Source organism: Congregibacter sp. (assembly GCF_965660375.1).
In the GTDB taxonomy this organism is placed as follows: Bacteria; Pseudomonadota; Gammaproteobacteria; order Pseudomonadales; family Halieaceae; genus Congregibacter.
This window is the reverse complement of the sequence record NZ_CBFHZO010000053.1, coordinates 1-57,671: the sequence shown is the minus strand read 5'-3', so window position 1 is coordinate 57,671 and position 57,671 is coordinate 1. Positions and strand designations below refer to the sequence as shown.

Genomic DNA, 57,671 nt, shown 5'->3' with positions numbered 1-57,671 from the left:
GGGCTGCGTTACACCCATCGGTGAGCAAGGCTCTGATATTGCCAAGATGCTCGTGCAGAACGCCGACTGGGACGAGTCCGTTGCCGGTGTGCAGCTGGACCGCTTCTGCGCTTCCGGCCTTGAGGCCGTCAATATCGCCGCGCAAAAAGTTGCTTCCGGCTGGGAAGACCTGGTGGTCGCAGGGGGGGTGGAATGCATGTCCCGTGTTCCCATGGGCTCCAACGGTGGACCCATGAGTTCAGACCCTGCGTTCGCCGCCAAAACCGGCTTTGTGCCCCAGGGCATTGGTGCGGATACCATCGCCACGCTGGCAGGCTGGAGCCGCGAGGATGTGGATCGCTTTGCGGTGGAGTCCCAGCGTCGCGCGGCCCATGCGCGGGACAACGGATATTTTGACAAGTCCGTCGTGCCGGTACGCGACGAGTCCGGCCTGACCATCCTGGAGAAAGACGATTTCATCAAGCCCGGCACCACCCTGGAGACTCTGGGGGGGCTCAACGCGTCTTTCGAAATGATCGGCCAGTTCGGCTTTGACGATGTGATTCTGCGTAAGTATCCGGTACTCGATCACATCGATCACGTGCACACGCCCGGAAATTCCTCGGGCATTGTCGATGGTTCCAGTGCGGTGCTCATCGGTAGCGAAAAAGCGGGCAAGGATCTGGGCCTCACGCCGAGGGCGCGTATTGTGGCCACGGCGGTGCTGTCCACGGACCCCGTCATTATGCTGACGGGCCCGGGGCCCGCTGCAAAGAAATGCCTCGAGAAGGCAGGGATGAAGAAAGAAGACATCGACCTCTGGGAGATTAATGAGGCTTTCGCGTCCGTGGCGCTTCGTTACATGCAGGACCTGGGCATCGATCACGAAGTCACTAATGTGAACGGCGGTGCCATCGCCATGGGGCATCCCCTGGGTGCAACCGGGGCCATGCTGGTAAGCACCATGCTGGATGAACTGGAACGCCGGGATTTGCGTCGCGCCATGTTGAGCCTCTGCGTGGGTGGTGGCATGGGTATTTCAACGATCATCGAGCGCGTTTAATCGCCAGGCGCAAAGGACAGAATTTTATGACTATGCATTATGAGAAAGACGCTGATGGCATCGTAACGGTGACCATGGATATGACCGGCCCGGTAAACGCCATGAACGTCGAATTCCGCGAAGATTTTGGCGCGGTCGTTGATAAGCTTGAGGCGGAAGAGGGGCTGACGGGTGTCGTTGTCGCTTCGGCAAAGAAAGTGTTTTTCGCTGGGGGTGACCTTAATGACCTCGTCGCAGTGACGCCGGACCGTCTCGACGAGTTCATGGAAGGGCTGGTGAGCACCAAGGGCACCATGCGCCGCTTCGAGAAGTTGCCGGTACCCACCGTAGCGGCGATCAATGGCGCGGCGCTGGGTGGCGGCTACGAGCTATGCCTGGTGTGCAATCACCGCATCGCCTGGAACCATAAATCGGTGCAACTTGGCTTACCTGAGGTCACCCTGGGGTTGCTGCCCGGCGGTGGTGGCGTTGTTCGTCTTACAAAGCTGCTGGGATTTGAGGCAGCTGCACCTTTCCTTCTTGAGGGTAAGCGGGTGGCACCGGTGCAGGCTCTGGATGCCGGCATGATTCATGAGCTGGTAGCAGAGAAAGAAAACCTGGTCAGCAAGGCAAAGGCCTGGATCAACGAGAATAAAGATAACCCGGAAGCGGGGGTGCAGCCTTTTGATCATAAAGGTTACAAAATTCCCGGAGGAGGGATCACCTCTCCCAAGATTGTGCAGGCCGTGACTGGCGCTACCGCCATGCTCACGCAGAAGACCCGCGGTTTGCTGCCCGCGCCGGCCAAAATTCTGGATGTCGCGGCCCAGGCACTGCGTCTGGATCTCGATACAGCGTTAATGGTGGAGTCGCGCGCTCTTGCGGCGCTGACGATCACGCCTGAAGCCAAAAACATGATCAGCACCTTCTTTTTTGGTTTGAATAAGGTAAACGGCGGGGCGAGTCGTCCCCAGGATGTACCCGCGCAAAAGACCGAGAAGCTCGGTGTCCTTGGCGCCGGCATGATGGGGCAGGGCATTGCCTACGTTTCCGCAATGGCGGGAATCGAAGTGATCCTCAAAGACATCAGTATGGAAGCCGCAGAAAAAGGTAAAGCCTATTCCGAAAAACTGCTGGATAAGCGCGTGGAGCGAGGTCGTCTGACGGCCGAGGGGCGTGATGAGGTCCTCGCCCGGATTAAGCCCACGGCAACAGATGGTGATCTGGCGGGCTGCGATCTCATCATTGAGGCGGTGTTTGAAAACATCGAACTGAAGCACAAGATTACGGCCCAGCTGGAGGGGCAGCTTTGCGAAGGGGGTGTCTGGGGATCGAATACCTCGACGCTGCCCATCACCCAGCTTGCGGAGGGCTCAGAGAAGCCGGAGAACTTTGTGGGAATCCACTTTTTCTCGCCGGTGGACAAAATGCCCCTCGTTGAAATTATCGTGGGAGAAAAAACCTCCGACGTGGCGCTGGCGAAAGCCTTTGACTACACCCAGCAGATCAAGAAGACCCCTATCGTGGTGAATGACTCTCTCGGGTTCTTCACCTCACGAACCTTTGGCACTTACCTGGATGAGGGTGTGCGTTTGCTCAGCGAGGGCGTACACCCGGTGCTTGTCGATAACATGGGCAAGGGTCTTGGCATGCCCGTGGGTCCTCTTGCGGTATTCGATGAAGTGAGTATGGAGCTGTCCCGCAAAGCCCAGGAGACCTGGAAGGAAATGGGTGTCGTGGATAAGTGGGGCGACGGCACGATCATGAGGCAGGTCATTGACACCATGGTGGTGGAGAATGGCCGCGGAGGACGACACCACGGTGGCGGCTTCTACGAGTACAGTGACGATGGCAGCAAAGCGATCTGGCCCCCGCTGTTCGATCTCTACTATAAATCCGATGTCTGTCTGCCGGAGTCTGATATCAAGGACCGGCTGCTGTTTCGTCAGGTGATCGAAGCTTTGAAATGTCGCGAGACCGGCGTGCTCCGTTCGGACGAGGACGGCAACATTGGCTCCATTATGGGTATCGGAGCGCCGGTGTGGACCGGTGGCCTGATTCAGTTTGTGGAAACCTACGGTTACGAGCGCTTCGCTGCGCGCTGCCGCGAACTGGAGGCAGCTTACGGCGAGCGTTTTGCGCCACCGCAGATCGCGTTGGATCGGGCGGCCGAAAATGCTCAGCAGGCCGCCTGAACGCTGTCCTGTAGTTGTTAAAGGCCGTTAAAGGCCGTTAAAGGCACCTAAAGACTCAGATTTGATCATCAACAGACAGAGGAATTAAGCAACAATGGATATCAACGGAAAAGTAGCGATCGTTACCGGCGGCGCTTCGGGACTGGGCGAGGCAACGGTGCGTCGTTATCACGGCCTCGGTGCCCGGGTGGCGATCTTTGATATGAACGAAGCCCGTGGGAACGCGCTGGTAGAAGAGCTGGGCGAAGGCGTGCTTTATCGTCAGGTGAACGTCGCTGATGAAGAGCAGGTCGCCGCCGCGGTTGCCGCTACCGTTGACGCTTTCGGTGCGGTGCACATCTGTAATAACTATGCGGGCATCGGTGATGCGGCAAAAACCGTGAGTCGCGGTGAGCCCGTAGAACTTGCGCGTTTCAAGAAAGTGATCGACGTCAATCTCATCGGGACCTTTAACGTTCTGCGTCTGGTGGCGGCACAAATGGCAAAGCAGGACCCGGTCAATGACGATGGCGGTCGTGGGGTAATCATCAACACAGCTTCAGTGGCGGCCTTTGAAGGGCAGGTGGGGCAAGCGGCCTACAGTGCGTCCAAAGGCGGCATTGTGGGCATGACCCTGCCTATCGCGCGGGATCTGGCATCCCTGGGGATACGCGTAAATACCATTGCGCCGGGCTTGATTCACACACCCTTGTTCGAAGCGCTGCCCCAGGAAGCTTACGATAGCCTAGCGGCGCAGCCGGTGTATCCCAAGCGTCTGGGTAAGCCCGATGAGATTGCTCATCTGTCCCAGTACATCGTGGAGAATGATTACACCAACGGCGAAACTATCCGCATGGACGGCGCTATCCGCATGCAGCCTCGTTAGAGGCTGCTCAGCTCGCGCTTTTCAGGCGCGCTTCCAGGGTCGTCGCAAGAGGGCCCTTATTCTCGATAATCTCCTGCTGGGTGAGACCCACGAGCTCATGGGGGAACACCAGCCAGGCGTCTGTTTCATGGACAAAATAGTCCGGTGTTATGTCGGTGACGTTCTTGGAGGGCTTGTACCAGGGCGTTGCCACACGCATGTTTTGCGGCATGTTACGGCGACATTTGGCGCTCATCTTGTCGAAGATTGCTTTGACGCTGCGCCCTGAATCGAACACGTCATCCACCAGCAGCACGTCGTCGTTGGCATTTACGTTGTCGATAATGTAATCCAGGCCATGAACGCGCACAGTTTTGTCCTGCTGGTTAATGCCCGTGTAGGACGAGGTGCGAATGGCAATGTGGTCGGATTCCACGCCCACATACTCAAGATACTCCTGAATGGCGATACCTACCGGTGCGCCCCCACGCCAAACCCCGATGATGAAATCGGGCCTGAAGCCACTGGCGAAGATTTTTTCACCAAGGCGAAAGGAATCAAGCAGCAAATCGTTCGCCGATATATAGACTTTATCCATCAGTGGGGTGCCATGCTCATGAGAGGAAGCCGAACTTTAGCATAAAGATTCCCGCCACTACGTAGACCGCAATGGGACAGCGGCTGGCATTGCCGGAAGCTATTTTTATCAGGGCGTAGGTGATAAAACCCAGGCCAATGCCATCGGCAATGGAGTAGCTCAGGGGAACTCCGATAGCAGTAACGATCGCCGGCGCGCTTTCCGCCACGTCGCCCCATTCCAGATCTTCCAGGGCTCGCGCCATGATGGTGGCGACGAACAACAGCGCCGCGCCCGTGGCAAAGCCCGGTACGCTCTGAGCCAGGGGCGCTATAAACAAGCAAAGGAGAAAGAGTGCTGCGGTGGTCAACGCGGTGAGCCCTGTGCGTCCGCCGGCCTCCACGCCCGCGGCGCTCTCAATAAAACTGGTGGTGGACGAGGTGCCGAGCACGGCGCCCACTGCCGTCGCGCTGGAATCCGAGAGGAGGGCCCGTCGCAGGCGCGGTAAGTGGCCGTTCTTGTCGAGCATGCCCGCTCGATTGGCAACGCCCACGAGCGTGCCCGCGGTATCAAACACGTCAACCAACAGCAGCGTGAGAATCACCGTTACCATGGACAGGTCCAGGGCCCCGGCGATGTCGAGCTCGAGGAAGGAGGTCATCGGCGGTGGCATGGACACTACCCCTTTGAACTCCGCGGCACCGGTAAGCCATCCGAGCACGGTCACCACTAGCATACCGATAACCACCGCGCCCACGGTGCGACGGGCGGAGAGTGCGGCAATGAGCACAAATCCCAGGAGCATAAAGATTGCCGGCGTCTCCGTGAGGTCACCAAGCCCGACCATGGTGGCATCGTTGCTGACGATGATACCGCTGCCGGAGAGAGCAATAATGCCCAGGAAAAATCCGATGCCCGCAGAGATTCCGAGCTTTAGTGAGCGGGGGATGGCGTTGATCAACCACTCCCTCACCGGTAGCACGGACAGCAGGATGAAAATAAGCCCCGAAACGAAGACCGCACCAAGCGCGCTCTGCCAGCTGTGCCCCAGACCCAGGACAACGCCATAGGTGAAGAAGGCGTTCTGGCCCATGCCCGGCGCCTGGGCAACGGGATAGTTGGCATAGAGACCCATAATGGCGGTACCCAGGGCCGCAGCGAGGCAGGTGGCGACGAATACCGCTCCGAAATCCATACCCGCAGCGGAGAGAATGCCCGGGTTGACCACAGTGATGTACGCCATGGCCAAAAAGGTCGTGAAACCGGCAAGCACTTCCTGACGGATGCTGCTGTTGTGCTCAGTCAGTCCAAAAAATCGATCGATGGCGTCCAGCATTGTTTATTGCACCTGCTCTAATCGCGCAAGATAGTCGGCTTTTTTTGCGTCATCCATCCAGCTCACCTCAAAGGCGTTGCGATTGAGCGTGCCGATTTCGTCCCGGGAAAAATTCCCTTCTTCTACCAGCGCCATAAAGTTTTCATTCATGTAGGCGCGGAAGTAGGCCGGGTCATCGGAGTTTATGGTGGCCTTCATGCCCCGGGCCAGCATGTCGCGGATTTCAACGGTGGTGAGGTTTTGCACCACGAAGCGGTTAGATACCGGGCAAACTGTCAAACCCAGGCCCCGGCGCGCTATCTCGGTGCAAAGATTGTCGTCCTGGAGTGCATTTATCCCATGATCGATTCGATCAACCTGTATAAGGTCAAGACACTCGCCGATGTGCTCTAGGATATCCTTTTGGTTAACGTCGCAGTGCATGGTGAGCTTTAAACCCAGATCCCGCGCCCGGGCAAACACATCAACAAACTTTGCCGGCGGGTTATCTTTCTCGTCCGAATCCAGTCCTACCCCAATGAGCTTGTCCAGATGGGGCACGGCCATCTCCAGATGTTCTGCTGCGGATTCCGCACTCATGTCGCGAAGAAAGCACAGGATCAAATTGCCCTCGACACCCAGGGTATTGGCAGCGTCCTGCTGGGCGCGGTGTATGCCGTTAATAACGCTATCAAAGGGCACTCCCCGGCTGGTGTGAGCCTGGGGATCAAAGAAGGGTTCCACGTACACAACGTTCTGCGCAGCTGCCCGCTCAAAATATTGAAAAGCGAGTTCGTAAAAATCTTCCTCAGTGCGCAGCACGTCCATCGCGGCGTAATAGATGGACAGGAACGAAGGCAGATCATGGAAGTCATAGGCGGCTACGACTTCCTCCGGAGTTTTGTACTCCAGTTCGATGCCGTTGCGCTTGGCGAGACTGAAAATGTGTTCCGGCTCAAGGGTACCCTCGAGGTGCACATGTAGTTCAGCTTTTGGCAGCTTTTGGACAAATTCCAGCATGGATGTCTTTACCTGTTCCTGCATAGTGTCTCCGGGCATCGTGAATCCTTTCCTGACTCGAATATTGCAGCAATGAGTATGCCATTGATGTCACTCCCCGGTCAGGTTCTCTGTTGTTTTGAATGCAGAGCGTGGCCGCCTGGAGGCGCTCTAAGCATCATGCTGAGGGCGCCGGATTCAGTTTGGGACTTTCTGTACCAGTCTGTGGCTTGCGGGGCCTGTTGATAGCACTCCAGAGCACGATGGCAGCCTTCCGGTCGGGCAGAGTGGTGCCGTTGCCGTAGGCATGCTCAAGGAGGGCTTCCAGAGCAGACCGGGCGATATCAGGTTCCTGTTTGTGTCGGTCATGGGGCCTCGCTGCGGCATTCAGGGCATCCCGCAGGGAATGCTGATATTGCTTTTTCTTACCATGCATTTTTGGCTGCAGGCATGTAGCGTCGCCAAGTTTTTCATAAAGCAGCTGCGCGCAGCGAGCGCTGTCTTTCTCCTCCAGCGCCTTGAGGTATCTTGCATGGCGCTGCCTTGTTGTCGCTTGGGCGATGAGAGTACTTCGCACCCGGATCGCTGCTCTGGTGTTTCGCCCAAACCAGAGTAGAGCGGTGATGCCAAGGATGAAAAGCGCAGCAATCAGCATTGGTGCGTTGAGCGGTGGTCGTTGTTGATCCTTTGCCGTTGGTTGCGGCGTTGTCGCCGCGGCAGTTACCTCAATGGCGAAGTCCGGCAGCAACGCCAGCTCAAACTTCCCGGTTTGGGTGTTGAACCAGGGATATTCCAGCCCCGGGAGCCGGTAGCTCCCCGGCGCCTCAAAGGTCACCACGAGCGTTTCTCTCCGGGTGCCGGTGAGGGCACCGCGGCTGCTTTGATCTGCGACGTTTGCAGGGGCCGAGTAAACGGACAGGCCTTCGACGTCTTCAATACGCGAACCGACGAGCATCATTGCCGGTGCATCCTTAATCGTGAATCGCCGTGTTCGCGTAATGGCATCGCCGGGTTGGTAGCTGTCGAGGGTACCTTCCCAATTTTCTTCGATGGTCAGCGAGGTCGTTGCGATCCAGTCCTCGTAATCCTCCGCGCCCGGTGGGGGGACTATCCGAACCGGCGCAGTACTTAGGGAGACTTCTCCCTCTACGCTGCCCTCTTCTGTATTGACTGACGCAAAGACACGCAGGGTAGGGAACTCCAGCAGTCCCACTTCCCGCGGGTACACGCGAAAGCGCCACCGTTGCACACTCCAGGTCTCGCCATTAATGCGGCGGGAGCTATTATCGGCAAAGCTGGATACGGGGCGGACCACGGCGCCGGGAATGCGAAAGTCGCGCACCCGGGTCCCCCGGCTAAACCAGCGGGCCGTGGCGACCTCCACCACCAGCACGAAGGGCGCCCGCTGGTAGAGCGTGCCCGACCTGTTGATGCCTACCGTTACCTGTAGTTGATCCCTGGCGCGCAGCTCATCAAGGGTTGTAGCAGCCTGACCGAATGGCGCGCACACTGCCAGGGTGATCAGACCGGTAAGGAGTTTTATTGCAGCAGTGCGCAGCGCGGCAAGGTTCCCCGGGCGACTTGTAAAGGAGAGCATCATGGAGCTTCGCCCTCGCGACGGCGAAGCTGTAGGTCAAATTTGGTGCTCAAAAATTCCGAGGGATTCCTTTGTACCTGTCTGAGCCACATATCCGTGAGTCCCGGGTCCTGCAAAAGCTGTTCCGCGGAGTATTGCTCCCGTTCAACATTGGTAAATCTCTCATCTCCTTCGGAGGACCGGGGTCCCTCGTCATTGTCCGAGGACATATCGCCGGATTCAGACACCTGGCTCTCAGAAAGCTGCCGGTTCGCATCAATGAGCGCTTGGATGATAGGGATATTCACAGCGGGGGCCGGATGCTCGGGATAACGTTCAGCCAGTTCCTCATAGGCGTCTCTGGCATCGAGATACTCCCGGGCCTGGGCAAGGGCGTTCCCGCGGGCGAGGAGGGATTCTGCGTCCTGGTATTGAGAGAAGTACTGCGCCGCGGCATCAAAGTCCTGGGCGGCATAGAGGCTCATCCCGCGCCACCGTGGATTTTCGAAGCTGCGCGCCGCCCGCTCATAGTCGCCGTCGGCAAACCACAGGCGGCCCTGTTGGTCAGGGGTAAGCCACAAGTCGAGAAATTGTGCCGGATTCGCGACGGACCACAGCAGGCATAGCGCGATCAACAGAAGCAAGCCCTTTCGGGAGCGCGCTCCGCGAAGAATGTCTGACAGTCTCTTCACCATCGCAGCACCCAGCCTGCGCGGAACCAGAGAAGAAACAACAGCATGATTGCCGGCAGAAAATAAATGCCGCCATCAATCCATGGGCGGGCACTGTCCTCACTGAGCTGGTAGTGGCGGTTAATCCGTCGCGTGAGGCTGCGAAGGTCGCTGTCATCGACGCTGACCTGTTCGTAGTATCCATCAGCTGCGTCGCTGATGGCTTTTAATTGCGCCTCCTGCAGTGGTTGCGCCCGCGCCGTCAGGCCGCGGGCAGCGTCGCTGTCCAACTGCTCCTGAGTCTTGCCCATACCCCAGACCAGTAGTTGCGTGTCGCTTTTCTCAGCCCAGTCTGCAAACAGAGGTACCGACTGATCGTTGGCACCATCCGTTACTATGAGAAGGCTTCCGCCATGACCCTGCGCAGCCAGCAGGCGCTCGACGATGGGAAGAACATTCTCCGGTGCTTTTCCGCGGCGGGGCAACATGCCCACCCTCAGGGCATCCAGGTAATGCAGCAGCATGCTGGAGTCGTCGCTCAGGGGGAGCACCGTGTGGGCGCTGCCTGCATAGGCAACCAGCGCTGTATAAGCATCGCCCCGGGCTTTGGCCAGTTTGAGAACCTTGTCCCGGGCTCGTTGCAATCGACTCGGTTGCAGGTCCGACTCGTTCATGGACTCGGAGAGATCGATGGCAATGATCAGGGCGGCAGCGTCCTGGGCAAAAGGCGATTCTCCGCGTTGCCAGCTGGGTCCAGCCACAGCGAAGGCGACAAGTGGCCCCATGACGATGGACACCCAGAGCGGAGAAAACAAGCGCCGCTGGCTTCCGGGGACAATCATGGCAGGGAGTAGGTGGGAGGCAATGACCGGCTCCCATTGCTTGCCCAGATCGCTGCGGCGCCACTGGATCACGCTGAGCACCGCAAAGGGCAGCACCAGGAGCAGCCAGTAGGGTCGCAAAAAATGAAACTGCGCCAGCAGAGCCCCTTCAAACATGGACGGACCTCTGTCGGCGCAAGCCCAGCAGTGCGAACAACGGCAGTGCCAGAAGGTAGAGCGCGGCAAAAAGTCCCAAGGGAATATGAAACAGGCTGCTCCGGGGACGGTAGGAAAGAGAGTCGTATTTTGCCGGTTCCAGGCGGTTGATCTCTTCATAGGCCTTTTCCAGAGCCTGGGTATCCAGTGCCTGGAAGCTGGCCCCCTGCGTGCTCTCGGCGACGGCATTGAGAGTGTCCAGGTCCAGGGCCTCTTCGCCGATGGTCGCTGGATCACCCACGGCCACGGTGTAAATGGTGACATCGTTTGCCGCCGCGATGGTCGCTGCGTCCCTCGGCGGAACCCGGGATCCCGTGTCATTGCCGTCGGTAAGCACAATGAGCACTCGATTGCTGGTGTCCGATGCCTGAAACACCGAGATCGCCAAACCAATGGCATCACCCAGGGCGGTACTCTGTCCCGCCATGGCGACTTCGCTTTCCTCCAGCAGTGTCAGCCAGGTTTCTCTGTCATCGGTAAAGGGTGCCTGGAGGTAAGCGGCGTTGCCAAAGACAATGAGACCCAGGCGATCTCCTTCCCGCAGCGCCGCGAAATCTTCAAGAACGCCTTTGGCAGCCGTCAGCCGGTTTTGCTCCTGTCCGTTTGCGTCACTGAAATCCCGGGCATCCATTGATCCGGAAAGATCCAGAGCGAGCATGAGATCCCGGGCAGACTTTTCGATATTGATGGGTTCTCCCACCCACTCGGGGCGCGCGGCAGCGAGTACCAATAGGCACCAACCCAGAATGCTGACAATGCCCTGTATACGACGGCGACGCAGTACGCTGGCACCGGCGCGGGGTGTTTCTCCGCTCAGTAGCACCAGACGCTGGAAGTAGGGGACCTGAAGTGAATCCTGGCTTTCTCTGTGGGGGGGCGTCAGCCAGCGCACCAGCAGCGGCAGGGCGAGCAGCGCGAAAGCCCAGGGGAGGGTGAACTCAATCATGAGCGCCCTCGTGCAGCCGTATCCACTCGCGGATTTGTTTGAATAAGCCTTCGAGGTTTTCCGACGCCTGGGGATAAGGCCCATAGGCAAGGGCATTAAGCCTGGCCACCGGTAAGGGGGCTACAGTGGGAGCCATTTGAAGGAGCGTCTCTTCCCAGGCTGCGCCGCTCAGCGAGGCGACACTGTCCCGGTTGTCCACCGCAGCCAGCGCCGTGGCGCGTAAAAGGGGGGCAAGTTCGCGAAGACATTCACGTTCACCACTTCTGACTCTGGCTTCCAAGGTATCCAGAGCCTGCTGTGCTTCCCGTCGGTAGGCGTTGTTCTGATATCGCTGCCAGCGCGCCCAGCCTCCATAAGCAGCGCTACCAATAACCAGACCCAGGAGCACCCACCAGCCGGGCGTCGTGGGTACCAGCGACACCGGTTCTGGCAGAGCGGTCTCGAGGATTCCCCGGATCGCATAGTTGCCCCAGCCGGGACCAAACAGCTCGGTCATCGGCGCGCACCCAGCGCTTTGAGCACTTGGTTCACCGGATCCTCGGCGCAATTGACGGAGATCAACGGTAAACCATAGCTTTTTAGCACGTTCAGCATGTGCCCCACGTGGGCGTTGTAGCTGTCCCGAAAACGCTCGTCGAGGCGAGCGGGGTTTCCTGACACGGCGATCTGCATTTCTCCGTCGGAGACAATGAGCTCGTCCAGCCGTGGCAGTTCAATCTCAGCGGGATCAAAGATATTGATGACAATGACATCGTTGTGCATGCTCATTTTCTTGAGCAGCTCATCACTTCGGTCGTCCCAGCCAAATCCGTCGCCAATGTAGATGACCAGTGCGTCGTGAGAGAGACCCCGGGCGAGATTGTCCATGGCTATGTTCAACTGTGAGGGTTTGGATGTCTGGCCCGCGGCAAGCTCAGCATTACTTTTAGCCAGCCGCGAGAGCAGTTCCATAACACTCTCGCGACTGCGACGGGGAGGGATCCTGTAGCAGTCGTGATCATCGAAGATAACACCGCCCAAACGATCATTGGATGCGATCACCCGCCAGGCGGCCAGTGCAGCAACTTCGGCAGCGACCACAGATTTCATGGATCGCTGGCTGCCAAAGAACATGCTCACACGCTGATCCACCAGCAAATGAACACGGCGTTCCCGCTCTTCGGTATGGACGCGCACATGGGGTTTGCCCGTGCGGTTGGTAACCTTCCAGTCCATACTGCGGATATCGTCACCGGGGCGGTAGTGACGTAACTCCTCGAAGTTGAGGCCTCGGCCCCGCAGACGGGAACCGTGGCGGCCGCTGAGAATACTTTGCACGGGTTGCCTCGGCAGAAAGGAAAATCCCCGCGCCTGAAATTCCAGCGCCCGCAGATGAGAGAGACTGGCCGCGATACGGTTATCGTCGGCTGCGTGCTGTTCCTTTCGTGAAAGCCACGGCATCAGTTTTCGCTCAGGCAGCGGCCACCTGACGGAGCAGTTCGTCGATAACGGCGTGGCTATCTACCGACTCTGCAAGCGCGTCATAGCTGAGGATCATGCGATGGCATAACACCGAGTGGGCCACGGTGCGCACGTCTTCGGGATCCACGTAATCCCGTCCGGAGAGCCAGGCATTGGCCCTGGCGCACTTATCCAGAGCGATGCTGGCTCTCGGACTGGAGCCCACGCGAATCCATTCCTGAAGGCGTGACCCGGGATAGCGGGCCGGATCGCGGGTAGCCATCACGAGGGCAACGATGTATTTGTCGATGTTGGGTGATACGGTGATTGCGGACATGGCTTCCCGGGCCTCAAAAACCAGATCCTGAGAGAGGCGGGGTTCCTCATTGGTGTTATTGGCGCTTTCCTCGCCCCGCACCAGACGGATGATCCCCTCCTCGGCTTTGTCATCGGGATAATCAACACTGATCTTCATGATGAAGCGATCCATTTGCGCCTCGGGCAGTGGGTAGGTGCCTTCCTGCTCGATAGGATTCTGAGTGGCGAGCACCATAAACAACGGTGGTAGCGCGTAGCTCTTTCCGGCAACTGTGACCGTACGCTCTTCCATGGCTTCCAGCAGGGCGGCCTGTACCTTGGCCGGCGCCCGGTTGATCTCATCCGCCAGCACCACATTGTTGAAAACGGGGCCCTGCTGAAACCGCAACTCCTGGTGGCCGTCGACTTCCTGATAGATTTCGGTCCCGGTGACGTCCGAGGGGAGAAGGTCGGGCGTGAATTGGATACGTCCCAGGCTGGCGTCCAGCACCCGGGCAAGGGTTCTCACGGAGCGGGTTTTGGCCGTCCCGGGCAGTCCCTCGAGGAGCACGTTGCCGTTAGTCAGTAGGGCAATGATGAGCGTGCGGACCACGGCCTCCTGTCCGATGACCGCTCGATTAATGGCGGCGTCGAGTTCTACAAAGGCGTTGTGTAGTTCAGTGCTCATGGTTTTAACCGATGGTAAAGAGTAGCTAAGTCTCACAGACCGGCGGGACAAAAAAAAGCCCTCCAAGGAGGGCTTTCGCAGGGCGCCTCAAGCGCCCCAAAAACTACTCAACAAGAGCTTAGAACTTGTAGGCGACCCGCGCCTGAAAGTTCCGGGAAAGCTCCGGCAACACGATCTGCGATCCGAACAGGTCCGGAAAGTTGGATCGGAAGTAGCGCTCGTCGGTGAGGTTCTTCGCATTCAACTGGAAGGTCCAGGACTCGGTCTCGTACACAAGGCCTGCGTTCAGCAGTGTGTAAGAAGGCAGTATCACCGCACCGGATGATCCTGAGGGCGTTTCGTCGACGCTGATAAAGCTGCCGCTGATGGCCAGGTTATCAGTGAAGGAGTAGGTGCCCGTGAGGGTGTAGATGTTCTCGGGGATACCTGCTCGACGGCCATCAGGTGAAGTCGGGATACCGATGATCTGGCCACCATAGACCAGGGCGGGATCAATTTGAGGAATATCGTCGGCGCCAAAGAAACCAAACTGGCCGCCGTTTTCCTCCGCTTCAACAATGATGACTTCCATGTTGGTCCAGCCGCCGGTAACCACCAGGTCATCGTTAACCACCCAGCGCAACTCGGCTTCGATGCCTTCGGTGCGGCTGGTGGGGTTGGTCACGATGGCCTGGGCGTTGAAATCGACACGCTCCTGCTCATAGTAGTTCACGGCAAAATACAGCGAGTCATCGAGGAAACTCCCTTTCAGGCCCACTTCCCAAAGATCCGACGTGTCAGTCCAGGAACCACTGGCCACCTGTGCTGTGGGAAGGTCTCCCACCTGACCGGCAATCAGCGTTGCCTGCTCTGCGATGGTGACGTACGGGGTCAAGCCAAACTCGGTGGTCCAGTTGATACTGGCCGACCAGGACAGCAGGTCTTCGGAGTCCGACGCTTCAGGGATCGCACCGTCGGGGAACAGCAGCAGTTCCACGGGGGTGGTGACGTCTGTTTCCACGTAGTCCTGACGCACACCCAGGGTAACAGCGATGCCATTGTCAAAGCTGAAGTCACCCAGGAACGCGAGGCCGTACATGGTGTAGTCACCGCTCTGGTACTCGGAGTAATCATCATTTATCTGCGTGGCGAGCAGTCGGGTGTCGAGCGAGGGGTCCCGCTCGGCATTGGACTGGCTCAGATCGCGGCGATCAAAGTACTCGTTAATGAAATCCTGGCCCCGGGTGAAATCGGTGTAACGGATCGAGGGTGAGAACTGCAGATCGGCGGTCATGGAGCCGATATCTTTTGTAAAGGCAAACACCAGCTTGTCTTCGAACATGTCAACTTCACCAAACTGCCCGAATCCGTAGGCGTTCTCGTTAATGTTGTCGATGGTCTCGTAGAAAAACTTGTTAGTGATGCTGAAGCCGCTATCGGTCTCATAAATGAAATCCAGATACAGGCTGAGCACCTGGTTATCCAGAGTGTCGTTGGGATCTACCAAGACATTGCTCTCGTCGAGCTGCGTCGTGCCCGGGTTGACCAATGCCATGGCATCGTTGAGGCTATCTTCTCCTACGAACTCAGGTCGGAAAACGAAGTTGGACAGGGGCGGCGTGCCATCGGAGCCCACGACATTGTATTCCTGGTGCGAGATTTTGCCATCACCGTTGGTATCCAGGGGGCTTGCCGTGCCGGTGATGTAGGTGCCGTTATCAATGAGGTCCTGGGTGAGGCGGTTCCAGCCGGCGACCTGGTTACCATCGTAGTCGTGGTACATACCACCAAACTGCATCACCAGCTTGTCGTTGATATCGACATCGAAAGACGCCTGGATGATGTTCTGCTTGGTCTCGGTGTTGTCGTAGAAGCTCTCGGAGTCTTCCAGTTCACCATAGAGGTAGTAACCCATGCGATCGTTAATGGGGCCACCAATTTCTGCTGTCACAATGTTGCGGCTCCAGCTACCCGTCTCGTAGGAGACGGCACCGGTGGTCTCTTCAAGGTAAGCACCGGATTCGGCGCGCGCGGATTTGGGGTTAAAGTTCAGGTAACCACCAATTTTGGCGGGGCCATAGATCGGTGATGCGGGTCCACGCACGATGTCGATGCGGTCTGACGCGCCGATGGGCGTGGGGTAGTTGCCCGGGTTGTCAATGCGGCGCATACCGCGGAAGTAAGTCTCACCCGCCGTACCACGAACGTCCAAAGAACCGGCAACACCAAAGAATGATTGGGTGAAGGTACCCGGGGCGAAGGCCACCAGCTCATCGATATCGGTGATGTTGAAGCGGTCGAGTTGCTCCTCACTGATCGTGGAGGCTGAACGCGGTGTCTCCAGCAGTGATTTGCCAAAGCCGAAAATCTGTACGTCTTCGCCGGGCAGGGAGCCAAGGGACCCGGTGACAACAACCTCTTCAATAGATTGTGACTGATTATCCTGCGAGTGGGCCAGCGGCACAGAAGCGATAATCGCGGCTATGGACGCTGCCAGTGGCAGCCTGCGGGTGGTGAATGTCTTCATGAACTCTCCTCAAATACATGATGCGGTCAGGCGGCATGGGCTGCGAGACACTTCTTTACTACTGATTGGGCACTACTCCAAAAAGTAGTGCACGATTGATGCCAAGACCAGGGTCCTTCGTCGGCAAAAATATAATTATATTTATCAGTGACTTATGTGTGTCGCCGCGGTCGGAAAAGACTGGTTATCCGCGTCGGGAGTACATTACCTTGCTCCAGAAATCCCTTCGCGCACTGAGATGGTGCGCTAGCTTGACCGGGGTCGTCAATTGAGGAAGCCGCGGATTATTACCGGTCCGGTGAGGACTCCCGGCTCAGGGCTTCGATATATGCCCGGTGTTGAGGATATTTTGTCAGTAGCGTTGAGGTCACGCCCAGGGTCATATCCCGGTAGTCAAAGCCCGGACTCACGGCCTCGCTAATGAGACCGAAGCCCTGTTCACCACCGGTGAGCCGCGACGCTTTCCACACCCCGCCGTGCACCGTTAACTGCAGTTGCTGGCCCTTCCGAGGATCGGCACCCATAACAACGGTTTCTAGCTCGCCGTCTGGATGAATCAGCACGTACTCGATGGGGTCGCCAAGGTGGAAGTAATGCACGATATCCGAGCGATTCTGGTGGAAGTGACCGATGGGGCCCTCTGCAGTGAGCAGGTAGAAGATAGAGGTCATACTGAAGCGCTCATCGGCATTGCTGCCGAGGCGTGGCTGGTCTGTGGCCTCGTAAGTGCGGCGGTAAAATCCGCCTTCCACATGGCCCTCCAACCCCAGGCTTTTGATAAGCTCCTCGGCGCTCAGTGGTGTCTGGTCAGCCATGACGGGAAAGCCTGCAAGGCTCAGCACGATGAGTAGCGGCGCTGTTCGCCACGTCAGGGTTATGATTCTTAAGATGCCGGCAAGCGGTTCTTTGCAGTCCTGTGTCCTGAAAGCGCTGATCATAGTTAGCATTCCTCACCGTGATTGAGAATTTCGCGGGTAATAGTTGTTGTGCCAATGACGCGCGATGTCCACGCGCCGACAGAGCCAGGCGTCATCGTGCTGCAGTACATAATCCAGAAAACGCTGGAGTGCGAGAAAACGTCCGGGCCGGCCTGCAAGGCGGCAATGGAGACCTATATTGAGGAGTTTCGGCTGCTCAGCGCCCTCGGCGTAGAGCACGTCAAAACTGTCGCGAAGATAATTGAAAAACTGTTCGCCATCGGCAAAACCCTGGGCGCTGGAAAAGCGCATGTCATTGCAGTCCAGGGTATAGGGAATGACGAGGTGGGCTCCGTCCTTGCCGGCAACCCAGTAAGGCAGGTCGTCTGCGTAGGAGTCTGAGTCGTAAAGAAACTCCTCGTGCTCCAGCAAGAGTGAGCGCGTATTGGGGCTGTCGCGACCCGTGTACCAGCCCAGGGGGCGTTCACCGGTGAGCTCTGTGTGCCATTCGATGGCGCGGCGCATGTGCTCGCGCTCCACATCCTCGGGGACTTTCTGGTAGTTGATCCAGCGCAGCCCGTGGCAGGCTATTTCCCAGGTCGCTTCTCCCATGGCGGCCACCGCCTCGGGGTTTCTTGCGAGAGCCATGGTGACGCCAAATACCGTGACGGGGACGTCTTGTTGGGTAAATAGGCGGTAAAGCCGCCAAAAGCCCGCACGGCTGCCATATTCATAGAGCGACTCAATGCTCATGTGACGATCAGCGTAGGCATCGGGGTTAAACATTTCGGACAAAAAGACCTCCGAGCCCGCGTCGCCGTGGAGCACAGAGTTTTCACCGCCTTCCTCATAATTCACAACGAATTGAACGGCAATGCGCTTACCGCCGGGGAAGATAAATTCAGGAGGATGCTGGCCGAAACCAATCATATCTCTCGGGTAGGGGGTTTTGTGTTCCACGCTGAATTCCCGCGCCAGACTGAGCCCTAAGCATGCATGGGCGATGGAAATGCCACAAGGGCTGACGTTCGAACACTGAGCTGCCAATTAGTGCGGGCGCTATGCCCGTTTTTGGGGAGACGATCGCCCTGTTATGGTGCGTTTTTGGATGATGCTAAGGGGGCGATGATCATTGGGAAGGCGCCGGAGGCGCTGAGGTCCCAGGCAAGCGTCGAATAGGGTCGATGTCGGCCCCGGTCGTTGTGGCACCGAACTTGCGTTGCCACCCGGTTCAAACTGACGGATGATGCCCATCCTTGCCGGGTAATGAGAGATCGCGAGCTATGCGGGTCACAGGGAAACACAGCCACACAGCAACTTACCGCAACCGCGAATATGGCGGGCGGCGGTGTATGCTCTTCGTGGTGGCCATGCTTTTTAGCCTATGCGGCGGTGTGGGGCAGGCCGCGTTGCCGGCGGCCTCGGATGATATGTCGGCGTGGTTTGAAGCCTTCAAACGTGAGGCGAGCGATGAAGAGCTTTATCGCTTTCTCTACGCCATGCCCAAGGGGGGGGATCTGCACAATCATTTGTCGGGCTCCATTCGTTCCGAATGGTTTTATGAACTCGCGCTTGCCCAGGGAGAAAACGGCTACCGTTACTACACCCGGGTGAAGATTAACAATTGCCACCCCTATGGCAGCAACGCCTTCACGGAAAGCCCCTACCTCATGCTGTTTGTGAATGTGCAGGAGAGCAACTACCAGGCGCTCAGTGCCTGCGAGAAAGAAGAATACCTTCCCCTCGATGAGCTCAATGCTCAGGAAAAAGAAGCCTGGTTGGATAGCCTGCGCCTGGATAAACCCCACGAAGGCCGAGATGAGTTTTTTCAAACGCATTGGCAGCGTATGGGCGATCTGTACCTCAATCCCCATCTCGCAGCGGATGCGCTCGTGGTCAATATGCAGAAGTTCGGTGCTGAGGGCCTGCTGTACATGGAAAGCATGATCGGCATTTTTGGTTTTATCGATGCTGATGGTCAGTCCATAGCTCCCGACGAGGTGGCTCAGATTTATCGTGCCCGGCTGCAGGACGATGATGCGCTGGCAACGGGCGTCGAGGTCCGGCTCCAAACCACCATCCTGCGCTTTTTGCCGGATGCCGAAGAGCATTTGCGCTATCTCTATGATTTTGTGAGCCGCCACAATGATATTTTTGTTGCGGTCAACATGGTCGGGCGGGAAGACAACGACAAGGGCTACCCCCTGCGGTTTCTTGAGACCCTGCGGGATCTGCGCCGCAGCTACAACAACGTGCAGCTGTCCATTCATGCGGGGGAGGTGGACGAACCCAACAGTCACATACGCGATACCCTGCTCCTCGGTGCTGATCGCATTGGGCACGGGGTCAACCTTATCAGCGATCCCGACACCATGCGCCTGATGCGTAACGGCGCTTATTTGGTAGAGATCAACCTGGTATCGAATCTGCTGCTGGAATACGTCAGTGATTACACTGAGCATCCCTTTCCCGAGTACCTGCGCACGGATATCCCCGTGGCCCTGTCCACGGATGACCGCGGCATGTGGGACAGCAACCTCACCGATGAGTTTTACGTGGCGGTGAAGGAGTTCAATCTCAGCTGGGACGAGGTGCAGCTGTTGTCCCGGAACTCCATCGCCCATGGGTTTCTGCCTGCGGACAGAAAAGCAGGGCTTCTGGCACTGTTTTCCGCGCGCATTGATGACTTTGCCCGGCAGATAGCCGCCAAGCCTGCCGCTGCGCTGTCGTCCGAGGCCGAGAGCTATGGTTTTATCTGCGACCGCTATCAGCTTTGTCAGTGGTAGAGTCACGCCCCCAAACACCAGCAAAGCGATAATCGAGAGGATCTCCATGCGAAACACATTCGCCCTAATCTGCATACCCCTGCTGAGCCTGGTGCTCAGCGCCTGTGGCGGTGAGTCGCCAGCGACGAGTGTCGCTGAGATGGACGCGTCACCGGAGCCCATTCCCGTAAAGGTGGTCGTTGTCACCATGTTTGAGATCGGCGAGGACAGCGGTGATCAGGCCGCGGAGTTCCAGCTGTGGAATGAGCGTCGCAACCTGGATCAGGTATTCGACTTCGGGGCGCATCACGATCTGCATTTCGACAGCGAGAATGGTGTGCTGGTGATGGTGACCGGTATCGGCACGGCGAAATCCACTGCGTCGACCATGATGCTGGGTATGGATCCCCGATTTGATCTGAGCAAGGCCTACTGGCTGGTGGCGGGGATCGCCGGCATAGATCCGGAAGATGCCTCCATCGGCAGCGCTGCCTGGGCAGAGTATCTGGTGGACGGAGATCTCGCCCATGAAATCGATCCCCGGGAAATGCCCGAGGACTGGAAATACGGGTACATCGCACGGAATACCAAAAAGCCCTTTGACGAGAACAAACCTGAGCCGACGGGCGAGATGTTTCGAACCAATCCGGCGCTTACCGAGTGGGCTTATGAGCTTACCAAGGACATCGAGCTTCCCGATTTTGAGTCCCTGGACGAGACCCGCCAGCTCTACACGAACTACCCCAATGCCCAGCGACCACCTTTTGTGCTCAAGGGGGATCATCTGGCGGCCATGACCTTCTGGCACGGCACATTGATGAACGACTGGGCGAACGACTGGGTGGATTACTGGAGTGACGGGAACGGCAATTTTGTGACCTCGGCGATGGAAGATACCGGTACCATGCAATCACTCGCCTGGCTTACCAACGCCGGCAGAGCGGACCGGGATCGCATGATGGTGCTGCGCACAGGCAGCAATTACACCCTGCCTCCGCCGGGTGTTGATGCAGCGACCAATCTGCTGTCTGAAAACGAGGGCTATGCCGGACTCGATGCCTCCCTGGAGTCTGCCTATATCGTGGGCTCAAAAGTCATCGACACCATTGTCGATGGCTGGGACGTCTATCGCGATCGTACGCCGACCCCCGAGGACATTGCAGCTCCCTAGGCGCTGACTCCCGGGTATGCCCCCGGATCTATTGGCCCTGCTTCCGGCACTGCTGGGGGCCGGTATGCTCGCAGGACTCCTTGCGGGTCTTCTGGGTATCGGTGGTGGCCTGATCATAGTGCCGGTGCTCTTCGAGACCTTCCTGCTCCAGGGGGTGCCGAAGGCATCGGCCATGCTCCTTGCCACGGGCACCTCGCTGGCCGTGATCGTACCCACGGCAATGAGCTCCTCCCTGTCTCACTGGCGGCGGGGCAATGTGGATCGTGCCATTCTTTTTCGCTGGTTACCGGGAATGCTTGCGGCGGTGATTTTTGGCGCGTGGCTGGCGCCCTCCCTACCAGCGGAGCCTCTTATCGGTCTCTTCGCGATATTTGCGCTGGGTGTGGGGCTTTCGAAGCTATCTGGAAGCGATGGTGAAAGTGAAGGAGAGGGAGAGGAAAAACGACGTTTCTCGTCACTCCCCGCAGCGTATATTCAAGTAGTTATCGCTGCCGCCATCGGGTTTATCTGCGTGCTCCTCGGCGTAGGAGCAGGGACGCTGGGTGTAGCGGTAATGACCCTGTTTCATGTGCCCATGCATCGCGCGGTGGGAACCGCGGCGGTGTTGGGTCTGGTGATCGCTGGCCCCGGGGCGCTGGTTGCCCTGGGGCATCCAATACCTGTGGGCGCACCGGTTTACAGTATTGGCCATGTCAGTTTGCCGGGCTTTCTGAGCATCGCGCCGCTGGCTATCCTGATGGCGCCGCTGGGAGTGCGCATGGGCGCCGCGTTATCGTCCAGACGTTTACAACAGATTTTTTCAGGCTTCCTGCTGGTGGTGGGACTGCGTATGCTGTCCCGCCTGTTTCTTTAGTAAAAAGTGCATTGAGGTTTATCCCATGAATCCCGCTCAGTTTTGGAATTCTCCCGCGCGCGCCGCTATCAGCTTGCTCGCCTTGTTAGGGGTGTTTTGTACGTCCCCGGGTTTTGCTGCTGAGCCCCTGCCGGTCAAGGTGGTGGTGCTCAGCATGTTCGAAAACGGCGAGCCCACTGGCGATAAACCGGGGGAGTTGCAGCTGTGGCTGGAGCGAAATCCCGGTCTGCGAGAAATGCCCTTTGCCCTCGGGGAATATTCGCTTTATTACGACGACAGGGGATTGCTGGTGGCCTGTCTGGGCGGCGGGATTCCCAATGCCACTGCTTCCACCATGGCCCTGGGTCTTGATGAACGCTTTGATCTCACCAGTGCTTACTGGCTCATCGCCGGCATTGCCGGGGGCGACCCGGAGGATCTTTCCCTCGGCTCCGCTGCCTGGGCGAATGCGGTGGTGGACGGCGATCTGGTTTATGAAATTGATGCCCGGGAGATTCCCGAGGACTGGCCCTACGGTTTTATTCCCCTGGGGGCGTCAAAACCTGCGGATGGTCCCCAGGATGTCTCCACCGGTTGGACCCTCGATACCATCAGCTTTGCCCTGGACAGCGGTTTAAGCGAATGGGCTTACCAGCTCACGCGCAATACGCCGCTCATGGACACGAAAGCGATGCAGGCCTTTCGGGTCGAGTTCACCAACTATCCTCTGGCGCAGCGTCCGCCCTTTGTTACCCGCGGCGACACGCTCTCGGCGAGCACCTACTGGCACGGCGAGAAGCTCAATGAATGGGCGAACGATTGGCTGCGGGTCTACGCCGGTGAGTCTGCAGAATTCATGACCTCCAATATGGAGGATTCCGGAACTTTGACCGCGCTTCACCGCCTCGGGCGCATCGATCGCGTGGATCCGCAGCGGGTGCTGATTTTGCGCACAGCGAGCAACTACACCATGCCGCCTCAGGGCAGAAGCGCGGCCTGGAGCACTACGGCGGATTATCCGGATGGCGGTCTGGGTGCCCTGGAAACTGCGCAGCGCGTTGGGCAGCCCGTGGTGGACGCTTTGCTTGCGGGCTGGGATGTATACAAAGATCAAATGCCTTCTGCCCCCGCACGTATTCCCGTGGTGTTTGATACGGACATGGCCATTGATGACTGGGCGGCATTGCTGTTTCTGGCGCGCCATCCGGGTGTTGAGCTTCTGGCGGTGACCGTCGCAGCCAGTGGAGAAGCGCACTGTGAACCCGGTACCCGTAACGCCCTCGCGCTCCTCGATCTGGTGAATCCCCACAATGAGATACCCGTGTCCTGCGGCGATGCCTATCCCCTGGATGGCTATTTCGTGTTTCCCGTGCCCTGGCAAAAAGATATGGATACGCTGTCGGGTGTTCCCATAACCCCAAGTCTGCGGGAGCCCGATGCCCGCCACGCGGTGGAACTGTTGCATGATGTCCATGCTGCTGCCGACACGCCGGTGACCATTCTGGCGACGGGGCCCCTGACCAATATTGCGCAGTGGCTGGAGCGCTACCCGGAGGATCCGGCCAAAACCGATCGCCTGGTGATTATGGGCGGCGCCCTGGATGCGCCGGGCAATATCATTGTGCCGGGTTTTACCGACGACAATCCCAATACGCGCGCTGAGTGGAATATCTATGTCGATGCGCTTGCTGCCGACAAGGTCCTGCGCTCGGATCTTGCGATGGAGTTGGTGGGACTTGATGTGACGAATCACGTAAAAGTCACGCCGGCGTTCGCTGCCGAGTTCAAAAGCCGCGTGGATAATCCAGCCGCCACCTTTTGGGATGCGGTGCTCGATGCCAACACCTGGTTTATTGATTCCGGCGAGTATTATTTTTGGGACGTGTTGGCGGCCCTGGTGGTGATTGATCGCGAACGTTTCTGTGAGGGCGACATGCTGGCGCTTGCTGTGAAGTATGAAGAGACGGACGAGCCCTGGTGGGCGACCTCGGACAAATCCATGCCCAGCACAAACTGGAAGGGCGGGCCCCGTCAGCATTTTGCGGCGGAAAGCGCGGGTGTTATTGAGCGACGCAGTGGTGCGAAAAACACGCTGTTCTGTAGGGATACTGATCCAGAGGCCGCTTTCCGGCTTTTCATCGACACCCTGACGGCGAAGCCCTAAAACAGCGGAGAGCAGTATTTTGAGTAACGTGACAAACGAGAGCTATGGCCCTGTAACCCAGTGGCTGGCGGCAATGCCCAAGGCGGAGCTGCACCTGCACCTTGACGGGAGTCTGCGTGCTCCGCGGTTGCTGCAGCTTGCGGCCAAGCACGGCGTGGCTTTGCCTTACGCCTCTGTGGAAGAAGTGGAGGCCGCCTACGATTTTAGTGATCTTCAGAGTTTTCTGGACCTCTATTATCTCGGTGCGTCGGTACTTCGGGACGCCGAGGATTTCTATCTGTTGATGAAAGACTATCTTGAGGTCTGTCGCGTCCAGAACATCGTGCACTGCGAAATTATGGTGGAGCCCCAGACCTATTTGCCCCAGGGCGTGGAGCTATCGGTGGTGCTGGAGGGCTTTGACAAAGCCATTGCTGAAGCGAAAAACGGCTGGGGGCAATCGGTAGGGTTGATTCTCAGCTTTCTGCGGCACCTGCCCGAGGCTGACTGTCTCGCCATGTTGGATGCTGCGGACCCTTACCGGGAGCATTTTTGTGCCATTGGTCTTGCCAGCGCCGAGCGGGATTTCCCACCGGCGAACTTCCAGACCCTATACCGCGAGGCGGGGAAGCGCGGCTATGAACTCACAGCCCATGCAGGAGAGGAGGGACCGCCGAGTTTTATTCGTGACGCATTACAACTGCTTTCGGTGAGTCGCATCGACCATGGTGTGCGCGCCGTCGACGATGAGGACCTCCTTCATCAGCTTGCGGCGGATCGCGTGCCTCTCACCGTTTGTCCGCTCTCCAATGTGCGCCTGTGTGTGTACGACAGCATGGCGGAACATCCCATTTTCGATTTACTCGCGCAGGGTCTCTGCGTCACCGTGAATTCCGACGACCCCGCTTACTTCGGAGGTGATTTGTTGGAGAACTTTGCAGCACTGGAATCTGAGCTCGCGATGACCCGCGAGCAGGCCCTGATGCTTGTGCGCAATGGCTTTGAAGCTGCGTTCCTCCCCAGCGACGCCAAACTGGCTCTCGACGAGCAACTGAAGGACTACCTTGCGAGCAACCCCTGAGTCCCGCAGTTTCAGGGCTATCGGCGTCGCAGGCCTTCTTGTCTGCTGCACGGTCCTCGGATTGGCGGGCACGGACCTGGTGTTGCCTGCGATACCGGGTCTTCCTGATTACCTTGGCGGTAGCATAGCCCAGGCGCAGTTTGTGTTGGCGACCTTTGCGGCAGGGACTGGTATCGGTCTGCTGCTCTTTGGTGAGCTGGGGTCTTTTGTCGACCACCGCAAAATGCTGGTGAGCTCGTTGCTGGCCTATGGGCTGCTGTCAGCCGCCGCCGCCATGGCACATAACCTTGAGCTTCTCATCGCCCTGCGCTTCCTCCAGGGGGTGGCGGCGTCCTGCGCCGCGGTAGTGACACCGGGAATGGTGAGAGCGCTGTTTGATGAGCAGGGCGCCCTCAGGGCTCTTGGGGCCCTGGGCAGTATTGAATCCCTGGCGCCGGCCATCGCGCCGATTGTGGGCGTGTGGCTCCTCAGCGCCTATGGTTGGTCTGCGTCATTCTGGGTTACCGCGGTGCTCGCGGTGGGCCTTAGTGTGCTGGTTGCACTATCGAAACGCTATGTTCCCGCAGTATCCGGGAACCCCTCACGCCTGGGGTACTGGATGCTGGTGCGCAGCCCCGTTTTTCAGCGCTATGCCCTGAGCCAGGGACTGAGCCTGGGTTCCCTGCTGGCCTTTGTGTTTGCCATGCCCACGGTTTATGTCGTTGCCTTTGGCGGCGATATCCAGCAGTTCATTATCATGCAGTTGTTGGGTATCTCGACCTACATCGTCGCCGCAAATCTCTCCAGTCGCCTCGTGCGACGTTTTGGCGCTGAGCGCACGATCTACGGTGGCAGCATGCTGGCTTTTGGAGGAAGTATCGCAATGCTGGCCTACGGTTTTACAGGCGGGCGGGAACCCTGGGTTATCTGGGTGCTGTTTTTGCCCTTTAACATGGGGTTTGGTTTTCGGGGGCCGCCAGGCTTTTATCGTTCGCTGCAGGCATCAGACGGTGACGATGCCCGAGCATCCGCATTGGTGATTCTCTACGTTATGTTGATTACTGCTGCGGCCACTGCGCTGATCTCTCCCCTTGTGGCCAGTGGCCTGTGGCCCGCTGCGCTGGCCGCTTGCGTGCTGGGGGCGTTATCGCTGGTGATATTGCCCTTGCTGCCAGCGCTGCCGGAAAGCGAGTAACTCAATCAGCGCTGGGCTTTATACGTCAGCGCGTTTTATTCAGCTGCCAATCGTAGTCGAGAAACTCAATATCGATATCTCCGTTCCCAAGCTGGATCACCTCCTGGGGGCTGAGACTCAGGGCGTCGTCGTAGCGCGCCAGAAACTGTTCAAGGGTGTCGCAATCGCGCCAACCTTGCTCAAAATCATCTCGGTACCATTTGAAGATTGATGAGATCTCGAGCTCGTCACCACGAAGACGGTTGCGGCTGGGATCGCCAATAAAGCTGCGGGTTTGCTCCTCCAGCTGAGCGTCGAGCACATCTCCACGGTAGGCTTCCCTGCGCAGCGCCGGGCAGCCGATACTCGCGCAGTTTACCGCGAAGTGAATACGCGGGTCGTCGAAGCGACCGGGCTCTCTGATCATGCCGTGCTCGATATCATCGAGACTTAGGGTATTGCCGAGGAGGGGGATAAACGATTTTTTCCAGGGGGAGCGCAGCAGGCTTCCCAGGTCTCGTATTGACTCCACACCCGGCCAATCCTTGAGAATCAGCTTAACGGTCCAGGCATTGTAGGCATTGATGAGAAAGGCCAGCTGATGCTTTTCGCCGAGGTTCAGGAGTTCGTCCTCGCTGACAGCCGCAAGGGCATCGAGATAGTCATCCAGCGTATCTTCCTTTGCCGAAAAGCAGTCATAGTCGACCGCGGTGCTATACCCATCAGCGGTGTGTTGGACACAGCTGCGCAGGAGTTCGCTCCAGGGTTCGTGACCCCCGTCATCCCATGCTGCTGCACCCGATGTATTAAGGATGAGAAAAATGTTGCAGACCAGAAGGACCGCGGCCCTACTCAGACGACTCCCGGGGCGCCCGCTATTCTTGCCGGAAGCTGCCAGTCCTTGGGGGCTCTCATTCTTATTGCCATCCATTGTTATCAACCACATCCACCACCACTCGGTGCTCGTTTGATCTCCATTTCCACCTTTGGTTCAAAACTTCCTTCGAACAGCCGTGGATTGGGGTCTGCCGCCGGGTGTCGGTCGCCGAGGGCGAGCCCTGGCGCTACCGGCGACTTTGAAGGGTCGGTAAAGCGTTTTAACCAGCTTTCGGTACCACCGTCTAGAATATACAGATTGGGCACACTGGCGGCGCGCAGCTCCCGCCAGGGTTGCTCCATATCATCTCCCTCCCGACCGATGAGCACGAACACGGTGTTTCCCGGCATGGCGATAAGTTCTTCGGCGAGATCCTGGAGAGAGTCCGGTTCCAGATGTCGGGCATCGCGAATATGAAACCGGTTGAAATCGAACTCCTCCCGCAGATCCAGCAGTTCGACCCGCAGCGCGTCATCGTGCAGGAGGGACAGTACTTCCAGGGGGTCGATATGCACCTCTCGATGATCAAGGCGCAACTGCTCTAGCGAAGCGATGCGCTCCCAGCGCTCCTCATTGCCCGGCTGACCAATCAAAGCGACCAGCAATGCCGACATGATAAGTGCTGCACTGGCTCCGTAGCGCCATCTTGGTGCCTGGGAGCGGGGGATTCCGCCGACACGCTCTTCCAGCCATTCCGCACCGGCAAAAACCGCGATGGCGCCCAGGACGATGGCGACGGTGAGAGTGCCCTCGGTCAGTCTCAGGCTGTCGCTTAAGGTCATGCGACCAAGAAAGCTGCTGTTAAAAAAGGGTTCATAGAAGCCAATGGTCTCTCCAAAGAGCGCAATACCGAACAGGGCCCCCAGGACAAAGAAAATGCCGTCAACCTTGAGAGTTGCCGCAGCGACTAAAGAAGTGCCCGGGCAGAAACCCCCGATGATGAACCCCAGACCCATGACAAAACCACCGGCGACGCCGGGCCAGATGTAGGTCGGCGGGACCCAGAGCAAGTTGTAGTCCAGTACGCCCAGACCGCTCGCTGCGAAGATCAGTGTCATTGCTGTCACGATGGCGGTGAACATGACCTTCAGTACGGTGAGTTCCTGGAAGTAAAACTGGGCAGCCAATTTCCGGGAGTTACCAAAGCCCGAGGACTCCAGCACCCAGCCAAAGGCAAAGCCGATGAGCGCATAGAGCAGGAATGCCTGCCAGGTACCGAGGCTCGCGACAATGTTAAGGGGAAAGTCAGCCATGGGCTCAGCCTCAGTTCCAGATTTTTCGGAAGCTGTAGGCTAGAAGGTAAGCGCCCCCGAAGACGGCGATCATCATCAGCCAGCTTCCCGTGGACATTACGGCGCCGCCGGAGAGTATTTGCCCGGAGGTGCAACCCCGCGCCAGACGCGCGCCATAACCCATGAGTGCGCCACCGGCGAAGGCGAGTACCCAGCGCAGTCCGTTGCTGACCTGCGGCCCTTTATTGGTTTCCAGATGAGTTCGCCCGGACAGCAGTCCAGAGACGAAGCCGCCAGCAATGGTTCCCAGGGTAAGGTAGACAATCCAGTTTTTTAGCGGGTTGAGTTCGCCCCCGGCCATCTTCAGCAGGTAGGGGACCTGATCCACATGCGCCGGCATCAGCGCATCCTGAACCCACACCAGGAGCCGATTCATGCCCCCTGACGCCCCCAGTCCACTCCCCGTGATCAAGTAGGCCAGAAAGAGCACGACCCCCAGCATCATGCCGCCAAAATAGGGGTTCCAGTAGGATTTTCCCGTGCTGGGTGTTACCGGAAATTCTGCTGCCATAATCAGTCACCTCCCGAAGGATTTTCTACGTCTTCCCAGCCTTCAAGCATGGCTTGAATACCAGACAGAGGCTTTGGGCCGGACGTGGTCGTCAGGTAGATATGCATGATGAGGAATGCGGCGAAGAGCCAGGCCATAAAGCTGTGGAGGGGGCCGAGCACCGCTAATCCACCCAGGGCCGTAGTCTGCGCGGGCCAGTGCTGTGCACCCCACATCAAAACGCCCGTGACAATTTGCGCGGGCAGTAGCGTGTTCAGGAGCCCAAAGTAGGTGATTTGCTGGAGCGGATTGAGCTTGTGCTGCGCATCCTTTGCAAAGGGGTGAGGGTCGCCGCGAAAGATACCTCGGGTGTAGTAGCGCGCCTGGAGAAACATACGACCAAAAAGATCGCTGGTGCCTGGGAGGTATTGCCGGACTTCGCCGCTGGCAAGGTGGTAAAAAGCGGCCAGAAGGGCGTTGATTAAAAGAATGAGCCCCACAAGGTTGTGTAGTTCAACCATGTAAGCGAAGTTCAGGAATCCGAACAGGTAGGGCTTGTGTATTGCGGCACCAGTGACCAGAAGCATGAGAATGGCGGTTGCCTGCAGCCAATGCCAGAACCGTTCGTAAACACCGTAGATGTAAACCCGTTGCCGGGCTTCATGACGGGCGCCGCGCCGCCTGAAGGCCAGGAATCTTGCAAAGCCGTGTATCAGTACCGCGCCAAGGGTAGCTGTTGCGATAAGCATGCCCAGCTGGTCTGCCCAGGCAAGCTGATTCGTCCCCAGGATATATCGAGAGGCAGCATCGGGATGGGCTCTTGCCTGCAGTTGTCCGCCGCTATGCTCGAAGTGCGGGGCGGTCACTCCGGCGGGTGCGACAAAGTAAGGGAGACCCTCGGAGGGAGAATCGCCCAAACTGAGCAAGCCTTCTGCGAGCCCCCGGGGCCAGTGACAGACCGCACATTCACCTTGAGCCGCGTCACGGACAACGCCATGATGTTGGGGCACAGCGAGAACTGTCGTGCTGCGGGCGTTGGGATCTTTAAAGCTTGCTGCAATCAAATTGAAGGGTGCGAGTTTATCCCCTGTTGCGAGCAAGATCGGTTTGAAGCCCTGCACCAGACCCCGTTGATCACGGCCCCGGAATGTTGCGAATCCGGTGTCCAGATCAATGCTTTCCAGGGCTGCGCCCAGCAATTCGGGTACGTGGCAGCTTTCGCAGGCGAGCGCCGACATGTGCCGCCGGGCAAAAGGCAGCCAGCTGTGTCCCGCGTCACTGCGATGGCAGTCATCGCAGTGCAGTGTCGTGCCCAGGGAGTGGTCCGGGCTTTGAAGATAGGCGCGCAGGGAAACATCCCGGGGATCCTGTTTGAGGTGTGTGCCCTGGAGATCGCTCCCACTTGTTCTCATACCCGGTCGATTGTCGGCCCGGTGGCAATCGCCGCAAACCATTCCACGCGCCAGGTGGATGTCAAAGGGGTCGCTGCGACGGGCCTTGTCCTTCACGTTAATCGCACTGGCGTTTATACGCTGGCCGCTGAATAAAGCACCGCTGAAGTTTTCGCTGTCCGCGGGCGCAAACGCTTCGTCGGGAGCAAACGCCTGCCGATTGTGGAGCACAATTTCTCCGTGGCAACTGCTGCAGGCCTCGGGGTTCCGGCCTGATCGAATGCTCGCGCCGCTGAGCAGCCCGTCGTCACCGAGAGCGAGAGGGCCGCCGTGGCACTGCGTGCAGCGGTCACCGGACGCGGGGGCGAGTGTTTGTTGACCAATGCGATGACGGACAACAGATTCACGGCTCAGCTCTCCGGGATTTTGGCGGTGGGCAGTGGACAGGCTACGCGCGATGGCGTCGCTGTCGTGACAGCCGGCACAGCTTGCCTGTTCTGATAGTTCCGAGAAATCTGTTGTTACCTGACCCTGCAGGTTCCGCAGGGGGAAGTCCGGGTGCAGGGAGTCGGCGCTTGTTACCAGCGCCCAGAGCAGCAGGCCTGAAAACAACAGCAGTCTCATGGTGTCTTTTCCGGGGTCGTCAGAGTTGTGGGGCTAAGGTAGGAGGCGTCTCTGCGGCCGCCCCAACGTAGGGGGTCGCCGGGATAGCCCAGAGCCTGCCAGTCGAGTCGTCCTTGCTCATCTTCGCTGTGACAATCGAGGCACTGAAGCGCTCGCCCCTTCGGCGCTACCATGTGGGTCTGGGGCCAGTACATGGAAGTGTCTGTAAAGTCGTAATCACCGCTGTACGCCAATCCCGTGTGCTCTGAACCACTGCGCAGTGCACTGTCCCAGTCAAAGTTGTTCCAGAACCCCCGGGGCCCGCTGGTTTCCGGCTGGAGGAGGTAGCGGTTCAGCCGGTCGTAGACCTGAGAGGCGGTGTGCACCTTAAAAGGCCAGATCCGCGCTTCGGGATCGTTGATGTCACCCAGGGGATGATTCAATGGAGTTACTTCATCGGGATCAATGGGGTCGCCAAGGAGGTAGCGGTTGGCCTTGCCGTTAAACCAGAGATAGCTGGGCTTGAGCTGCTGTTCATAGGCAAAGCTGCCCTTTATGCGCAGGTACTGGTGCTCATCTTCCTCTCGGGATTCATCACCGGCGGTGGACCAATCCCAGTGCGTTTTTGTTGCGCGACGCCGCGCGGTTTCGGGTATGTGGCAGGTCTGGCAGGCCAGGGCGTGTCCATGACTGTCGAGACGCTGCTCCTTGTGAGGAGCGCTGGCATGGCAGTCGGTGCAGCGGACCTGGTTTTCATTGTCCATGGACACGGATGTGGAGCGTCCTGCTATCTGGTGATCCCTGGTACGGTGACAGTCCGTGCAGACGAAGTCGTAGCGACCCATGTGTACATCGACATTCTCGCTGGGGTAGAAGAGGGAAGCGTCCAGGTCGCCATGCTTCACCGCATCGCCGCCACCCCCGTTGAAGTGGCAGCTACCACAGTTGTTGCGACCGGGCTTGCCCACGCTCATGGCTACTTCCCGAAGATCCACTCCCTTCACGGGCAGTCCGGCGCTGCCCTTTACATAGGTGCCTGAACCGTCGTGGCACACGAGGCAGTCAAGGTTTTCTGTGGCATCAAAGTCATAGCTGCCATCGGTCCAGCCATAGCCCGCGTGGCAGGCAGTGCAGCTGGCCCAATTGCCCTTTATACCGATACAGAAGTTGTTAATAACGTTGCGCTTGCCGCCCGAGACCAGCTCGCTGCGGCCCTCTACTACAACCGGCGGGCGATCCCAGGTCCAGTGGGAGGAATGCCGAAGCTCCTGATCGACGCCTTGATGGCACTCGAGACAGCGGGCTGTGACAGCCTGGGGGGATTCAAAGGTCTGATCGAGGAGTGCCGTGTGCTCCACCGCCGGCAATCGCGCCGGCACGGAATTCCAGGGCGAATCGCTGTTGCCGGGCGGCGGCGAATACATCCAGAAAAGGGGTAGCAGAATCACAGCCGCGATAGCTACCCAGATCCAAAGCCAGCGTAGTGAACGGGCGCTCATGAAATGTTTGCTTCTCCCTGAAAGTGCGACTTATCCACGCTAGCATTCGGGCAATGGCACGTATTGATATAGGTCAGTGTTACCCTCTTAAATCCCTTTGCCTGGGTGCCCGAGGGTCCCAAATGTTGCGCAACGACATAAATCCTTGGTTCATGCTTAACGTAGTTTAGTTCCTGGGATAGTATTCTGCTGTCGGAGGTTTGCCATCCGTGGCACCCTGGCTCTGCCCTACAAGCTATGCCCCACAACCTTCGAGGATGCCTATGGAAGTCCCCCTTATCGACTGTGATCATCGGGCGCGCACAGATCCCGAGGTTGCGAGGGATATTGATAGAGCGCTCCGCGATGTCGGGTTCATGGCGGTGCACAACCTTGGGGTCACCCCGGAGCGTATTCGGGAGGTTTTCGACACCGCGAGACGTTTTTTTCAGAGCCCCGAAGAGGAAAAGCTGCGCTGCGCCTACGCCGAGGCCAGCGAAAACTTTGGCTATCAGAGTCTCGGTCAGGAAAGCCTTGATCCCAGTAGCCCTGCGGATCTCAAAGAGACCTTCACCATGCGCAATTTGTTGTCGTCGAAGGTTGCCGTGGAGCGCTGGCCTGACAACGATTTCCGCGAATCAGTCTCCACTTTTTTTGATGATGCCCTTGCGGCGGCGCAGCGTCTTCAGCGTTTGCTGGCCCTTGCGCTGAAGGTAAGCCCGGAGTTCTTTGTGGAACGACATAATGGTGAGAACATTTCCCTTCGCCTGCTCTACTATCCGCCGGTAATGGCTTCCGAGATTGACCCTGAGCAGATGGGGGCGGGGGCCCACACGGATTACGGCATGCTCACATTGTTGTTTCAGGATGCCGTCGGCGGATTACAGGTGCAGTCAGAGACCGGTAGCTGGCATGATGTACCGCCCAGACCTGATGCCATTGTCATTAATTCCGGCGATCTTCTGGAGCGCTGGAGCAATGGCCGTTATCGCTCCACCTGCCACCGCGTGTTGCCAAGAGAGCAAGGTGTGGAGCGTTACTCCATTGCACTTTTTGTGGATCCAGACAGCGATACCCGCGTAGAAGTGCTGCCGTCGTGTATCCCGGAGGGTGCAGCGGCGTTGTACCCGCCTGTTACAGCAGGAGAGCATGTGCAGGCAAAAATCGAAGCGACCCATGGAGCCTGAGACCGCGGTTTCCGCAACCCGGCGGACGGGCTTGTTTTCCCATCCGGGACTGCTTATGGCCGGGGCGGCGGCGTTCGCGATGTCGACCTTGTTCAGTGCACTGAAACCCGTTTTGGTCACGCGGCTTCTGGAAGAGACCAGCTGGGGGGCTGGGATGGCGGGGGTCGTGGTGGCCGCGCCCTTTCTGGGTATAGCCCTGTCCTCGCTGCTTTTTTACATCAAGCCTCCACGGGCGAGTATCCGACGACTGGCCCTGACCTTCGGGACCGTCCTGGTGCTCCTCGAGTTGCTCAGTGCCCTGCTGTTTGAGATCCAGCTGCTGTTGCTGGGTCTTCAGTTTGTCGCGGGTTTCTGTGTGGGGGCGCTTATGGCCGCTACATCACGTTTGGTGGCTGTCAGTGATGCGCCGGATGAGAGTTTCGGTTTCATCGATATGTCAGCAGTGGCGCTCATGTCAGTCATGGTGGCCGGTGCGGGGATTGCTGTGGCGACCGCGGGCGTCATGGGTGGCTATGGTTTCGCGGCTATCGTCGCGTTTGTTTATGCGGGAATCATTGCCTGCTATCGCGAAACCCCCGCGCTGCTGTCTCATCACGATCACGCATTGCCACCCCTACAACTGTCATCGCGGCCACTGGCAGTAATTTTAATGGGTATGCTATTTGTGACCTGCAGCGGTTTGGGGTTTGCATTTATGTTCAGCCTGGCCGCGCGCCTGGGCATGGGCTACGAGGAGGCGGGCTCGCAGATCGGCGTTTTGCTGCTGCTATCTGCGCTGGCCTGCCAGCTCGGGGGATGGTGCAGCGGACGCTTTGGCCCGAGATTTCCATTGTTGGCGGCCTTCGTCGCCTGCGCCATGGGGTGGTGGGTTGTTGTTCATGCCCAGAGTCCCGGCGTGTTTATGCTGGGTCTCGTGCCGGCGGTCTTTGCCCTGCAATTTAACTTTCCCATTCTACTGGCGCTGGCAGGCTCGCTGGATGAGCATGGGCGCTGGGCGGGTATTGCCGCCCCTTTGATTACCAGTGGTTTCGCCTGGGCCGCCATTGTTGCGGGGCAGGTGGTGGAGCTGATGGGCCTCGAGGCTCTTGCGAGCGCCACGGCGCTTGGGATGGTTCTGTGCGCCGTCTTGTTGTGGCCCGCAACGGCTCGCCGCGATGCTGCGATTCCACTCGCAGCACCGGAATGATCATTGCACCTTGTGAGCCTGCTCCAGAAGCGCTGCGATGGCGGCCAGTTTGTGATCCTGCCAACGCTCGCCAATAAGGGAAATACCCAGCGGTAAGTGTGCGACCTTCCCAAGGGGTAACGTTATGTGCGGGTTGCCTGCGACTGCCGCCTGCCCTGCCATGCCGGGGCCGAAGAACGAGTCTCCATTGACCCAGTCGATCATCCAGGCAGGGCTGGCGGTGATGCCCACGATGGCGTCGAGTTCATGCTCTGCAAAAAGTTTGTCCAGGCCGTCCTCGCGCATGGCCCTTTGCGTCGCAATTCGCTTCTGCCGATACTCCTCTTCAGTATCCGGCAGGTTCTGTGACTTGAGGAAAATGGACTGGTCGAAGTGCTTCAGTTCCTCATCCGCATGCTCCTCATTAAAAGCGATAAGTGATGCGAGCGTCATGGTGCTGAGAGCATTGGGTAGCGCAGCAAAGTAGGCGTTCAGATCGCGGCGGAACTCATACAGTAAAACGTCGTAGGAGTCCTGTCCGTAGCCCTCGTAGGGTTCTATGTCCAATCCGGCAATCAGGGTCACGCCCTCGTTTCGCAGTACTTCAAGGGTGCGATCCAGTTCTGCGTCCCGCCGGGGGTCGTAGTTCTGGGTGCGGGCGAAAATACCGATGCGCAGTCCTTCCAGTGACGGCACGGCCTCCAGAGTCATCAGGCCCTTTCGGATGCTGCTGCTGTTCTCTGCCTTTGGGCCACTGATCACCGCCAGAGTGCGTGCAGCCAAGCTTACGCTGTTGGCAATGGGCCCAGCGGTGTCCTGCGTGCTCGCCAGGGGAACAATGCCTTCTCCCGAGACCAAACCCTGTGTGGGTTTGAATCCCACAACGCCGTTGATAGAAGCGGGGCAGACGATGGACCCGGAGGTTTCTGTGCCGATGGCAACGTCCACATATCCCAGGGCGACGGCAACAGCTGAGCCGGAGCTTGAGCCGCAGGGAGTGCGCGCGGGATCAACGGCGTTGCGGGTCTGGCCGCCCACACCGCTCCAGCCTGAACTGGAGAACTCCGAGCGGAAGTTTGCCCACTCGCTGAGGTTTGCCTTGCCCAGAATAACCGCGCCTGCCTGCCGAAGCTGTGCAACAAGGGGGGCATCCCGTCCGGTGCGGTTCTCGGCCAGGGCGAGGGACCCGGCTGTGGTGGGCTGTCCCGTCGTTTCGATGTTGTCTTTAAGGAGGATAGGTTCGCCGTGTAACGGGCCCGGTGCCTTGCGCTGAAGATCCAGCGTGCGGGCGACGGCCTCCGCCTCGGGATCAATAGCGATGACAGCGTTGTATTGCTCATCGCGTTTTTCAATGTCCGCAATGGTGGCTGTGATATGGGTCAGCACCGGTGTGCTGTCCCGTTCAGCGGACACTACCGGCACAGCTGCAAGGGCAATCAGGCCACTGGCGAAGAGGGCTCGTAAGCCGGTAATTCTAGTGTCAGTCATGGTTTGGAAGGTCCTTGGGTGCTGTGGTCGAAAGCGACGCGAGTACCACTACTGTAATCGTGTCGAAGCTGCTTGTTCAAATCTGTTTGCCCCTTGGTGGTGCGATGCGCGGCCGCCAGGGCCTAGATAGGCAGGGGAATAAACACCGAGGTGGCGGTGTGCACCACTTTGGTGACCCTGCGGTCTCCGGCGTCTCTGGCAATACGGGACATCATGTCCTGCAGGGCGATGAGCTTTCCAAAGATACGTTCGAAACTCAGGTTGTCCGTGCGGCCGCGATACTCACTGGAGATCAGAAATGGCGCTCCCGCGCTGTTTCGGTTGTTCTTCAGCCGCCAAAGCAGAATTTCGATATTCCTGGCACTTGTGCTTAGGGCCTGGGAGTCTAGTGAGTCGAAGAGAAAAGACTCGGTGTTGTATCCATAGGCCCGGCGCAGCATACCGCCAAGACCGACGGTTAGCGCGAAGACGCGGTCTCCACTGAACGTGTCTTCAAACACCAACTCCAGTGCTGCTATCTCCTGGGCATAGCCAAGCTCTTCAAAGGCCAAGGGGCCGGGCGTATCCTGCAGTTGTCGGAGGCGGTCTTCGGCATTGCTGATGGCCCCTCGGCGCAGTTGGTCCGGGTTGCGGGCATAGAACTTACCCATAAGCTCCCGTACCAGCAGCCGTGTCTCGGCTATAAACTCATCGGTAACCAGGTCGATATCGGACTTTACGAGGTTTTTCACTTCGTAGGCGCCGCAGCCCCCGAGCAGAGAACCCGTGACCAGGGCGACGAACTGCCGGCGACCCAGGGTCGTCACGACGGGTTTCAGGAAGCCTGGCGGATCTGCGTGGCCATTTGCTCCAGAGCTTGAAAGGCAGCTACGGGGTTGTCGCGCTTGAGTTGAAGGAGTCCCATCTCGGGACCGCTGCCCACAGCTATTTCCGCTTCGCCTTTTTCGAAGCCTTCCATAATTACATCGGCGCAGTCGTCGACACTCATGCCGCCGGCGATGTCATCGTCTGTAGTTCCCGTGGGTTTGCCGTCCCCACTCAAAGCATTTTTGGAGACGTTGGTTTGGATAAAGCCCGGTGTGATCGTGGTTACCTGCAGGCCCTCGCAGGCAATCTCGGTGCGCAGGGCATCAAAGAAACCCATTACGGCATGTTTTGCGGCGCAATAACCGGTTCGCAGGGGCGCGCCCACTTTGCCCGCCACGCTGGCAGTGACTGAGATATGTCCCTCACCACGAGCAACCATCGCGGGCAAAACGGCTTGAGTCAGTGCTATCTGCCCAAGAACATTAATATCCATCATCTGCCGATACACTTCAAAGTCGGTATCCACGCAGAAGGATCGCTGGGACACGCCCGCGTTGTTGAGGAGCAGGTCGATTTTCCCGAAGTGCGCGAGCACCTGCTGCGCAGCGGGTTCCATGGTGTCGTGTTTGGATACGTCCAGTGGTAACACGATAACGTCGCCCGCGCCGGCATCCCGGCAAAGGGTCGCAACGCGCTGGAGCTCTGACTCGTTTCGCGCCGACAGAACCAGATGGCTGCCGCGCGCTGCCATGCGCAGCGCGAGAGCCTCTCCGATACCGGATGAGGCGCCGGTAATCCACACAACTTTGTCATTGAACTGAATGCCTGGGTACATGGGTCTTCTCCAAAAAGGTGAGGGTAAAGGATAACGTGAAATCCCGGGACCGAGGAGTTATATGTGCTGGGAACGTAGACCTGCAGAATCACAAGGGGTACCGTTAGCGTCGCCTCTTATGGTTGGATGGGGGCAAGTATATTTCCTTCACTGAAAAGCCGAGTTTTACTATGCCAGCACCGAACAGTATCAAAGACTGCATGCGCAGAAACCCGTTAACCATCAACAGCAATGCAAACCTTGTGCAGGCCGTGGAGACGCTGGTCGAGTACAAGTTGACGGGCGTTACGGTCGTAGACGATGAGGGTAATCCTGTAGGCGTACTGTCAGAATTGGATTGTATAAAGTCAGTGTTAACCGCGATTTACAATGACGGTGATCCGGAGCACTCCCTGGTACGTGATGCGATGACCAGTAGCATCGTGAGCTGCACGCCGGGTGATTCCATTGTTGAGGTGGCCGCGGATATGCTCGCTACCCGGCAGCGTCGCCGCCCCGTTATTGAAAATGGTCGCCTGGTAGGTCAGGTCAGTTCCAGTAACGTTCTCTGGGCCCTGATGGAAAATTCCCGACGGCGGGTGCTTTCCTCCGGCTCCTAAAACGCTCGCCTGGAACAGAAATTCGCAAAAGAGGAAAATAACGGGAATAAACCGGGACCGGCATCGTTACCTTAGCAGTGGTGGAGTGAAACACCCTATCCGAGGAGGTGCCGACGGGTATATTGGGAACGGTAGTGGTCCAGCATAGGACCGCATCGAGACCCCCGGCACCGGCCTCGCATCTTCTCGATTTTTTTGCCCTCTATTTTTTACCGCTTCGTTTTGGTGCCTCTCATTGCAATAATTTGCTGAGGACTGAGGACTGAGGACTGAGGACTGAGGACTGAGGACTGTGAAGAAAAAGGATAGGCCCCGGAGGGGGCAGAGGCGTTTTATTTTGTCCAGTTACGGTTAATCATTGCAGTTTCGGCTTCTCGCCCGAGGGCGATGTCACCAGCATTTTGGATGATAAAACTGGCTACCGGCGCAGAGTCTGCGGCACCTGCGGGGCGATAGGCGTCCGCGGCTTCAAGATACGATTCGAGTCCCGCGGCCTGGGTGACCCAGCGGTTACCGTCACGGCACGCTACCGCGCGCCAGTCTGACTTGCCGCCTCGCAGCAGATACTCGCGACACCAGCGACCGTCCTGGTGAGGGAAACTCAGCACCGGTTGAATTTCCCGACCGTCCTGAAGTGAGGTCCAGCCATCGCCGGAAGGCACGCTGTCCAGCGCGGCGGTGACAAAACCATCGTTGCCCGGAAGGCCGCTTCCCGGTCCCTGATTACCGTTGTTCGATATGAGGCTAAGCGCTATGGCACCCACAAATGACGCCGCCACAGCGTACATCCAGAAGGGTTTTGTGCTGGTTGCGCCGCCGGTGTGTGCACCGCGGCCCGGAAAAGCCAGAACGGTGGCACTTTCTACCGGACGGGCCGGACTGGCATCGTCGCCCTGAGCGGCGCCGCTCAATAGCGCTTCTACCGCCTCTGGTACCTGATCGTGCTCCGCAAGGGTATCGCGTAAGCGTTGGTTGAGTTCCTGCATGCGCACCAAACCAGACTGCAGTGCACTCTCTGCATGAAGCCGGGCTTCCAACGCCCGGGAAAGCTCTGGCGAGAGTTCACCGTCGAGGTATTGCGAAAGCAACTCGATATCCTGCTCTGTCAATGCCTGGTTCATACTTGTGCCGTCCATGCTACTCATGCTGCGTTTCACCCATGTCATTCATGAAGCACTATTACCTGTTACTACCCGCAATGCCGCGCTTGGTTAGCGTTCAAACCCGGGAGCTAGTCCAGAGCCGGTAATAGTTGCTTTCTCGCCCTGGCGATGCGACTCATGATGGTGCCGATGGGCACATCCAGAATCTCCGCCGCCTCGGCGTAACTTTTGCCCTCGACTGCGACTAGCATCAGGGCCATTCTTTGTTCCTCGGGCAACTTGGCCATGGCCTCGTTCACCGCCGCCAGGCTCCGTTCCCCGGCCGATTGTGTCTCTGCAGAGGGGGAGAGTTCTCTGGCTTCGCCCGTCTGCGCCACCGTGTTGGCGTGGCGTGTTCTCACTTCCCGGGATCTCAGTTCGTCGATCCACAGGTTTTTGCAAACCCGGTACGACCAGCGCGCCGTGTGGGCGTCGTCGGGGATACCCCGTTCCAAAAGTCGCTCCACCGTACATTGGAGCAAGTCGTCAGCATCAGCGTGGCTCCCTGTCAAAGACAGGCAGAACCTTTTGAGGCCTTTCAGCTCCGCCATCAGTTCCTGGCGCTGCCGCTTGCCGAGTTGTCGATCACTGAGCGACGTCATCTTTCTACTCTCTTCTAGTGATAACGATTTAGAAATCGATCTATTCCTGACTAAACGATATGTATTATTTGGATGTAAACATTGCAACAAAATGCCTGTTGAACAGGGGCTTTCTGCTAAGCTCTATCATGGTGATTGGGTTCAGGTTGCGTATTCTTGCATGCGTAAGATGGTCCATGCTGATTTTTTTGGGGCGTTTGTGTGCGTTCGCCTAGAAAAGTAATAGATGCAAGATGCAAAGCATAGGACGTTAGGTAAACGTCGCCAGGCACAAAATTGAAGTACATAAAGGCTGGTGCAGGTGGTATTAAAGTAAGACACCCCAAGATGTAGATTTGTTGATGTGTACATGTGACGTGAAGATGTAAGGGTGGATATGCGAGAGCGGAGATGAAAAGGGAGGATCGAATATCATGTTAAAGCACCATTTTATAGTCGCGGTGACTTGCGCCTGCCTGCCCATAACGGCTTTAGCGCAATACCCATGGCCTTTAGAGACTGGGCCCATTGATTCCATCGTGGAAGACGAGATCGAAAATAGGGTAGAGACTGTCACCCAGTTAAATATTCAGGAAAATATAGAAGACAACATTGAACAAACTGTTGAACAAACAGTTGACGAGACCGTTGAAAGTTCCGTCGATGACACTGTCGCGAGCTCTATAGAACAGAGCTTGGAAAATACTCTTGAGGTTTCTTTGGAAGCCAGCATCGGTGACGCAGTTGAAGACAGCGTAGAGGACAGCGTGGTCGGCGGGGTTGAAGATAACGTTGAGGACGCGGTAGAAGATAAGCTCGTTGCTGAAGTTGAAAGTGAGGTTGAGGCATCGGTTGAAGACGCGGTCGGGGGGCTCGTGGAGGACAACGTTGAATCCGCAGTTGCTCAATCTGTAGAGAGCTCCGTGGAAGGCACGGTGACCGCTGCGTTAGAAGTCGAGGTTGAGGAAGGGGTGGAAAGTGCGATTGAGCGCACTGTAGAGTCCTCCGCAGAATCCGAGCTGGAGCAGCGACTGGAAATCGCTGTGGAACGAAGAGTGGAATCAGAAATTGATGAAATTTTAGATAACTTGGAGAGCAACCTAGACGTTGATGAAAGCCGGATTCTGAAACAACAATGGTTGGTTATGGCAGAAGCGTCGGTGTTTGAGGAGCTGACATCGCAGGGGTATTTGTTCGATACGGTGACCGAGTTGCAGGGCCTGGGGCTTCGTCTTGCTGAAGTGGCAGCCCCATCTACTTTCGATATCACGCAGGTTCGTAATGGCGTTCTAGATGTGGTGGGTAAAGATCGTGCAGAAGTTGATCTTAATCATATTTACACGGCTGGCGCTGTAGCGGATCTTGACAGTGATGGAGTAATGCCTCGATCAGCCATGACGTTTCCCGAAGACGTTGATGATCTGAATCTCCGCGTCGGTATGATTGACAGCGGTGTTGATCTATCGCACCCCGCTCTTGTTGGATCCAAAATTCAAGCGCGCTCGTTTTCGTCGCCAGGGTCTCAATCTCCGACTTTCCATGGCACTGCCATCGCATCGATAATTGCGGCCAATTCGCCAAACTATAAGGGACTTGCCCCCAAGGCTCAGCTTTTTGCAGCTTCGGTGTTTGAGCTTGACGAAAGTTACGGAGAAATTGCCAGCACCGTTAGTCTGATCAGGGCGCTTGACTGGTTGATCCTGTCTAATGTTGATGTTGTAAATATAAGTTTGGCAGGGCCGCCAAATCGGTTGCTCGAAAGAGCGCTTGAACGAGCATCGACAGAAAACATCGTGGTCATGGCAGCTGCGGGCAATGGGGGCCCCGTTGCAGAGCCCATGTATCCAGCCGCCTACGACAGCGTGGTTGCGGTGACTGCAGTTGATGCGGCTCGCAAAGTCTTTCGTCTGGCCAACCGTGGCGACTACCTCGCATTGTCGGCGCCGGGAGTGAACGTCCGACATGCCCAGTCGGGAGGTGGGTACGTCGCGTCTTCCGGAACTTCTTTTGCCGTTCCGTTCGCGGTGACTGCCGCTGCCCGATTGAGTCAGCTACGTCCTCGCGAGGACGTTGTTGCTACGCTGCTTGGGAGCGCTGCTGACCTTGGACCGCCGGGTCGCGACAGTATTTATGGTTATGGACTGTTAACTTCGGATAGTACGGAATAGGGCACAACGACCGGGTGGATTTGTTACCAGGTGTATTTCAGTTTGGTGCCAAGAATTGTTTGAGTAAAGTCAGCCCTGGGTAAGTTAGAGACGTAATCCCCATGACTGAAATACCATTGCCAAGTCAACTGGTTTGATAGAGGGACTTCCATATCCACTTGGAAGCGAAGTCGATCATCTCTCCGTGCCTCAAACACTGCGGAGGATGGTGACTGATACTGCCGCAATTCATACCGTATCGCCGCTTCTATTTTCACCCTCTGCTCGTTGAGATTGAGACGACGAATGTACCTTATCTTGAGTAGGTGGGCTTTAAAATCAAGCTCTGGAGCGATTGCATCTTCATTCCGGTATCGGTATCCGACATTCCCATAACTTCGCAAGCCCCGGTGGAAGTAATAAAAGTCAATCTCACCCGTATGACTATTAACGTTCCGTAGCGCTCGCTGGTCCACTTTTCTTTCTGAGTAAACATAAGCGCCTCGTGAAAACCAGCGTTTTGACAAGAATCCGGAGAGTGACGGTGAGATGCGGCTATATGTCAGGAATGACTTATTGTCTAATCTGGAGTCAATGTAGTAGGCCGAAAGCGAAATACTGCTGCCATCCAAATTGTGACTCAGGTCTGCACCAGCGATTTGCGTGAGGCGGTTTACTCCTTTAAATTCTTGAAAGGTGCTTTGAGATGCTCTGTAGTTGAGAGAAACGTCGGTGCGGTCTGTCAGCGCCACTTCCACGTCTAAATCAAAGTCGATCACTGCTGCGTAGTCGCTTTTTCCACTGGACAGATCTACTTCATCGACCGATACGTTTGTATCGTACTCACCACCTACACTGGCTGACATACTCCACGATGTCTTTGGCGCTGAGCTTTGAGACTCCTGTGTGTGCGTTTTTGAACTCATGGTCGCGCACAACACAACGAGAGGGAAGTAGGCTAATCGATGTGTGTCAGCAAGCACTATAAAACTCGTGATATTTTGCTGGCGGAGCTTAATCAAAGCGTTGATTCTCCACAAGATTGCGGTTCAATTGCTGTTTGTGCTTAAGCTCCAGTGTTAAGCTCCAACCTGTCGTGTTTGTCCCCAACAGGAGTGATCTATTGTGAATAAAGAGACCGAAGCGCAGATGCACGATAAATGCATGAGACGGTTTGTGGAATTGGCAAATGCTATGAAGGACGAGGGCGTGCCTGTGAACGTTGTTTCCTGGTCTCTCATGTCCGCCTCTGGTATCTACGCTACCTATTCTGTTGCAGGCAATAAAGGTGGGCTCAATCAGTCAGGAGTTGATAAAGTGGCTGATACATTCAAGAAAAACCTTGCGAATATTCAAGCGTTAAAAAAAGAGCAGGTAACTGGCCGTAAGAATGACGGAGCCGAGTGATCTCATGCTTCCTCGAGCGAAATCCCACTGGCGTCCCTGGTGCTAGTCTCCTTCAGACGGGTAAGCTGCTGAAGAAAATGCTCCGGTGCCAGCAGCGGGCTGAGTTGAGCCAGGGGCACCGGCTGGCTGAATAAAAAGCCTTGGATAACGCTCACTTCCTGATCGAGGAAAAACTCCAGTTCTTCCATGCGCTCAACACCCTCAACAACGATCTCCAGTCCGAGACTTTTGGCCATGGCAATAATGGCGCTCACCAGTTCCACATTCTGACTTCCCTTGGCCAGGCCCAGGACGAAGCTTCGATCGATCTTGAGCTCGTCGAGGGGGAAGCGGGTTAGGTAGCTGAGAGAGGAATAGCCTGTCCCGAAATCGTCGATGGATAGGCGTATGCCCAGATCCTTGAGGCTCTGAACCATGGATACGATGCTTTCCTGATTGCTCACCATAATGCCTTCGGTAAGCTCGATCTCCAGTGATTCGGGAGATAATCCCGACTCTTTAAGCGCGGAGGTCACCGTCGCAACAAACTCGTCATGAAACTGCAAAGCGGATACGTTGACCGAGACCTTGGGTAAGCTGTGCCCCTGGGCACGGAGTTCCACAAGATCAGCGCAGGCTCTGCGCAGTACCCATTCACCCACGTCTTCGATAAGGCCCAGCTCTTCAGCGATGGGTATCCATTTAAAGGGAGGAATAAGGCCCTGCTCTGGATGGTTCCAGCGTACAAGGGATTCCGCACCGGTGACCTTACCGTCCACGGCATTTACCTGGGGCTGGTAGTGCAATAATAGTTGCTCTAACTCCAGGGCACGTCGCAGGTCGTTCTCGAGTTGCAGGCGCTCGCGGTTGGCGCTCTCCATGGAGTCGTCATAGATCATCACACGGTTACGGCCACGCTTCTTCGCATTTACCATCGCGGTGTCCGCTGCGCGCAGGAGTGTTTCAACATCGACGGCATGATCCGGTGCAAGAGCAATACCGATGCTGGAGGTGACAATCACTTCCTGGCGATCAATGAGATAGGGTTCAGCGATGGAGCTGGCGAGGCGGTCGGCGACACGTTTTGCCATGTCGATGCTTTCGATCTGATTTAGCACTACGGTGAATTCATCGCCTCCCAGGCGCGAGAGGTCCATGAGAGAATTATCATCGTCAGAGCGTCTATGGAGAACGTCGCTGTCGCGCACACCCGCAGCAAGTCGTTCGGAAACCTCGCGCAGTAAACGGTCCCCGGCGGTGGCACCCAGGGAATCATTGATGCGTTTGAAATTGTCGATATCCACATGCAGCAGACCAACGTTATGGTTGCTCCGCTGGGCGAGGCGAAGGAGGAGTGTCAGTTGCTCGGTAAACAGCTTGCGGTTGGGTAACGAAGTCAGATTGTCAAAATAGGCAGCGTGACGCAGTTTGCTGCGTGTTTCCGTCACCCGCTGCTCCGCGGATTCCAGTTCTTCTTTATGGCGACTGAGCTGCTCCGTGCGCTCGTCGACTTTCATGCTCAGCATCTTGCGGTCTGTATTCATCTGCTGGGTATAGCTGTGTAAGCCAGTGATGATGCCGTTGAGCACTTCAGCGATATCACGCACCTCACCACTACCGCGGATACGCAGGGGCTTACTCTGTTTACCGGATGCTATGTCGTCCGCTACCCGGGCGAGCATGCCCAGGGGCGCGGTGATGCGTCGGGTGATGATCCGCGTCAGGAGCCAGAAAAGAAACAATATCGCCAGGCCTATGCCTGATGACAGTGCCACCGTGGGCAGCGTCAGGCTCCACAGCGCCGTGCTGCTAATTTCCACATCAAGATAGGCGATAACGTAAACGCTGCTCACCAGCTCCGGGTAGGCCAGGGCGGCGGCAAAGTCCTCGCGACCCAATCCCGCCCTGCTGGGGTCGACCACCGAGATGATGGGTAAGGTGAGTGACGTGGTTTTTTCACCCAATGTGAGTTTGCTGAGCAGGTCCAGCTCGTCGGGGATCGAACCGCCCGGCGTCGTTACGGTACCGCGCTCTAGGGGGGAGAGGTTCTCTCGCAGTTCATTGAATCGCGGTAGCGCCTCGCCTTCGACCCAGGGATGGGTCGCTTCGCCGATGAGTTCACCCTGGCCGTCAAAGAGCACGGCTCGTTTGACTGCCGGGGAGAGAGCGAGGAACTCTTCCAGGGTACGCTGCACTTCCGCAGGTTCCCGATAATAGGCGGTCAGCTGGAGATGGGGCTGACTGCCCACCTGACTCGAAACAGAAAGGATAAGGGCGTCGCGCTGGTAACTGTAATCCCGCTGACCCACAAAGAGGGTCAATACCAGGCCCGCAAGAATTGCCAGCAGCGCAATGAGCGTATTAATTTTTGCGGCAATACTCATGGCAATCGGCGCGCTGCAATGCGCCCTGGGCGTAATGTCTTTGTAGGCATGTTGAACCCCAAGTTCCGGGACAGTTTATCGGGGTTGTCGATAGGCTGAGCGCACCGCAGGCACGCTGCAACTCCATCAACATCTATTCGCTTCAGCATCGTCCAGCGGTCCCTGCGCCAATGACAATGTGTTAATTCCTGACGCTACCATGCAACGCCAGTGGTGACCAGTGCTGCTCTGCGGTGCAACTCAGGAGGCTTTGACGCCGCGGCGGCTGTATTCAAGGAGTGCCGCAGGAGTCAGAGGGCGCGAAAACAGGAAGCCCTGACCCAGGTGGCAGCCATCACTTATCAGCATTTCCCGCTGTTCTTCTGTCTCTACTCCCTCGGCAATGACCTCGAGGTTCAGGGCGTTGCCGAGGGCGATGATGGTCTGCGCAATGGCCCGGTCACCGGGATCGATCACAATATCCCGCACAAAAGAGGCGTCAATTTTTAGGCGACTCAGCGGGTACTGTTTCAGGTACGCCAGGGAGGAGTAGCCGGTGCCGAAATCGTCCACAGAAATTGCGATACCCAGTTTGCGGATAGCCTGCATGGCTTTGGACGCCAGTTCCGGTTCGGTAAGGAGCACGCTTTCCGTAATCTCCAGCTCCAGAGCGTCGCTTTGACAGGCGTCCAACTCGATTATCTCCTGAATCAGCTCGATAAAACTCTCGTGCAGTAACTGCCGTCCCGAGACGTTAACGGCAAAGCGGATGCCCCTGAGGTCAGCGTTGGCCAGGCGTTTTTGCTCGGCGCAGACTTCCTGGAGCACCCATTTACCTAAAGCCAGTATTTGACCGTTCTCTTCCGCGATAGGAATGAAGTGCTCCGGCGATATTGCACTCTTGCTCGGGTGATCCCAGCGCAGGAGAGCCTCCACACCGATCAGTGCACCACTGCGCATATCCACCTGTGGCTGGTAGGCGACGTGGAATTCCCTGCGTTCCAGCGCGCTGTGCATGTCAGATTCCAGAGAGAGGCGGGCAAGCGCCCGTTCGGTCATGTCCGGCGTGTAGTGCATAAAGGTATTGCGCCCGCTGTGTTTTGCCCGATACATGGCAGCGTCGGCATTGCGCAGGAGCTCCTCTGTGGTCTGTCCGTCGCCGGGACTGACGCTGATGCCAATGCTTGTGCCCACGGTGAGTTTCCGCTCTTCAAGTATCAGAGGCTGCTGAAAGGCCAGAAGTATTTTTTGCGCGACCTCTAGGGCGGTCACGCTGCTACCCACACCCTGGAGCACGATGGTGAACTCATCGCCCCCGAGTCTCGCGATGATATCTGCTCTGCGTACACAGTCACTGAGCCGGCGGGAAACAGCACGGAGTACTTCATCGCCCAGGCTATGTCCGAGGCTATCGTTGATATCTTTGAAGTGGTCCAGATCGAGGAAAAGCACGGCCAGAGAGGAGGCCTGTTTGTCTGGATTCTGCAGTGCATGGTTCAGTTTATCGATAAGGTAGAGACGATTGGGCAGGCCGGTGAGGGCGTCGTGATGAGCCAGGTGCTCGAGAGAGCGCTGCTGATAGCGCAGAGTTTCTTCTGCCTTTTTTTGTTCAGTGATGTCCCGGGCGATGCTCACTATGCCGCGAACCGTTCCCTGTTCGTCCCGAAACACATTCAGGCTCGCACTGAGGAGTACGCGATGACCGGCGGGATGATGAACCCATCGCTCGATAACTTTTTTGCCATCCCTGAGCGCCGATTCATCGGCTTGGCGTCGGATTTCTGCTTCTTCGGCATCGCAGAGGTCCTCGTCTGTTTTTCCGATGATGTCCTCGGGAGCTAGACCCAGAAACTCTGCGAAGGCGTTGTTACAGCCAAGATAGCGCCCCTTGCTCTCGGAGTAATCCTTGTAAAAAATGAAGTCGGAGGTGGAGTTGATCACTGAGCCGAGGAGCGCGAGGTCCTTCTGTGCAAGACGTTCCAACTCTTGCCGTCTGGACATCTGCTCAGCGAGATCCTTGTTGGAATCTCTGAGCTCGGAGGTGCGCGTGGCGATGATTGCTTCCTGACCGCTCGTCTGTGCCTGGAGGGCGTCCAGTAATGATTGGTTTTCGGCGGCGAGGGCTAAGCGCGCAAGATAAGTGCGGTTTGTCGCTCGGGTAAATCCCAGAAGGATGAGGTAGTAGGCCCAGTAGGCTACCAAAAGCCAGCCCAGGGTATCGATAGACCGAAACAGCATGAGTACGCCGCTGATCAGCACCGGCGGCGCGGTGTAAAGCACAAAGGTGGGGATATGCTGGCCCAGCGCGATGGACGCGGAGCTCAGAACACCCAGCATCAGCATCCAGGGTGCCGCCAGTGTGGCCAGGTTGCTCCAGTCACTCACCGATAGAAAGATCAGGCTCCATGATGAACCCACGAGGATGCAGCTGGCGCTGTAGATTTTGAGCCAGGTTTGATCACTGAAACGTTGCGGGGAGCTGTGGCGCAGGTACCAGATGAAGTACCGTATGGCCGCTGTCGCTGTGAGCGTAGCGGCCCAGACATTGAGCAGGGTGGTGTCCGATTGACCTCTGAGCGCAATCCAGAAAACCGCAATGATAAAGAGAATGACGGCGCTGGAGACTGGCGTTTGCCGGTAGAGGTCCTCGCAGACATGGGAAGTAACGTAATTGCTGGACGAAGCGGGCTGTGAGTCCGGCGAGGTCATAGCTTAGCGTCCGACGCTGGTGTACTGGAGTCCGGCGCCCTCCATGAGGCTCCGTTCATAGACGTTGCGCAGGTCTACAAATACGTCTCCGCGCATGGCGTTGCGGACCTCCATGAGGTTGAGTCCACGGTATTGGTTCCACTCGGTCATCAACACCACGGCGTCCGCGTCTTTAAGGGCTTCCTCAATGGTATCTGCGTACTCTATATTTTCCGGGAGTAATGGCCGAGCTTCGTCCATGCCCTCAGGGTCGTGGGCGCAGATGATGGCCCCGCGATCGATGAGTGCAGGAAGAATTGCCAGGGCCGGTGCGTCACGCATGTCGTCGGTCTCGGGTTTGAAGGTCAAGCCGAGAACCGCAATGCGTTTGTCTGCCTCGGAACCCCCCAGGGCTTCGCGGATTTTTGACACCATCCGCGCCTTCTGTGACGCGTTAACCTCCACAACGGCTTCCACAATTCGACTTCCGACGCCATATTCCTGAGCCATACGGTTCAGTGCCAGGGTGTCCTTCGGGAAGCAGGAGCCGCCGTAGCCGGGTCCGGCGTGGAGGAATTTGTTGCCGATGCGCTTATCCATGCCCATGCCTTTGGCAACGGCATTCACATCGGCGCCGGTTTTTTCGCAGAGCTGGCTCATCTCATTAATAAAACTGATCTTGGTGGCGAGAAAAGCGTTAGCCGCGTATTTGATCAGCTCGGCGCTCTCCAATCCGGTGACCAGCAGGGGAGCCTCGATGAGGTTTAATGGACGGTAAAGCTCCCGGAGCCGTGTTTCAGCGCGCTCGGACTCCACCCCCAATACGACGCGATCCGGACGCATGAAATCGCTGATGGCAGACCCTTCGCGGAGAAACTCGGGATTGGATGCCACATCGAAGTCTGCCTCCGGGTTTGTCTTGCTGATCACCCGTGCTACTTCTCGGGCCGTGCCCACAGGCACCGTGGATTTGTCCACGATCACCGTGTAACCCTGAAGGTTTGCGGCGATCTCTTCCGCCGCGGCATAAACATATTTGAGATCGGCGTGGCCGTCGCCACGGCGGGTGGGGGTGCCCACGGCAATAAAGATTAAGTCTGCCTTTGCAACGCTGCCCGCCACGTCCGTGGTAAAGGACAGTCGTCCGGCGTCAGCATTCTTGCGGACCAGGTCTTCGAGGCCCGGTTCGTAAATGGGAACCTTGCCCTGGCGCAGAGCGGTGATTCGTGGTTCCTGCTTGTCCACACAGGTCACACTTGCGCCAAATTCCGCAAAACAGGCACCGGAGACCAGGCCCACATAGCCCGCGCCAATCATCACAACGTTCATTTACTGGTGGGTTCCTATCAGCGAATAGAGAAGAGCCTTAGATTATCCGGGCTCAGCCGGGCTGTCTGTAATAGTCGCGGTACCAGTCTACAAAATTTTGAATTCCTGCGCTGATATCTGTCCCGGGTCGATATCCCACGTAGTCGGAGAGTGCTTCGATATCTGCATAGGTCGCTGGCACATCCCCGGCCTGCAGGGGCAGAAATTCCTTCTGGGCCTCCTTCCCCAGAGCCGACTCGATAGCGGCAATAAAGTCCATAAGCGGCACGGGCTGGTTGTTACCTATATTGAACAGGCGGTACGGTGCACAGCTGCTCCCGGGGTCCGGCTGTGCGGAATCCCATTGGCTGTTGGCCTCTGCCGGTTTGCCCAGTAGTCGCGTTATGCCCTCCACTATATCGTCGATGTAGGTGAAGTCGCGACGCATCTGTCCCTGGTTGAATACCTTGATCGGCTCCCCGGAAAGGATCGCTTTGGTAAACAGAAACAGGGCCATGTCCGGCCGCCCCCAGGGCCCATATACTGTGAAAAAGCGCAGCCCGGTAGTGCGCAGTCCATATAGATGAGAGTAGGTGTGCGCCATGAGCTCGTTGGACTTTTTTGTCGCCGCGTAGAGCGATACGGGATGATCAACGTTGTCGTGCACGGAAAAGGGCATCTGGGTGTTCAGGCCGTAAACGGAACTGCTGGATGCGTATATCAGATGGGCCGTATTTGCGTGGCGACAGCATTCTAGGATGTTCATGAAACCGTCAATGTTGCTGCTGATATAGGCGCGGGGGTTTTCCAGGGAATAACGAACCCCCGCCTGAGCCGCCAGGTTTACCACCGCATCCAGAGAGTGATCGGCAAACAGCTTTTCCATGGCACTGCGGTCCTCGAGGCTGAGGTTTGCGAAGGTAAAACCCTCCCGCGCCTGGAGCCGCGCCAATCGATCCCGTTTGAGCTCCACGGAGTAGTAGTCGTTAAGGTTATCGAGGCCGACGACGTCGTGGCCTTCGTTGAGAAGACGGTGACTCAGATGAAAGCCAATAAAGCCGGCAGCACCGGTAACGAGAGCGCGCATGGGTGGAACTCCTGTGGTCAGGGCTTCATGGTAGCAAACACATGCTGTGACTCAGTACCTGTTCAGCAGGATCGGCGGCTGGTAGCGTAAGCCTTTATTTCGAGGCTTTGTCAGATGGTCAGATCAAAACGCGTGTTGCTTACCGGCGGTGCGGGTTACATCGGCTCCCACAGCTGCGTGGCATTCAGTGACGCCGGCTATGAGGTCAGTCTTCTCGATAATTTTTCCAATAGCTCTCCCGTCGTGCTCGAGCGTGTGGAACAGATCCTGGGGTATCGGCCGGCGCTGTACGAGGCGGATATCCGCGATGAAGCAGCAACCCTGCAAGTGCTGGAAGAGTCCCAACCGGATGCGGTGATTCACTTTGCGGGCCTCAAGGCCGTGGGGGAGTCCGTGGCGATGCCCCTGCATTATTACGACAACAATGTGTCAGGTACCCTGTCTTTGTTGAGGGCCATGGAAGCCGCTTCGGTGTTCAACCTGGTTTTCAGTTCTTCGGCGACGGTGTACGGCGATCCCTTATCAGTACCCATTACCGAAGACTTTCCCCGCAGTGCAACCAATCCCTATGGTCGCAGTAAGCTTATCGTTGAAGATATGCTCATGGATTTGGTGGCCTCAAACCCCGATTGGAAGGTAGCGCTTCTGCGCTACTTCAACCCCGTAGGCGCCCATGAAAGCGGTCTCATTGGTGAAGATCCGTCCGGAATTCCCAATAACCTCATGCCCTTTATTGCCCAGGTGGCCGTTGGACGTCGTGAGAAGCTCAGCGTGTTTGGCGGCGACTATGACACGCGCGATGGTACCGGTGTGCGTGATTACATCCATGTATCGGATCTGGCGGCGGGGCATGTGAGTGCCCTGAGCTGTCTGGAAAGCCATAGCGGGAAGGATGCTCTTGTAGCCAACCTGGGCACCGGCACGGGCTACAGTGTGCTTGAGCTTGTGCATGCTTTCGAGCAGGCCAGCGGTCGCAAGGTGCCCTACGAGATTATCGACCGTCGTCCCGGCGATGTGGCCCAGTGTTATGCCGACCCCGCTTACGCCCGTCAGAAGCTAGGGTGGGATGCCCGCTTCGGCGTAGAGCGCATGTGCGAGGATGCCTGGCGTTGGCAGTCGCAAAATCCCAACGGCTTCAGGAGCTGAGTGCGCCGAAGAAGGTTTACGCCGCGAAATCCGCGTTAAGGCTTTTCACGGGTCAGAGGCTGTCGCTGCTCCGCAGGACCCGGACGCTTAGCACGCTCTCGGCAACATCCGATTCATGGAAGGCAACCTTCCGCCATTGCTTTTTCGCATACATCGCGGTCTGGTCGCGAAAGTGAGCACTGTTGGGATTACCTGATTGACTGTAGCTCAGCAGCGCCTCGGCGACGGGGCCTTTTTCGTCGAAACCCAGGGTGTAGATAAAGCTACTGCCGTGGACGACGGGGTACCCCTTGTCGGTGAGATAACGACTGTCTGCGACCTGAACCGGCTGAATGCCGGCGATAGGCGAGGCCGCTGGATTGCCCGCCATCTGCAGATTGGCCACGCCCTCAAAGCCGTTGCCCCCGTGTACGGGTATCGCCTTAGCTGCCCGCCAGGCGAACTGGGTGTCTCTTAAGCTGGCATCGAGCGGTAGCTCAGCGGCGGACAACACCGCAACGGCTTCTTTGAGTGTCTCAAGGGCGAGCGCCGCGTCCCCGAGAGCAGCGGGGGTCATGGCAGGCTGGTTGGCATCAAACGGATCCTTGAACAGTTTGCCGGTATTGACGGTATCCAGCCGGTCGTAGCGGGTTATCCACTCACGAAAGAGCGGCGCGCCGGGGCTATCGAGATTGAGACTGCCGTCGTAAGCCTCCAGTACATCGCAGGCATCCTGCAGCGCTTCACCTGACGCACGGCAGGCATCGATGAGCTCAGGCAACAGGAGCTCGGCGGTGAGCCCGCGGTTGGAAAACAGCGCCTTTTGTATCTCATGGATCGTAAAGCGACCATCGTCGCCCGCATCGCCATAATCATTCTCCAGCATTCGGACGTTCATCCGGGTCCGCAGGGAGCGAGCGGATTCCGTCGGTCCATAGAGAATGGAATGGCCCGTCGTGGGCTGTCTCGGACTGCTGAGCCAATAGCTATCGTTGGAGTTAAAGACGTAGTCGCGACGCTCAATACGCGGCCGTTCTTCGAAGGGTACGGTACCTGCGACAGGCACCGTATCATCCTCAATCCAGGTGTTTTCGGGGTCGCTGGCATTGAGCAATATCATGCGTCGACCGCCATACAACTGGGCTGCGAGGGGATCGGATTTCAGGGACTTTTTCCATTGGGCCTGGGCCGCGTCGCTGAGGTTGCCCACCGTCGAGTTGTCCAGGTAGAGCGCCCGGCCATCGGCACTTGTGGCGATGGTATTCACCCAGGGCATGGCGTTGTATTTTTCATGGGCATCGACGAACTCATCGAGACTTCGTGCTTCTCCCATGGCCTTCCACTGAGCGAGGAGTGAGTGATTGCCAACGTTTGCATCCCGCGCCGCGTAGGCGTACTGACTGTCCCAGGTCATGCCGGGCATGCTTAGCAGGGGGCCATGGTCGCTCACATAGATTGTGTGCTCATGCATGGTGATTTCGCCGCTGTCATCCCGCAGGGGAAATGTGACCGTTCGGGCTTCGATCTCGCGCCAGTCGTCTCCGTAGCGGTAGCGCAGGGGGTTTTCAGGATCTAGTTCAAGACGGTAGAGCACCAGGCGCTGGCTGGCGGAGACGGTATGGGTCCACCCCAGGGCTTCGTTAAAACCAATAGATACGCCGGGGCTGCCCAGGAGGTGGGCACCGTAAATGTTGAGCTTGCCGGGAATAGTGAGGTGTTTTTCCCAGAAGCGGCTGTCGCCATACCAGGGGTAATGGGGATTAGCGAGGAGCATGCCCCGGCCGTTCTCTGTGTACTCACTGCCCAATGCCCAGCCATTGGATCCCATGCCCTCCAGGGAAGCGGCGTCGAGGGCTGCAAGTTGCAATGTTGCGCTGTCGTTCACGGCCTGCTCAGAGGCGTTGGTCGGCGGCTGTACGCTCGCTATCGCAGCGCTCATGCGCGGGAGGGTCTGGGCTACCATGACCATGCGCGTCATATGATCAACGGGCGTTGCCTCGCGGAGCCATTCGGCACCGCTGCACCAGGAGCTGTTACGGGATCCCGCGTGTTCTTTGAGGTAGCGGTTGTAGCCTGCGCTGTACCCGGCAAGCCAGCGGCGGGTCTCCTCATCCTGCGCGGCGAGGGCAACCTCCGCCTGTGCCCGCAGGTTGAAGCCATGGACGACGGCATCCAGCGCTATGTTGCTGTTATTGGCGCCGGCACCGAGATAGTGTGAGCTCTCACCTCGGGCCTGCAGCAATGCCAGTGCCATGTTGCACACATGGTCGTTCGCTGCGGCAAAGGCCTCGCCGTAGCCCAGAGAACCATAGTCATCGGCTTGAATGTGCGGGACACCGAAGGGCCCTTTGCGGATAGTGACGTGATAGCCGCCTTCGGGTATCAGCGATGTTTCAGATTCATCTCCCGGCATCTCTGCATTATCCGCGAACACCGATGGGGTAAGCATAAGTATCAGAAGGAACGATGCCAGTGGGGAGCCATGGCTGCTGCGTTTACTGCTTTTGAGATACCGAGGGCGTCGTGTGTTTGCTAAAGGCATGGGTATGAATCTCTCTGAAGAATCTTATTTTGCTGTGTGGTCATTCTGCACAGACAGCGTTGTCTGTCTACGGCCGCCCTGTACCTGTTCTATCTTATTGAAGCGCTTCAGGACTCGCGCCACAACCAGGCGGCGCCACGAACGCCGCTGCTATCACCGTGCTGCGCGGCATAAATTTTTGTACGACAAACATCGGAGAACAACTTTCCGGTGAGCAGCTCAGGCACCTTCCGGTAAAGATGAGGGATGTTGGAAAGACCACCCCCAATAACAACGGCCTCCGGATCCAGCAGGTTTATAACGCCCGCGAGGGCCGCTGCCAGCATGTCTGTGTAGAGCGACAAAATCTTGCGGTGCGCATCGTCGGGTGACTGCACCGACAGCTGATCCACGGAGATGCTTTCGCCGTGGAGTTGCTCATGGCTGAGAGCCAGCCCCGGCCCACTGAGCCAGGTTTCTATGCAGTTTTCTCTCCCGCAGTAGCACAGTCGAGACGCCGCAAGCTCAGGTGGAAGTGTATTCACGCGATCCAATGGCATGGGATTATGGCCCCACTCTCCGCTGATGGCGTTGGGACCCTGAAGCAAAGCACCGTGGATCACGATGCCACCTCCCACGCCGGTGCCGAGAATGACGCCAAACACGCTGTCTGCTTCAGCCCCTTTGCCATCGCAGGCCTCCGATAGCGCCAGGCAATCGGCGTCGTTGGCCATGCGCACGGGGCGGGCGCAACGTGCCTCGAGGTCCGCGCGCAATGGCTGGCCGTTCAAAGCGGTGCTGTTGCAATTGCGCATAAGACCGGTTTTGGGAGAAGGCGAACCCGGTGTGCAGATTCCCAGGGGAAGGCGCTCTCGCAGGCCCGCCTCGGACTCCAGCTCTTCGCAGAGCTCCTTGATTGCTGAAAGACTGCCATCGTAGCTGTTATTCGGAGTAGCGCAGCGTGCTCGATGGCTTACGGTCCCCCCGGTGTCCATGATCGCAGCCTCAATCTTGCTGCCCCCGAGATCCACACCCAATAGCAACATTGTATTTTCCATGGCAGATTCCTCTGGTCACCCATTGGCCTGTTTCGACATTTTCATTGACGGGGATCATTGCGGGCGCCCTGCGCGCGCGGCCCAATAGCCCCGTTATTAATCAACGAGGATAAGTGCAAATGAGTGATTCGGGAAAACAGGCCCTGGAGCGTCCGCTGGAGGAAGATGTTGTTGATGGCCAGGCGAAAGAGTCGGGTACATTGGCTGAGGGCAGTGACCGCGGCCAGCGTCTTCATCAGCTGGCGAGAATGCGCCATGACCCGGCAGCAATCCGTGAGCTGTTTATTTCCGGCGATTATCCTTACAAAAGCAAAATGCCCCGGCGGGAGTACGAGGAAAAAAAACAGGCGCTCCAGGTGGAACTTCTTAAAGTACAACAATGGGTGAGAGATAGCGGCCAGAAAATCGTCGTATTGTTTGAAGGTCGAGACGCTGCGGGGAAGGGCGGGACGATCAAACGCTTTATGGAACACCTCAATCCGCGGGGTGCGCGAGTGGTAGCACTGGAGAAGCCCACGGATCAGGAACGCGGTCAGTGGTACTTTCAGCGTTACATGAAGCACCTGCCTTCCGATGGCGAGATCGTGCTCTTCGATCGCTCCTGGTACAACCGCGCGGGTGTCGAGCGGGTAATGGAGTTTTGCTCACCGGAAGAGTATCTCGAGTTCATGCGACAAACACCGGACCTTGAACGAATGCTGGTGCGTAGCGGTGTTCGTCTGTTCAAGTATTGGTTTTCTGTTACTAAAGAAGAGCAGCACGCGCGCTTTGCGCGTCGGAAAACCGATCCCCTCAAGCAGTGGAAGTTGTCACCCATTGATCAGGCCTCCATCGACAAGTGGGAGGAATATACCGAGGCCAAAGAGGCCATGTTTTTCTATACCGACACCGCCGATGCACCCTGGACGGTGATCAAGTCCTCGGACAAAAAGCGCGCCCGGCTGGCCTGCATGCAGCACTTTTTGGCAAGCCTCGATTACCCGGAGAAAGACACTCACCTGGTGCGCCGGCCGGATCCGCTGCTGGTGGGGCACAGTCAGCATGTCATAGGACGCTCGAGACATATTCTCGGGCCATCGGTCAGCGAGTGGTAACCCGGGGCGATTTAAAAATGCTGTGATGGAGTAAGCGGTTGAGGAAAATGTGGTACCGAAGGCCGGACTCGAACCGGCACACCTGTTAGGGCGGGGGATTTTGAATCCCCTGTGTCTACCAATTTCACCACTTCGGCACTGAGATCAATCGCTGCTCCATGTATGAAGCGGGCATGAGTATAACAGCGCCCGTTCCTTTGCCGCCAGATATTGTCCAGAAGTTCTTCGTTGTGAGGGGCGATGAGCCTATCAATGCTGGGTTTTCAGACTGTCGAATTGGGGGATGATTCTGTACACTCCGCTCGCGCAGTGCCCATGGCCTGTGCTCACTGAGTATCCGCCCACGCGCCAGACGGCGCGCCGACAGAGAGAAAAGAAGTATGACCATGAAATTGGTAAAGAAGACCGACGATTACAGCATTTTTCAGCGTGGCGATGAGCGTTACGCGGTAAAAGATGCCGCCAAGCGGCCGGTAAATGGCGATGAGAAAGTGCGTATTCTGTTGGAAGAGGGACTGATCAAGGTTGCGGAACCCGCGCCTGCTGACGCAGTTCCAGCCGAGGAAGCGCCTGCGGCAGAAGAAGCGCCTGCGGAAGAAGCTGCGGCCGAAGAAGCCCCGGCGGACGAGGCCGAAGCGCCTGCCGAAGAAGACGGCGAAGCCAAAGAATAAACGACGACAGCTGACTAATCGCGCGGGGTTTTCCCGCGCGTCTCCACGCATTCCTGACTATGCAGCGCACCGACTTTAGCTACGAGCTCCCCGAGGAACTGATTGCCCAGACGC

47 protein-coding genes and 1 tRNA gene (1 of these 48 running past the window's edge) are annotated in these 57,671 nt (G+C 57.4%); 17 read left to right on the top strand and 31 right to left on the bottom strand.

Features of this window, described 5'->3' with window-relative positions; genetic code table 11:
- From ACTG3T_RS04605 to ACTG3T_RS04595, 3 genes are all read left to right on the top strand, one after another.
- A protein-coding gene (locus ACTG3T_RS04605; protein ID WP_439101088.1) for an acetyl-CoA C-acetyltransferase crosses the window boundary here: on the top strand, positions 1 to 1,042 show its 3' portion. 167 nt of this gene lie to the left of the window's left edge; the window shows 1,042 of its 1,209 coding nt (coding positions 168-1,209); its start codon lies off the left edge, out of view; its stop codon occupies positions 1,040 to 1,042.
- A gap of 26 nt (positions 1,043 to 1,068) precedes the next feature.
- Positions 1,069 to 3,216, top strand: a complete 2,148-nt coding sequence (locus tag ACTG3T_RS04600; RefSeq protein WP_439101087.1) for a 3-hydroxyacyl-CoA dehydrogenase NAD-binding domain-containing protein — start codon at positions 1,069 to 1,071, stop codon at positions 3,214 to 3,216.
- Between the two features lie 94 nt (positions 3,217 to 3,310).
- Positions 3,311 to 4,081: an SDR family NAD(P)-dependent oxidoreductase gene (locus ACTG3T_RS04595; protein WP_439101086.1), complete on the top strand. Its 771-nt coding sequence runs from the start codon at positions 3,311 to 3,313 to the stop codon at positions 4,079 to 4,081.
- Positions 4,082 to 4,088: 7 nt separating this feature from the next.
- Here the strand turns inward: ACTG3T_RS04595 and ACTG3T_RS04590 are convergent, their stop codons facing one another.
- From ACTG3T_RS04590 to puuE, 13 genes are all read right to left on the bottom strand, one after another.
- Positions 4,089 to 4,658 carry a phosphoribosyltransferase gene (locus tag ACTG3T_RS04590; protein WP_439101085.1) on the bottom strand — a complete coding sequence of 190 codons (570 nt, stop codon included), beginning with the start codon at positions 4,656 to 4,658 and terminating at the stop codon, positions 4,089 to 4,091.
- 16 nt (positions 4,659 to 4,674) lie between these two features.
- Complete coding sequence (locus ACTG3T_RS04585; RefSeq protein ID WP_439101084.1) at positions 4,675 to 5,973, bottom strand: NCS2 family permease; 1,299 nt, start codon at positions 5,971 to 5,973, stop codon at positions 4,675 to 4,677.
- A 3-nt stretch (positions 5,974 to 5,976) separates the two neighbouring features.
- Positions 5,977 to 7,011: an adenosine deaminase gene (add, locus tag ACTG3T_RS04580; protein ID WP_439101083.1), complete on the bottom strand. Its 1,035-nt coding sequence runs from the start codon at positions 7,009 to 7,011 to the stop codon at positions 5,977 to 5,979.
- Positions 7,012 to 7,129: 118 nt separating this feature from the next.
- A complete protein-coding gene (locus ACTG3T_RS04575; RefSeq protein ID WP_439101082.1) occupies positions 7,130 to 8,551 on the bottom strand; it encodes a hypothetical protein in 1,422 nt (473 codons plus the stop codon).
- Complete coding sequence (locus tag ACTG3T_RS04570; RefSeq protein WP_439101081.1) at positions 8,548 to 9,222, bottom strand: tetratricopeptide repeat protein; 675 nt, start codon at positions 9,220 to 9,222, stop codon at positions 8,548 to 8,550. Before ACTG3T_RS04570 ends, ACTG3T_RS04575 begins: the two co-directional genes overlap by 4 nt.
- Positions 9,216 to 10,196: a vWA domain-containing protein gene (locus tag ACTG3T_RS04565; RefSeq protein WP_439101080.1), complete on the bottom strand. Its 981-nt coding sequence runs from the start codon at positions 10,194 to 10,196 to the stop codon at positions 9,216 to 9,218. Before ACTG3T_RS04565 ends, ACTG3T_RS04570 begins: the two co-directional genes overlap by 7 nt.
- Positions 10,189 to 11,181, bottom strand: a complete 993-nt coding sequence (locus ACTG3T_RS04560) for a VWA domain-containing protein (protein WP_439101079.1) — start codon at positions 11,179 to 11,181, stop codon at positions 10,189 to 10,191. The genes ACTG3T_RS04565 and ACTG3T_RS04560 overlap by 8 nt, the downstream gene beginning before the upstream one ends.
- Positions 11,174 to 11,677, bottom strand: a complete 504-nt coding sequence (locus tag ACTG3T_RS04555) for a DUF4381 domain-containing protein (protein ID WP_439101078.1) — start codon at positions 11,675 to 11,677, stop codon at positions 11,174 to 11,176. The genes ACTG3T_RS04560 and ACTG3T_RS04555 overlap by 8 nt, the downstream gene beginning before the upstream one ends.
- The gene (locus tag ACTG3T_RS04550) at positions 11,674 to 12,621 is read right to left on the bottom strand and encodes a DUF58 domain-containing protein (RefSeq protein ID WP_439101077.1); all 948 of its coding nucleotides are present in this window, start codon (positions 12,619 to 12,621) and stop codon (positions 11,674 to 11,676) included. Before ACTG3T_RS04550 ends, ACTG3T_RS04555 begins: the two co-directional genes overlap by 4 nt.
- Before the next feature lie 10 nt (positions 12,622 to 12,631).
- The gene (locus ACTG3T_RS04545; protein ID WP_439101076.1) at positions 12,632 to 13,606 is read right to left on the bottom strand and encodes an AAA family ATPase; all 975 of its coding nucleotides are present in this window, start codon (positions 13,604 to 13,606) and stop codon (positions 12,632 to 12,634) included.
- 118 nt (positions 13,607 to 13,724) lie between these two features.
- Complete coding sequence (locus ACTG3T_RS04540) at positions 13,725 to 16,112, bottom strand: TonB-dependent siderophore receptor (RefSeq protein ID WP_439101075.1); 2,388 nt, start codon at positions 16,110 to 16,112, stop codon at positions 13,725 to 13,727.
- Between the two features lie 287 nt (positions 16,113 to 16,399).
- Positions 16,400 to 17,050 carry a cupin domain-containing protein gene (locus ACTG3T_RS04535; RefSeq protein WP_439101074.1) on the bottom strand — a complete coding sequence of 217 codons (651 nt, stop codon included), beginning with the start codon at positions 17,048 to 17,050 and terminating at the stop codon, positions 16,400 to 16,402.
- A gap of 12 nt (positions 17,051 to 17,062) precedes the next feature.
- Positions 17,063 to 17,989 (bottom strand): allantoinase PuuE, encoded by a 927-nt coding sequence (gene puuE, locus ACTG3T_RS04530; protein ID WP_439101073.1) that lies wholly within the window; start codon positions 17,987 to 17,989, stop codon positions 17,063 to 17,065.
- Between the two features lie 392 nt (positions 17,990 to 18,381).
- Here puuE and ACTG3T_RS04525 point away from each other — a divergent pair, with 392 nt between their 5' ends.
- The 6 genes from ACTG3T_RS04525 to ACTG3T_RS04500 are packed head-to-tail and all read left to right on the top strand — an operon-like array spanning position 18,382 to position 26,195.
- On the top strand, positions 18,382 to 19,815 hold the full coding sequence (locus ACTG3T_RS04525; protein ID WP_439101072.1) for an adenosine deaminase family protein: 1,434 nt from the start codon (positions 18,382 to 18,384) through the stop codon (positions 19,813 to 19,815).
- Between the two features lie 46 nt (positions 19,816 to 19,861).
- A complete protein-coding gene (locus ACTG3T_RS04520; RefSeq protein ID WP_439101071.1) occupies positions 19,862 to 20,965 on the top strand; it encodes a purine nucleoside permease in 1,104 nt (367 codons plus the stop codon).
- Positions 20,966 to 20,981: 16 nt separating this feature from the next.
- Positions 20,982 to 21,818 (top strand): sulfite exporter TauE/SafE family protein, encoded by an 837-nt coding sequence (locus ACTG3T_RS04515; protein WP_439101070.1) that lies wholly within the window; start codon positions 20,982 to 20,984, stop codon positions 21,816 to 21,818.
- A 25-nt stretch (positions 21,819 to 21,843) separates the two neighbouring features.
- Positions 21,844 to 23,961, top strand: a complete 2,118-nt coding sequence (locus tag ACTG3T_RS04510; RefSeq protein WP_439101069.1) for a nucleoside hydrolase — start codon at positions 21,844 to 21,846, stop codon at positions 23,959 to 23,961.
- Positions 23,962 to 23,989: 28 nt separating this feature from the next.
- Positions 23,990 to 25,021, top strand: coding sequence for an adenosine deaminase (locus tag ACTG3T_RS04505; RefSeq protein ID WP_439101094.1), 1,032 nt, complete (start codon positions 23,990 to 23,992; stop codon positions 25,019 to 25,021).
- A complete protein-coding gene (locus ACTG3T_RS04500; protein WP_439101068.1) occupies positions 25,005 to 26,195 on the top strand; it encodes an MFS transporter in 1,191 nt (396 codons plus the stop codon). Before ACTG3T_RS04505 ends, ACTG3T_RS04500 begins: the two co-directional genes overlap by 17 nt.
- A gap of 25 nt (positions 26,196 to 26,220) precedes the next feature.
- Here the strand turns inward: ACTG3T_RS04500 and ACTG3T_RS04495 are convergent, their stop codons facing one another.
- From ACTG3T_RS04495 to ACTG3T_RS04475, 5 genes are read right to left on the bottom strand one after another with little or no spacing between them, the layout of a single operon-like run.
- Positions 26,221 to 27,120: a DUF547 domain-containing protein gene (locus ACTG3T_RS04495; protein WP_439101067.1), complete on the bottom strand. Its 900-nt coding sequence runs from the start codon at positions 27,118 to 27,120 to the stop codon at positions 26,221 to 26,223.
- The gene (locus ACTG3T_RS04490; RefSeq protein ID WP_439101066.1) at positions 27,111 to 28,304 is read right to left on the bottom strand and encodes a rhodanese-like domain-containing protein; all 1,194 of its coding nucleotides are present in this window, start codon (positions 28,302 to 28,304) and stop codon (positions 27,111 to 27,113) included. The genes ACTG3T_RS04495 and ACTG3T_RS04490 overlap by 10 nt, the downstream gene beginning before the upstream one ends.
- Positions 28,305 to 28,314: 10 nt before the next feature.
- Positions 28,315 to 28,854, bottom strand: coding sequence for a YeeE/YedE thiosulfate transporter family protein (locus ACTG3T_RS04485; protein WP_439101065.1), 540 nt, complete (start codon positions 28,852 to 28,854; stop codon positions 28,315 to 28,317).
- A 2-nt stretch (positions 28,855 to 28,856) separates the two neighbouring features.
- A complete protein-coding gene (locus tag ACTG3T_RS04480) occupies positions 28,857 to 30,848 on the bottom strand; it encodes a cytochrome b/b6 domain-containing protein (protein WP_439101064.1) in 1,992 nt (663 codons plus the stop codon).
- Entirely contained in the window at positions 30,845 to 32,326 is a 1,482-nt protein-coding gene (locus tag ACTG3T_RS04475) for a tetrathionate reductase family octaheme c-type cytochrome (protein WP_439101063.1), read from the bottom strand. Before ACTG3T_RS04475 ends, ACTG3T_RS04480 begins: the two co-directional genes overlap by 4 nt.
- Positions 32,327 to 32,589: 263 nt before the next feature.
- On the opposite strand from ACTG3T_RS04475, the gene ACTG3T_RS04470 reads away from it, so the two are divergent.
- Positions 32,590 to 33,492: an isopenicillin N synthase family dioxygenase gene (locus tag ACTG3T_RS04470; RefSeq protein ID WP_439101062.1), complete on the top strand. Its 903-nt coding sequence runs from the start codon at positions 32,590 to 32,592 to the stop codon at positions 33,490 to 33,492.
- Positions 33,482 to 34,678, top strand: a complete 1,197-nt coding sequence (locus ACTG3T_RS04465) for an MFS transporter (protein ID WP_439101061.1) — start codon at positions 33,482 to 33,484, stop codon at positions 34,676 to 34,678. Before ACTG3T_RS04470 ends, ACTG3T_RS04465 begins: the two co-directional genes overlap by 11 nt.
- Here the strand turns inward: ACTG3T_RS04465 and ACTG3T_RS04460 are convergent, their stop codons facing one another.
- The 3 genes from ACTG3T_RS04460 to ACTG3T_RS04450 form a co-directional block, all read right to left on the bottom strand.
- Entirely contained in the window at positions 34,679 to 36,145 is a 1,467-nt protein-coding gene (locus tag ACTG3T_RS04460; protein ID WP_439101060.1) for an amidase family protein, read from the bottom strand.
- A 122-nt stretch (positions 36,146 to 36,267) separates the two neighbouring features.
- Complete coding sequence (locus tag ACTG3T_RS04455) at positions 36,268 to 36,951, bottom strand: hypothetical protein (protein ID WP_439101059.1); 684 nt, start codon at positions 36,949 to 36,951, stop codon at positions 36,268 to 36,270.
- Positions 36,952 to 36,959: 8 nt separating this feature from the next.
- Positions 36,960 to 37,787 (bottom strand): SDR family oxidoreductase, encoded by an 828-nt coding sequence (locus tag ACTG3T_RS04450; RefSeq protein WP_439101058.1) that lies wholly within the window; start codon positions 37,785 to 37,787, stop codon positions 36,960 to 36,962.
- A gap of 170 nt (positions 37,788 to 37,957) precedes the next feature.
- On the opposite strand from ACTG3T_RS04450, the gene ACTG3T_RS04445 reads away from it, so the two are divergent.
- Complete coding sequence (locus tag ACTG3T_RS04445) at positions 37,958 to 38,386, top strand: CBS domain-containing protein (RefSeq protein ID WP_439101057.1); 429 nt, start codon at positions 37,958 to 37,960, stop codon at positions 38,384 to 38,386.
- Positions 38,387 to 38,718: 332 nt separating this feature from the next.
- Here the strand turns inward: ACTG3T_RS04445 and ACTG3T_RS04440 are convergent, their stop codons facing one another.
- Together ACTG3T_RS04440 and ACTG3T_RS04435 are read right to left on the bottom strand one after the other, a co-directional pair.
- Positions 38,719 to 39,522, bottom strand: a complete 804-nt coding sequence (locus tag ACTG3T_RS04440; RefSeq protein WP_439101056.1) for an anti-sigma factor family protein — start codon at positions 39,520 to 39,522, stop codon at positions 38,719 to 38,721.
- A 95-nt stretch (positions 39,523 to 39,617) separates the two neighbouring features.
- A complete protein-coding gene (locus tag ACTG3T_RS04435) occupies positions 39,618 to 40,130 on the bottom strand; it encodes an RNA polymerase sigma factor (RefSeq protein ID WP_439101055.1) in 513 nt (170 codons plus the stop codon).
- Positions 40,131 to 40,543: 413 nt separating this feature from the next.
- Here ACTG3T_RS04435 and ACTG3T_RS04430 point away from each other — a divergent pair, with 413 nt between their 5' ends.
- Positions 40,544 to 42,277, top strand: a complete 1,734-nt coding sequence (locus ACTG3T_RS04430) for a S8 family serine peptidase (RefSeq protein ID WP_439101054.1) — start codon at positions 40,544 to 40,546, stop codon at positions 42,275 to 42,277.
- Between the two features lie 23 nt (positions 42,278 to 42,300).
- Here ACTG3T_RS04430 and ACTG3T_RS04425 read toward each other — a convergent pair whose 3' ends face one another.
- The gene (locus ACTG3T_RS04425; RefSeq protein ID WP_439101053.1) at positions 42,301 to 43,122 is read right to left on the bottom strand and encodes a surface lipoprotein assembly modifier; all 822 of its coding nucleotides are present in this window, start codon (positions 43,120 to 43,122) and stop codon (positions 42,301 to 42,303) included.
- 259 nt (positions 43,123 to 43,381) lie between these two features.
- On the opposite strand from ACTG3T_RS04425, the gene ACTG3T_RS04420 reads away from it, so the two are divergent.
- A complete protein-coding gene (locus ACTG3T_RS04420; protein WP_439101052.1) occupies positions 43,382 to 43,663 on the top strand; it encodes a DUF3144 domain-containing protein in 282 nt (93 codons plus the stop codon).
- A 2-nt stretch (positions 43,664 to 43,665) separates the two neighbouring features.
- Here ACTG3T_RS04420 and ACTG3T_RS04415 read toward each other — a convergent pair whose 3' ends face one another.
- From ACTG3T_RS04415 to ACTG3T_RS04400, 4 genes are all read right to left on the bottom strand, one after another.
- The gene (locus tag ACTG3T_RS04415) at positions 43,666 to 46,026 is read right to left on the bottom strand and encodes a putative bifunctional diguanylate cyclase/phosphodiesterase (protein WP_439101051.1); all 2,361 of its coding nucleotides are present in this window, start codon (positions 46,024 to 46,026) and stop codon (positions 43,666 to 43,668) included.
- Positions 46,027 to 46,266: 240 nt separating this feature from the next.
- Positions 46,267 to 48,714, bottom strand: coding sequence for a putative bifunctional diguanylate cyclase/phosphodiesterase (locus tag ACTG3T_RS04410; RefSeq protein WP_439101050.1), 2,448 nt, complete (start codon positions 48,712 to 48,714; stop codon positions 46,267 to 46,269).
- Between the two features lie 3 nt (positions 48,715 to 48,717).
- Complete coding sequence (locus ACTG3T_RS04405; protein ID WP_439101049.1) at positions 48,718 to 50,022, bottom strand: UDP-glucose dehydrogenase family protein; 1,305 nt, start codon at positions 50,020 to 50,022, stop codon at positions 48,718 to 48,720.
- Positions 50,023 to 50,074: 52 nt separating this feature from the next.
- Positions 50,075 to 51,088 (bottom strand): NAD-dependent epimerase, encoded by a 1,014-nt coding sequence (locus ACTG3T_RS04400; RefSeq protein ID WP_439101048.1) that lies wholly within the window; start codon positions 51,086 to 51,088, stop codon positions 50,075 to 50,077.
- A 114-nt stretch (positions 51,089 to 51,202) separates the two neighbouring features.
- Between ACTG3T_RS04400 and galE the strand changes: the two genes are divergently transcribed.
- Complete coding sequence (gene galE, locus ACTG3T_RS04395; protein ID WP_439101047.1) at positions 51,203 to 52,234, top strand: UDP-glucose 4-epimerase GalE; 1,032 nt, start codon at positions 51,203 to 51,205, stop codon at positions 52,232 to 52,234.
- A 52-nt stretch (positions 52,235 to 52,286) separates the two neighbouring features.
- Here galE and ACTG3T_RS04390 read toward each other — a convergent pair whose 3' ends face one another.
- Entirely contained in the window at positions 52,287 to 54,755 is a 2,469-nt protein-coding gene (locus ACTG3T_RS04390) for an acylase (protein WP_439101046.1), read from the bottom strand.
- A 107-nt stretch (positions 54,756 to 54,862) separates the two neighbouring features.
- A complete protein-coding gene (locus ACTG3T_RS04385) occupies positions 54,863 to 55,792 on the bottom strand; it encodes an ROK family protein (RefSeq protein WP_439101045.1) in 930 nt (309 codons plus the stop codon).
- Between the two features lie 119 nt (positions 55,793 to 55,911).
- Here ACTG3T_RS04385 and ppk2 point away from each other — a divergent pair, with 119 nt between their 5' ends.
- Complete coding sequence (gene ppk2, locus ACTG3T_RS04380) at positions 55,912 to 56,886, top strand: polyphosphate kinase 2 (RefSeq protein ID WP_439101044.1); 975 nt, start codon at positions 55,912 to 55,914, stop codon at positions 56,884 to 56,886.
- Positions 56,887 to 56,936: 50 nt separating this feature from the next.
- Here the strand turns inward: ppk2 and ACTG3T_RS04375 are convergent.
- Positions 56,937 to 57,023: transfer RNA gene (locus ACTG3T_RS04375), tRNA-Leu, on the bottom strand.
- A 249-nt stretch (positions 57,024 to 57,272) separates the two neighbouring features.
- On the opposite strand from ACTG3T_RS04375, the gene ACTG3T_RS04370 reads away from it, so the two are divergent.
- Positions 57,273 to 57,557 carry a hypothetical protein gene (locus ACTG3T_RS04370; RefSeq protein ID WP_439101043.1) on the top strand — a complete coding sequence of 95 codons (285 nt, stop codon included), beginning with the start codon at positions 57,273 to 57,275 and terminating at the stop codon, positions 57,555 to 57,557.
- Positions 57,558 to 57,671 lie beyond the last annotated feature (114 nt).

Coding starts and splice junctions, on each gene's coding strand:
- ACTG3T_RS04600 (WP_439101087.1), top strand. CDS start 1,069: ATGACTATGCATTATGAGAAAGACGCTGATGGCATCGTAACGGTGACC.
- ACTG3T_RS04595 (WP_439101086.1), top strand. CDS start 3,311: ATGGATATCAACGGAAAAGTAGCGATCGTTACCGGCGGCGCTTCGGGA.
- ACTG3T_RS04590 (WP_439101085.1), bottom strand. CDS start 4,658: ATGGATAAAGTCTATATATCGGCGAACGATTTGCTGCTTGATTCCTTT.
- ACTG3T_RS04585 (WP_439101084.1), bottom strand. CDS start 5,973: ATGCTGGACGCCATCGATCGATTTTTTGGACTGACTGAGCACAACAGC.
- add (WP_439101083.1), bottom strand. CDS start 7,011: ATGCCCGGAGACACTATGCAGGAACAGGTAAAGACATCCATGCTGGAA.
- ACTG3T_RS04575 (WP_439101082.1), bottom strand. CDS start 8,551: ATGATGCTCTCCTTTACAAGTCGCCCGGGGAACCTTGCCGCGCTGCGC.
- ACTG3T_RS04570 (WP_439101081.1), bottom strand. CDS start 9,222: ATGGTGAAGAGACTGTCAGACATTCTTCGCGGAGCGCGCTCCCGAAAG.
- ACTG3T_RS04565 (WP_439101080.1), bottom strand. CDS start 10,196: ATGTTTGAAGGGGCTCTGCTGGCGCAGTTTCATTTTTTGCGACCCTAC.
- ACTG3T_RS04560 (WP_439101079.1), bottom strand. CDS start 11,181: ATGATTGAGTTCACCCTCCCCTGGGCTTTCGCGCTGCTCGCCCTGCCG.
- ACTG3T_RS04555 (WP_439101078.1), bottom strand. CDS start 11,677: ATGACCGAGCTGTTTGGTCCCGGCTGGGGCAACTATGCGATCCGGGGA.
- ACTG3T_RS04550 (WP_439101077.1), bottom strand. CDS start 12,621: ATGCCGTGGCTTTCACGAAAGGAACAGCACGCAGCCGACGATAACCGT.
- ACTG3T_RS04545 (WP_439101076.1), bottom strand. CDS start 13,606: ATGAGCACTGAACTACACAACGCCTTTGTAGAACTCGACGCCGCCATT.
- ACTG3T_RS04540 (WP_439101075.1), bottom strand. CDS start 16,112: ATGAAGACATTCACCACCCGCAGGCTGCCACTGGCAGCGTCCATAGCC.
- ACTG3T_RS04535 (WP_439101074.1), bottom strand. CDS start 17,050: ATGATCAGCGCTTTCAGGACACAGGACTGCAAAGAACCGCTTGCCGGC.
- ACTG3T_RS04525 (WP_439101072.1), top strand. CDS start 18,382: ATGCTCTTCGTGGTGGCCATGCTTTTTAGCCTATGCGGCGGTGTGGGG.
- ACTG3T_RS04520 (WP_439101071.1), top strand. CDS start 19,862: ATGCGAAACACATTCGCCCTAATCTGCATACCCCTGCTGAGCCTGGTG.
- ACTG3T_RS04515 (WP_439101070.1), top strand. CDS start 20,982: ATGCCCCCGGATCTATTGGCCCTGCTTCCGGCACTGCTGGGGGCCGGT.
- ACTG3T_RS04510 (WP_439101069.1), top strand. CDS start 21,844: ATGAATCCCGCTCAGTTTTGGAATTCTCCCGCGCGCGCCGCTATCAGC.
- ACTG3T_RS04495 (WP_439101067.1), bottom strand. CDS start 27,120: ATGTGGTTGATAACAATGGATGGCAATAAGAATGAGAGCCCCCAAGGA.
- ACTG3T_RS04490 (WP_439101066.1), bottom strand. CDS start 28,304: ATGGCTGACTTTCCCCTTAACATTGTCGCGAGCCTCGGTACCTGGCAG.
- ACTG3T_RS04485 (WP_439101065.1), bottom strand. CDS start 28,854: ATGGCAGCAGAATTTCCGGTAACACCCAGCACGGGAAAATCCTACTGG.
- ACTG3T_RS04480 (WP_439101064.1), bottom strand. CDS start 30,848: ATGAGACTGCTGTTGTTTTCAGGCCTGCTGCTCTGGGCGCTGGTAACA.
- ACTG3T_RS04475 (WP_439101063.1), bottom strand. CDS start 32,326: ATGAGCGCCCGTTCACTACGCTGGCTTTGGATCTGGGTAGCTATCGCG.
- ACTG3T_RS04470 (WP_439101062.1), top strand. CDS start 32,590: ATGGAAGTCCCCCTTATCGACTGTGATCATCGGGCGCGCACAGATCCC.
- ACTG3T_RS04465 (WP_439101061.1), top strand. CDS start 33,482: ATGGAGCCTGAGACCGCGGTTTCCGCAACCCGGCGGACGGGCTTGTTT.
- ACTG3T_RS04460 (WP_439101060.1), bottom strand. CDS start 36,145: ATGACTGACACTAGAATTACCGGCTTACGAGCCCTCTTCGCCAGTGGC.
- ACTG3T_RS04450 (WP_439101058.1), bottom strand. CDS start 37,787: ATGTACCCAGGCATTCAGTTCAATGACAAAGTTGTGTGGATTACCGGC.
- ACTG3T_RS04445 (WP_439101057.1), top strand. CDS start 37,958: ATGCCAGCACCGAACAGTATCAAAGACTGCATGCGCAGAAACCCGTTA.
- ACTG3T_RS04440 (WP_439101056.1), bottom strand. CDS start 39,522: ATGGACGGCACAAGTATGAACCAGGCATTGACAGAGCAGGATATCGAG.
- ACTG3T_RS04435 (WP_439101055.1), bottom strand. CDS start 40,130: ATGACGTCGCTCAGTGATCGACAACTCGGCAAGCGGCAGCGCCAGGAA.
- ACTG3T_RS04430 (WP_439101054.1), top strand. CDS start 40,544: ATGTTAAAGCACCATTTTATAGTCGCGGTGACTTGCGCCTGCCTGCCC.
- ACTG3T_RS04425 (WP_439101053.1), bottom strand. CDS start 43,122: ATGTCAGCCAGTGTAGGTGGTGAGTACGATACAAACGTATCGGTCGAT.
- ACTG3T_RS04415 (WP_439101051.1), bottom strand. CDS start 46,026: ATGAGTATTGCCGCAAAAATTAATACGCTCATTGCGCTGCTGGCAATT.
- ACTG3T_RS04410 (WP_439101050.1), bottom strand. CDS start 48,714: ATGACCTCGCCGGACTCACAGCCCGCTTCGTCCAGCAATTACGTTACT.
- ACTG3T_RS04405 (WP_439101049.1), bottom strand. CDS start 50,022: ATGAACGTTGTGATGATTGGCGCGGGCTATGTGGGCCTGGTCTCCGGT.
- ACTG3T_RS04400 (WP_439101048.1), bottom strand. CDS start 51,088: ATGCGCGCTCTCGTTACCGGTGCTGCCGGCTTTATTGGCTTTCATCTG.
- galE (WP_439101047.1), top strand. CDS start 51,203: ATGGTCAGATCAAAACGCGTGTTGCTTACCGGCGGTGCGGGTTACATC.
- ACTG3T_RS04390 (WP_439101046.1), bottom strand. CDS start 54,755: ATGCCTTTAGCAAACACACGACGCCCTCGGTATCTCAAAAGCAGTAAA.
- ACTG3T_RS04385 (WP_439101045.1), bottom strand. CDS start 55,792: ATGGAAAATACAATGTTGCTATTGGGTGTGGATCTCGGGGGCAGCAAG.
- ppk2 (WP_439101044.1), top strand. CDS start 55,912: ATGAGTGATTCGGGAAAACAGGCCCTGGAGCGTCCGCTGGAGGAAGAT.
- ACTG3T_RS04370 (WP_439101043.1), top strand. CDS start 57,273: ATGAAATTGGTAAAGAAGACCGACGATTACAGCATTTTTCAGCGTGGC.